Below are 47,756 nucleotides of genomic sequence, written 5' to 3'. Positions count from 1 at the left end.
TGTGGTGGCGGCTGGGCGGGCGGTCGCTGCGGTCGCGCCCGGTCGAGCGGGGCGCGACCGGGCCGCTGACCTACGCGGCCGAGGTCGCGGACCTCGACCCCCGCTTCGGCCTGCTCTCCGTCGGCGCCCGCCTCGCCTGCGCGGGCGGGGCGCTCGTCGAGGTCGAGGTGGAGGCCGTCGTGCGCACCCCCGCGCCGCCGCCGACCTCGGCCGCCATCGCCGAACTCCTGCCGCCGTCGTCCCGGCTCGCGGGCCGTTCGGCGGTGGTCGTCGGCGGCAGTCGCGGGCTCGGCGCCGCGCTCGCGCTGGCACTGGCCGGTCAGGGCTGCGAGGTGCACGTCGGCCACCGCGGCCCGTTCCCCGACCACCTGCTCGCCGAGGCCGAGGAGTCGACCGGCGCGCTGCTGCCCGCGCGCGGGGACGCGGGCGACCCGGAGTGGGGCCGGGGCATGGCGCGGCGGACGGGGCGGCGCGTGGACCTGCTCGTGTGCTCCGCCGCCCCGCCGATCCGGCCGCTGGACGTCGCCGCCGAGCACCTCGACCGGTTCGACTCGTTCGTCGGCGCGTCCACCCGGCTGGTCACCGCGCCGCTGGCCGCCCTGCTGGACCCGCTCGACCGCGCGGGCGGGCGGTGCCTGGTGGTGTCCTCGTCGGCGCTGGGCGATCCGCCGCGGGACTGGCCGCACTACGTGACGGCGAAGGCCGCCATCGAGGGCTTGGTGTCCTGGGCGGCCCGGCACCACCCCGACGTGGGGTTCGTCGTCGCCCGGCCGGGGATGCTGCGGACCGAGCAGACCAACACCCCCGGCGCGCGGGAGGGCGCCGCCCCGGTCGAGCCGGTCGCGGCGGCACTGGTCCGGCTGCTGCTCGACGCCCCGATCCGGCGCGGCTCCGCGCTGGTCGTGGACGATCCGGCTGTCCCGCCGGCGGGACAGCCGCACCCCCTCCACCAGGCCCGATGACCGTCAGCCGTTGCCATCGACCCCGGCGTTGGCCGCGGGTTCGACGGCCGTGGAGCGCACGCCCATCAGCACGGCCGCGAGCAGCACCAGCACGGCCGCGGACAGGATCGGCAGCAGGCCCGCCCCGTCGATCAGCCCGAACACGACCCCGGTCACGCCCGCGCTCGACGCCGCGATGGCGCCCGCCATGCCCATGATCGAGCCCTGGTGGCTGTCGTCCACCGCCACCGACATCAGGCCGACCAGCCCGCTGTAGGCCAGGCCGTAGCCGATCGCGCCGAGCAGGCCCACCGGGTACAGCACGGCCACCGCGCCGGTCAGCGTGGTCGCCACGATGCAGGCCGTCATGATCAGCAACGCTGCGGGCACCACCGCCATCGGTCGGGCCCACTTCGCCGTCAGCGGCACGAAGACGAGGAACGCCGCCGCCAGACCGACGCCGACCACCGAGATCAGGTTGCCGACCGTGCGCTGGTCGAAGCCCTCGTTCGCGGTCAGGTAGAGGCCGATGAACTGGAAGAACGCCGTCCAGCCCAGCGACATCAGCAGCAGCGCCACCGACAGCACCCGGATGCCGGGGAACCGGAACGCCTCCACCAGCCTGGCCACCGGGTTGGGCAGCGAGAAGCCGTCCGCGGGCTTGGCGACCCGCTGCTCCCGGTAGGTGACCAGCAGGATCACCAGGTTCAGCAGCGTCGCGCCCGCCACGAAGACGAACGGGGTTTGCAGGGTGAACCAGGAGACCAGGGTCGCGTCGCTGAGGTAGCCGCCGATCAGCGGGCCCGCCACGTAGCCCATCGAGACCCAGAACATGATCCGCCCGATGGCGGTCACCCGGTGCTCCTTGGGCGTGACGTCGATGATCGCCGCCTGGGCGACCGGCAGGCTGCCGGAGAACAGCCCGCACACCACGCGGCCCGCGAGGAACAGGACCACGTCCTTGCTCAGCATCGCCCACACGGTGAGCGCGTAGCCCACGAAGAGGCCGCTCAGGCACAGCGCGAGGGTCCGCTTGCGCTGGAACAGGTCCGACAGCGAGCCCAGCAGCGGGGCTCCGAAGAACATCGCCAGCGAGTACAGGCCGATCGCCAGCCCGTAGAACACGTCGCGCGTCCCGGAGCCCCCGACGGCGATCAGGCCCGCGCTCGGGTCGTAGGAGATGGGGATCAGCACGGGCAGCACGAGGCTGACGCTCAGGTTGTCGATGAAGATGATGAGGTAGAAGGGGATTAAGCGGGCCAGTGAATTCTGGGGCACGACTCTCCTCTGCGAAGTCGGTTTTCGTGCTTTCCGCGCACGGCTTTACCCGCATTTCCGGATCGGCGCAACTTCACGCGCTGTGCCCGCCGCGTCTGTTCGGTTGACCTGACCGCGGCCCCCTTGACCTCACGAGTGCCGCCGGAACAGCATGGAAATCAATAAGCCCACCGGATTGCCGACATGTCCGCGTACGAGTGGGGAAAGGTTTCCATCGCATGACGAGGCGGCAGGCGACTGCTCACGAACGCTTCCAATGGGTGCGTTATCGCGCCAACCCCGACGACCCGAACCTCACCATCGGCTACACCTGCGTGCTGCGCGGGCCGGTCGACCCCGACCGGCTCGACGCCGCGTTGCGCGAGGTGGTGGTGACCGCGTTCCCGCGGCTGTTCGACTACTTCACCGAGGTCGGCGACACCCTGGAGGCGCGCTCCCGCCCCGCCCCGCGCCGCGTGCTGCGCCGGTGCGCCACCCGTGGCGAACTGCTCGACGCCCCCGCGCTCGACCCGGCGGGCCAGCAGTCGTACCGCTTCGGCTACCACCGGGAATCGGCTGACACCTCGTTGCTGCGCCTGGACTTCAGCCACCTGGTGTTCGACGGGGGCGGGTTCGCCGCGTTCTTCGCCGCGCTCGCCGCGTGCTGGCGGGGTGAGCCCCTCGCGGCCGAGTCGAGCGCGTGGACGCTGGCACCGCCGGACCACGCCGCCGCCGCGGAGTTCTGGCGGCACGCGGTGGACGGCGCGCCGCTGCACCAGCCGCTGGGCATGACCCGCACCGCACCGCCGCCCGCGCCGCGCCCGGTGTCGGTCCGGCACACGCTCGACGGCGCGGACGCCGACGGCGTGCAGCGCCTGCTGCGCGAGCACGACGCCAGCCTGCTGCACCTCGTGGTCGCGCTCACCGGCGCGCTCGTGCACTCCCGCGTCGGCGACGACGACCACCCCGTCCTGGTGGCGCACACGGTGGACACCCGGCCCTTCGGCGCCCCGCATGGCTGCTACACCACCGTGCTCCCGCTGTGGCTGGCCGCCGACCCGTCCGCGCGCACCACGCTCGCACTGCTCGGCGAGGTGGGAGCCCAGCGCGAGGCCATGCGCCCGCACCAGCACTTCCCGGCGCTCGACCTGCTGGCGCTGGCGGCGGCCGACCCGCGGCGCGCGCGCCAGAGCACCGGTCCGCTGCTCAACGTCGTGGTGAACTCCTCGCCCGCGAGCCTGCCCGCCGAGCCTCCCGCGCTCGACGGCGTCGAGACCCGGTGGCTGCGCACCCCGGAGACCGCCACCTCCAGCGACCTCACCCTGACCTTCAGCTCCGACGAGACGGGCGTGCGCCTGTCCTTCGACTCGTCCACCCGCCTGGTCACGGCCGAGGCGCTGGCGGCGTTCGCGGCCGACTTCCTCGCGCTGGCCCGGTTCGCCGTCGCCCACCCCGACCGGCCGCTGGCGGAGTGCGACACCGCACGCCCGCACGCCCCGGTCGCCGAGGGGCCGCCGCGCGCCGACACCGAGCGCCACGCGCTGGGCGCGCTGCTCGCAGACTCCGCCGTGCGCCACGCCGACCGGGTCGCCGTCGTGGACGACCACCGGTCGCTGCGGTACCGGGACCTGCTCGCGGAGGCGTCCGCCGCCGCGCACGCCGTCGCCGGGGACACCGGCCCGATCGGCGTGCTTGTGGGCCGCTCGGCCGCCGTGCCCGTCGCCTACCTCGCCGCATTGCTCGTCGGCCGGACCTTCGTGCCGCTGGACCCGCTCCTGCCCGACGAGCGGCTGGCCCGCTCCGGGGAGATCGCCGACGTGCGGGTGGTGCTGGCCGACCCCGCGACCCGCGAGCGCGCCACCCGGCTGTTCCCCACGGCCAGGGTCCTCGACGTGACCGCGTTCGCGCCCGCTCCGATCGCGGTCCCGCGTCCTCCGCTCGACCCCGACCGCACCGCCTACGTGCTGTTCACCTCCGGCTCGACCGGCGCTCCCAAGGGCGTCGCGGTCAGCGAGGACAACCTGGTCAACTTCCTGTTCTCGGTGCTGGACGACCCCGGCCTCGGCCCGGAGGACCGGGTGCTCGCGCTGACCCCGGTCTGCTTCGACATCTCGCTGCTGGAACTGCTGCTGCCGCTGCTGTGCGGGGCGAGCGTCGAGGTGGCGCCCGACGAGGCGCGGCTCGGCGGGACCGCGCTGGCCGCGCGCCTCGATGGGCGCGTCACCTTCGCGCAGGCCACCCCGTCCACTTGGCGCGTGCTGGCGGCTGCGGGCTGGCGGGCGCGCAGACCGATGACCCTGCTGTGCGGCGGCGAGCACCTGGAGCCCGAGGTCGCCGCGTACCTGCTGGGTCAAGGCTGCGCGGTCTACACCATGTACGGCCCGACCGAGGCCACCATCTGGTCGAGCTGGCACCGAGTCACCGACGCCGGGGACGTGCACCTCGGCGTCCCCGCCCGCGCCACGGCCTACCACGTCCTCGACGCCGAGGGCCGCGCGGTCGCGCCGGGAGTGCTGGGCGAGCTGGTGATCGCGGGCGACTGCGTCGCGCGGGGCTACCTCAACGCGCCGGACACGCCGTTCCGCGCCCTGTCCGACGGCACCCGCGGGTACTGGACCGGCGACCTGGTGCGGCACGAGGGGGAGGGCCGCGTGGTCTTCGCGGGTCGCAAGGACGACCAGCGCAAGGTCAACGGGTACCGGGTCGAGCCGGGTGAGGTCGTCGCCGCGGTCCGCGCTGCCGCGCCCGCCGCCACCGTGTTCGTGGTCGTCGCCGAGGACCCCGAACCGCACCTGCGTTGCCTGGTCTGGCTGCCCGCCGACGAGGACTTCGACGCCGACGCCGTCCACGAGCGCTGCCGGGCCGCGCTGCCGCACTACCTCACCCCCAAGACCGTGCACCGCCTGCGCTCGATCCCCTTGACGCCCAATGGGAAGGTCGACACGACGGCACTGGCCGCGAGTCCGCTCGCCGAGCTGGACCTGTGGGCGACGGCGGCCGGTCCCGAGCCGCGACCGGCCGGTGCCGTCGGACTCGTGGACGAGCTGCGCGGGCTGGTCGCCGACGAGCTGCGCGTCCCGCCGCCGGACGCCGACCGGCCGCTGGGGTACCAGGGCATCGGGTCGCTGGGCTTCAACGTCCTCGCCATCCGCATCAGCGACCGCTACGGCGTCGCCTTCCAGGCCCACGACTTCTACCGCCTCACCACCCTGCGCGCGGTCGCCGACGCCCTCGCCGGATCAGCCGACCGGCCCGCGCCCGAGACCGACCGGCTCGCGCCCGTGGTCGACCAGGCCGTGCCCGCGGCCGACACCGCCCCGCCCGCCGTGGACGACCGGCTGGCCGTCGTCGGGCTCGCCGCGGTGCTGCCCGGCGGCCCGGACGCCGAGGCGTTCTGGGAGTCGCTGGTGGCGGGTGTGGACGCGATCCGCCCCTCCGACCCCGATCGCGGCCTGCCCGGCGAGGTGGCGGGGTTCCTCCCCGACGTCCGCGGCTTCGACGCCCGGTTCTTCTCCATCTCGCCGCTGGAGGCGGGCTGGATGGACCCGAGGCAGCGGCTGCTGCTGCAATCGGCGTGGCACGCGCTGGAGGACACCTGCCGCGCTCCCTCGGAGCTGCGCGGCACTCGCACCGGCTGCTACGTGGCCGCGACCGGCGCCGACTACGCCGTGTTGCAGGCCAGGGCCGCCGCCCGGCAGGCGCCGCACTCGCTGGTCGGCGCCTCCGCGAGCCTGCTGGCCAACCGGCTGTCGGCCTTCTTCGACTGGACCGGGCCCTCGGCGACCCTGGACACCGCGTGCTCCGGCTCGCTGATCGCGCTGGTGCGCGCCTGCCGCGACCTGCGCGCGGGGGCCTGCGACACCGCCGTCGTCAGCGGCGTGAACCTCATCCTCGACCAGCAGGTCAACGACGGCCTGCACGCGGCGGGGCTGCTCTCGCCCGAACACCGCTGCGCCACCTTCGACGCGGCGGCCGACGGCTACGTGCGCGGCGAGGGTTACGGGACCCTGGTGGTGCGGCGGCTCGCGGACGCGCTGCGCGACGGGGACCGGGTGCTCGCCGTGGTCGAGAGCGCCGTGGAGAACCACGGCGGCCGGGCCAACTCGCTGACCGCGCCGAACCCCAACGCCCAGCGCGCGCTGCTGCTCGACGCGTACACCCCGGAGTTGGCCGCCCGCACCGGTTACATAGAGGCGCACGGCTCCGGCACCGCGCTCGGCGACGCCATCGAGGTCGACGCGCTGACCCGCGCCTGGGCCGAACTGGTCCCCGACGAGCCGCGCGACCCGGTGCGGCTGGGCGCGGTGAAGACCAACATCGGGCACTTGGAAGCCGCCGCGGGCATCGCCTCGCTGGTGAAGGTGGTGAAGGCGTTCGAGCACCGGACGCTGCCGGGCAACCTGCACCTGCGCGCCCTCAACCCGAACATCACCCTCGACGGCACCCCGTTCGAGGTCGTGGACAAGACCGAGACCTGGGACGGCCCCGAACCGCTGGTCGCGGGCATCAGCTCGTTCGGCTTCGGCGGCAGTAACGCCCACGTCGTCCTGTCCTCGCCACCACCGCCACCGGACCGGCCGACGGCGTCCGGCGGACCGCACCTGGTGCCGCTGTCGGCGCGCGACCCGCGGGCCCTGCGCGCGCTGACCACCGCGCTGCTCGACGCGCTGCCGCGCGTGAACTGCCTGGCGGGCCTGTCGTACACGCTGTGCCGGGGCCGCGACCACCTCGACCACCGGACGGCGTGGGTCGTCTCCTCGATCGCCGAGCTGCGGGAGGCGCTGGCCGCCGCGCCCGAGCCGGTCCGCGTGCTCCCGACGGACGCCCCGGTCGACGCCACGACCCCGGACCAGGCCCGCCGCGCCTACCTCGACGGGCACCCGGTCGACTGGCGGGGCCTGTTCGCGGACCGCGCCCCGGACCCGGTGCGCCTGCCCGCGTACCCGTTCGCGGACACCGACTTCTGGTTCACCGACTGATGGCCGCGCGGATCGGGACGGCGACCGGCCTGACGCTCGTGCCCGGCGACCCCGGCGCGGTGCGGGCCGCGGTCGACCCGGACCACCCGTGGTTCCTCGAGCACGTCGTGCTGGGCAGGCGCATCCTGCCCGGCGTCGTGTGGCTGGACCTGGCGTTCCGCGGCGTCGAGCTGGCCCGTCCCGGCGTCCGGGCGCACGGAGTCGTGGACGGCGTCTGGCTGCGGCCGGTCATGGGCGACGAGCCGCTGGACCTGGTGCTGCGCTTCACCTTCGCGCCGGACGGTCGGACGGTGAAGTACACAGTGGACAACCGGGGGCTGCGCTGCGGGCAGGGTACCCTGCTGCTCGACCGCCGCGAGAGCGCCCCCGCCGTGTCCACGGCGGTGCGGGACCGCGTCGCCGAGGACTCCCGCACGCACTTCACCCGGCGCGAGATCTACACCGAGTTCGCCGCGATGGGCATCGACTACGGCACCCACTTCCGCCGCATCAGCTACGTGCAGCGCCACGGCCAGGCGTCGCTGGCGCTGCTGACCGGCAACGACGGCACGCGGGTCGACCTGGTGAACCTGCTCGACTGCTCGTTCCAGGCTGGCATGGCCATCTCCATCGGCGAGCACCGCGACAGCCTGATGCCCTTCTCGCTGGGGCTGATGGTCGCGCACCGGTGGCCGGAGTTCCCGCTGGCGTCGGCGTTCGTGCTCACCGAGAAGCACTCGCCGTTCCGCACGAGCTGCACCGTGTTCGACGAGGACTACACGCCACTGCTGTCGGTCTTCGACCTCGGCGTCAAGCCCGCCCGCTGAGCGCGGGCCCCCACACGAGAGGGAAATCCGTTGAACCAGCTCCCAGGACAGCACGAGCGCCGCGACGCGGTCCGCCGGGCCGACGTCGACGGGATCGCCTTCGCGCCGCGGTGGGCGGTCGATCCGCTGCCCGAGGCCACGGCCGCGTCCGGCGGTCCCAGGGTGTTCCTGATCCCGCCCTCTCAGGGGCTCCTGCGCCGGGAACTGGCCGAGGCGTTCCCCGACGACGAGGTGCGGCTGCTCGACGGCGGGCGGCAGGTGGTCGCGCCCGGCGCGCACCTGGTGTTTGTCTCCCGCGCCACCTGGGCCGACGGCGTCCGGGACGAGGACCTGACCGCCCTGCTCGGCCTCGTGCGCTCCCTCGACGGCGCCGGGGCGATCACCCTGGACGTCGTCACCGACAAGGCGGTCACCAGCCCGCTGTTCCCCGGCGCGACCCACCCGGTCGACGGCGTGCACGTGGGTCTCGCCAGGACCCTCGCCGCCGAACGGCCCGGCTGGCGGGTCCGCTGCCTGTGCCTGCGCGACCTCGTCCCGGCGGAACTGGCCCGCGTGCTCGACCTCCCGCTGCCGGAGCACCCCGGCAAGGCGCTGTGCGTCGATGCCGAGCAGGTCGCCACCGCCGGGATGGGACCGGTGTCGCTGGGGGAGTGGCCGTCGCGGTCGGCGTTCCGCGAGGGCGGCACCTACGCCATCCTGGGCGGCACCGGAGGTCTGGGCGGCGTGCTCGCCGAGTACTTGGCCGAGCGCTACCGGGCCGAGATCGTGCTGGTCGGCAGACGACCGCCCGAGCGGACCGAGGCCGCGCGGCGGCGGCTGCTCGACCTCGGCGCGTCCGCCGCGCACCACCACCAAGTCGACCTCGCCGACGGGCAGGCCCTGCGCCGGGCCTTGGACCGGCACGAGGTCCTGCACGGCGTGGTGCACTCCGCGCTGGTGCTTGACGACGCCACCCTCGCCACGATGACCGACCGGTCGCTGCTGGACGTGCTGCGCCCCAAGGTGCACGGCACGCGCGGCCTCATCCAGGCCCTGCGCGGGCGCGAACTCGACTTCTGCCTGTTCTTCTCCTCCGTGCAGTCCCACCTGGCCAATCCGGGCCAGGGGAACTACGCGGCGGCGAGCGTGGCCGTCGACTCCTACGCCGACCTGCTGCGCGAGGCGCTGCTGATCGACACCCGCGTCGTGAACTGGGGGTACTGGGGCAGCGTCGGCGTCGTGGCCACGCCGGAGTACCGCGAGCGGATGGAGCGGCTCGGGATCGGCTCCGTCGAACCGGCCGAGGGGCTGGCGGTGGTCGAACGCCTGCTGGCGGGCGAGCACCGGCAGGTCACCGTGCTGAAGGCGACGCGGGAGGCGTTGCGGCGCATGGACATCACGCAGCACGAGAACACCTCGACCACGTTGGACTCCGAGCCCGCCGGGACCACGGGGTTGGCCGCGCTGGTGCCGCCGTTCGCCGACGACACCCCGGACGCGGAGCGCAACCGCGAGCTGGCGCGGCGGATCGAGGCGTACTCGCGGGCCGCGCTGCGCCGGGTCGAGCTGCCCGCCGAGGCGCACCCGCGCCACCGGCGGCTGCTGGCCGCGGTGCGCGACATCCCCGACGCGCCGTCGGCCACCCGCGAGGAGCTGGTGAGCGGCCACCCGGAGCTGGCCGGGCACCTCGCGCTGCTCGACCGCTGCGTGGAGCACCTGCCCGCCGTGCTGCGCGGGGAGGTGGACCCGCTGGAGGTGATGTTCCCCGGCGGCAGCTTCGAGCTGGTCGCCCCCGTCTACCGCAGCAACCCCATCGCCGACTACTTCAACCGCGTCTCCGGCGAGGTGGTCGCCGCCTTCCAGCGGGAGCACTCGGGCCGGGAGCTGCGCGTGCTGGAGATCGGCGCGGGCACGGGTAGCACCACCCGGTTCGTGCTCGACCGGCTCGACCCGCGCGATGTGTCCTACACCTTCACCGACCTCTCGCACGCCTTCCTCAACCGGGCCCGCGACGCCTTCGCCGACCACCCGTTCCTGCGCTTCGAGATATGCGACGTCACCGACCCGCCCGCCGACCACGACGGCGCGTTCGACGTGGTCGTGGCGACCAACGTCCTGCACGCCACCGCCGACGTGCCCGCGACCCTGCGCAACGTGCGCCGGATGCTGCGCGAGGGTGGCGTCCTCGTGCTCAGCGAGGTCACCGCCCGGCAGGACTACTCGACCCTCACCTTCGGCCTCACCGACGGGTGGTGGGCGGGCAGCGACGCCTACCGCATCGAGCACAGCCCGCTGCTCGCGAGCGAGCAGTGGCAGCGCCTGCTGACCGAGGCGGGTTTCGGCGAGGTCCTGCCGCACGGCGGCCCGGAGCAGCAGGTGCTGGTCGCGCGGGCCGGACCGGTCGCCGACCCGGCGCCCGTCACGACCCCGGCCGTCGACTCGACCGCCGAGGTGACCCCGACTTCGGCCCCGGCCGCCGCTGCCGACGTGACCGAGCGCGTGGAGGAGTACGTCCGGGAGCTGATCGCGCGGACGATGCGGTTCGCCGTGGCCGAGGTGGAGCGGGACCGCCCGTTCCGGGACATGGGCATCGATTCGCTGATCGCGGTGGAGCTGCTGGAGCCGCTGCGGGCTCTGGTGGGGTACCTGCCCGCGACGGTGCTGTTCGAGTTCCCGACGGTGGCGAAGCTGGCTGCGCACCTGGTGGACGAGCACGGGGACACCGTGCGGGACGCGTTCCCCGCCGAGCGAGCCGCCGCGGAACCCGTTGTCGCGCAACCCGAACCGACACCCCCACGACCGGAACCCGTTGTCGTGCGCCCGGAATCGGAGTTCTCCCGACCGGAACCCGTGCTCCCGCAAGCGGAGCCCGAGGTGCGCGCGGCCGATATCGCGATCGTGGGGATGTCCGCCCGCCTGCCGGGAGCGCCCACGGTCGAGGAGTTCTGGCGCAACCTGGTCGCCGGGGTCGACGCCGTGACCGCGGCGCCGTCCGAGCGGTGGCGCGTCGACCTCACCGCGGGCGCCGACCCGGTGAGCTACACCGACCGGGGCGCGTTCCTGGACGACATCGACGCGTTCGACCACACCTTCTTCGGCCTCACGCCCCACGACGCCGCCGTCATGGACCCGCAGGAACGCCTGGTGCTGGAGCAGACCTACCAGGCCCTGCTCGACGCCGGGCGCGGCCGGGAGACGATGGCGGGCAGCGACACCGGCGTGTTCGTCGGCGTGATGAACAGCGGCTACGCGTGGTACACGCCCACCGACCCGGCCGCGTCCCCGACCACCTCGCTGTTCTGGTCCATGGCCAACCGCACCTCCTACCACTTCGACTGGCACGGCCCGAGCATGGCCGTGGACACCGCCTGCTCGGCGTCGCTGACCGCGCTGCACCTGGCCTGCCAGTCGCTGCGGGCGGGCGAGTGCGGTCAGGCCGTGGTCAGCGGGGTCAACCTGATCACCCACCCCCGACAGTTCCGGCTGCTCAGCGGCATGGGAATGCTCTCGCGCAGCGGTGTCTGCCGCCCGTTCGGCGAGGGCGCGGACGGCTTCGTGGACGGCGAGGGCGTGGTGTGCCTGGTCCTCAAGCCGCTGGCCGACGCCCTGCGCGACGGGGACCGCGTGCACGGCGTCATCGCCGGGTCGGCAGTCAACGCGGGCGGTCGCGCCAACGGGTACACCGCGCCGAACATCGACGCCCAGCACGCGGTCGTCACCCGCGCGCTGGCCGCCGCCGACGTCCCGCCGGAGGGGGTCGGCTACGTCGAGGCGCACGGCACCGGCACCGAGCTGGGCGACCCGGTCGAGGTGCGGGCGCTGGGCAAGGCCTACGCGGCGGCGGGCACCGAGCGCATCCGCCTGGGCTCGGTGAAGTCCAACATCGGCCACCTGGAGTCGGCGGCCGGGCTGAGCGGGGTGCTCAAGGCGGTGCTCCAGATGCGCCACCGCAGGCTCGTCCCCACCCTGCACGCCGAGCGCCCCAACCCGCACATCGACTTCCCCGCCACCCCGTTCGTGCTCAACACCCGGCTGACCGACTGGCCGGAGTCGCTGCCGCTCGTGTCGGCCGTCAGCTCGTTCGGCGCGGGCGGGGCCAACGCCCACGTCGTCCTGCGCGGGGTCGTCGACTCCGAGCCCGCGCCCGAGCGGTCGGGCCGCGACCGCTACGTCATTCCGCTCTCGCACCACACGTCCGCCGGGCTCCAACTCCTCGTGGACGACCTGCGCGCCGCGCTGACCGATCGCCGCGTCGACCTGGACGCCCTCGCCCACACCCTGGCGTGCCGCCGCGACGCGTTCCGGCACCGGGTGGCGATCGTCTGCCGCGACCAGGACGACCTCGTCCGCCGGCTCGGCGTCGACCTCCAGCGCCGCACCCGGCGCACGCCCGCGGGCTCTGCCGACGGGCCGACCGACCGCACCGCCGAGGACGTCGCCGCGCTGTTCGAGTCCGGCGGCGACCCCGACTGGTCCGCCCAGTACCCGGCCCGCCCACCGCTCGCCCTGCCCGGCTACCCGTTCCTGCGCCACCGGCACTGGGTGGAGTCGGCCGAATCCGGTCTCGGCGACCTCGGCGGCATGGTGGCCGCGCACCGCGTCGCGGGTGAGGCGGTCGTGCCCGCCGCGTGGTCGCTGGCGCTGCTCGCCGGGCACGCGCAGACCGGAGCGCTGGCGCACGTGCTGTGGCAGCGCCGGATCACCGATCCGGGCGCGGTCGAGACCGTGGTCCGCGGTGACGACCTGTCGCTCGTGGACCGGGACAGCGGCGAGGTCTTCTGCACCGCCGAGATCACCGAGCCCGGCGACGTGGGCCGGACGCCCGTCCCGGACGCGACCGGCCTGCGCCGCGTGGACGCCGACGAGGTGTACGCCGGGTTCCGGCGCGCGGGCTACGACTACGGCTCCGCGCTGCGCGGCGTGCGGTGGGCCGAGGTCGGCTCCGACTCCGTGCGCGCGTTCCTGCGCGTCGACCGGAGCTGGGGGCAAGAGGTGTCGCCCGCGCTGCTCGACGCGGGGATGCAGCTCTCGATCCTGCTGTCGGCGCGCGACGGCGCGGACGGCCGGGTGTTCGTCCCGTACCACCTGGGGCAGATGACGGTCGTGCGCGCCCCGCGTGACGAGGCGGTGTTCTGCCACTGCCAGGCCCGGCCGGGCAGCGGGTCGGGGCGCACCCGCACGTTCGACTTCCGCTTCACCGACGCCGACGGCGACCCACTCGTGCTGCTGGAGGAGGTGGTGTCCGTCGCGGTCGACGGCGCCGCCGCGCCCCGGCGGTTCGAGGTGCTGGAGCTGAGTACGGGGGGATCGGGATGACCGACGTCCTGATGTTCCCCGGCCAGGGGTCGCAGCACCCCGGCATGGGGGTGGAGCTGTTCGACCGCTACCCGCGGCTGTGCGAACGGGCGAACGAGGTCGTCGGCTACTCGCTGACCGATCTGTGCCGGTCCGACCGCGGCGGCGCGCTCGACCGGACCGCCCACACCCAGCCCGCCGTGTACCTGGTGAGCTGCCTGGCCTACCTCGACCACGTGGACCGGGTGGGTGAGGAGGGCGTCGGCGTGCTGGTCGGGCACAGCGCGGGCCTGTACGCGGCGCTGTTCGCCGCCGGGGTGGTGGACCTGGAGGGCGGCCTGGAGATCGTGGCCCGGCGCGGCGAGCTGATGCAGGCCGTGGAGGGCGGCGGGATGCTCGCGGTGATCGGTCCCGACGCCGCCGAGGTCGACCGGGTGCTCGCGCGGCTGGACTGCTTCGACGTGGACGTGGCCAACTACAACGGTCCCGACCAGGTCGTCCTCAGCGCGACCGCGGAGCGCCTCGCGGACCTGCGGCCCCGGTTGGAGCGGGAGGGGCACCGCTGCGTGCCGCTGCCGGTGAGCGGGGCGTTCCACTCGCGCCACATGGAGCCGTGCCGCCGCGAGCTGGTCCGGTTCCTGCTCGACCGCGAGTTCGCGGAGCCGCGGCGGCCGGTGGTCTCCAGCACCACCGGGCAGGTCGTCGGCTCGGCCCGGCTGCTGGAGGAGATGGCCTTCCAGCTCGTGCGACCGGTGCGCTGGTGGCAGACCGTCGCGCACCTGGCCCGTGCCGGGGCCACGGCCTTCCACGAGATCGGGCCCGGCACGGTGCTGACCGACCTGACCAGGAAGATCCTCGGCGGCGTGCCGCCCAGAGCAGAGCGGCGGGTGTGAACGACATGACGGCAGGGCACAGCAGGATCGCGGTCGTGGGCGGTGGCGGCGCGGGTTCGGTCGCGGCGTGGCTGCTCTCCCGCCGCCACGACGTGGTGCTGTTCGAGGCGGAGGAACGCCTCGGCGGCCACGCCTACAGCCACCCGCTGGAGACCTCCGCGGGGGTGCTGCGGGTGGACATGGGCGTCGAGCACTTCACCGAGAAGCTGGCGCCGAACCTGCACCGGCTGCTCACCGGGTTCGGCATCGGCAGCTACGTCGCCCCGTCCTCGGTGCGGGTGACCTTCCCCGGCGAGGGCCGCACCTGGAGCAACACCGGGGCGGACGGGGCGCTGCGCGCGGAGCTGCTGGAGGAGTTCGACCGCTTCCACCTGGCGATGAACCAGGTCGTCGGGTCCACCGACGAGCGGCTGCGCGGCCTGAGCATCGGCCAGTGGCTCGACGAGAACGGCTACTCGCGGGCGTTCAAGCACCAGGCGGTCGACCCGATCATGAGCATCTACTCGGGCTGCCACGCGCCGTCGCTGGACTACACGCTGATGTACGTCGCGCTGTCGTTCAGCATGAACCTGCTGTCGTTCTTCACCCCCGGCTACTGGCGCAAGGCCGAGGGCGGCATCCACCGCTACCTCGATGTGATCGCCGCCGAGCTGGGCGACCGGGTCCGCGTGGGCACCGCCGTCGACGCCGTCGTGCCGACGCCCGGCGGCGCGGTCGTGGTGGCCGACGGCGAGGAGCACCGGTTCGACAGCGTCGTGGTCGCCACGCACGCCGACATCGCCCACAAGCTGCTGCGCGAGGCGGGCCCGCGCCACCAGGAGCTGCTCGACGGGTTCTCCTACGTGCCGGTGGAGAGCGTGCTGCACCAGGACGGGAGCTGGCTCGACGGCGGCGACGCCTACTGCCAGTTCCGGATGGCGCCGGGCTTCGACCTCGACCGGGCCGAGGAGGCCACCGGCAGCCTGACCCGCAACTGCAACGCGCTGGAGCCCTACCGGGGGGTGGCCGAGCCGGTGCTGATCACCTTCGACCCGCAGGAGCCGATCGCCGAGTCCGCGGTGATCACCCGCAAGCGGTGGAAGCTGCCCCAGCTCCGCCCCGCCGACATCCGGCACAAGCGGCGGCTGGCGCAGCTCCAGGGCCGTCACGGCATCTGGTTCTGCGGCACCGACACCACCGTCACCGGCCATGAGGGGGCGGTCGTCTCGGCGATGGTCGTCGCCTCCCGACTGGGGGTGCCGCACCCGTTCGCCGACGACCCGACCGCCGCCGCCCAGTTCCGGGTCGTCGAGGACTTCATGGGCGTTTGAGCCCGCCCGGCGCGCACTCACGAGGGGATTTTGACCCATGGACGTCCTGCTAGCCCGGCACGAGCCCGTGCCCGCGCTCGGCAGCCTGCCCGCGGGCACGACGCTGCTGCTCACCGACCGCGACGACCTCGCCGCCGCCGCGTCCGCCGCGGGCGTCGAGCACCGCCGCGTCGACCCGCTGCGCGACGCGCCGCCGAGCGACGACGTCACCTCGGCCGACACGCTCGTGGTCGCGTGGGGCGGCGACGGCACGCCCGCCTACGACACCGTGCTGCGCTTCACCCGCGCCTGCCTGAGCCTCGTGCGGGCGGTGTGCGCGGCGCGAGGGCCCGCGCACCTCGTGGTGCTGGCGGAGCGGACCGACGCGCTGGCCCCGCTGCTCGACGGCATGGCCGTGTCGGCCGCGCTGGAGGAGCCGCTGCTGCACACCTCGGTCCGCTACGACGGGCCCGTCACGGGTGACCGGTTGGCGGCGTGGATCGCGGCGGCCGCCGCGCACCCCGGCACGCGGCTGGAGGCCACCGGCGACGAGATCGCGCGCGTCGTCCACCGGCCCGCCGACCTGGCGCCCGCCCGTCCCGGCGACGTCCTGGGCGCGGGCGACACCGTGGTGCTCGTCGGGGGCGCGGGCGGGATCGGCCTGCGGCTGTGCCGCTACCTGGCCGACCGGTTCGGGGCACGGGTCGTCGTCCTCGGCCGGGGGACACCCGACCAGCAGCGCGCGCAGGCGTTGCGCGACGCGGGCGCGGCGGTCCACCTGAGCGTCCCGGCCGACGAGCCGGACGCCCTGGACGAGGCTTTTCGGTACGTGCGCGAGAGGTTCGGGCCCATCCGGCTGGCGGTGAACCTGGCGGGCGTGCTGCGCGACGGCCTCCTGTGCACCCTGTCCCCGGACTCGCTCGACGCGGTGCTGCGGCCGAAGGCGGGGGTGGCGCTCGGGCTGGCCGCGCTGCGCGGACCGCACCGCCCGGACCGGGTGGTCCAGTTCGGGTCGCTGACCGCGATCACCGGCAACGCGGGCCAGGCCGTTTACGGCGCGGCCAACGCGTTCCTGGGCGGACTGGCCGAGAACACCGCCGACTGGCTCTGCGTCGACTGGGGGCTGTGGGACACCGACGGGATGCGGATGCCCGACGGCACGTCCGGGCTGCGCGCGCTGGACCCGGACGCCGCGTGCGCCGCGCTGGTCGACGGCCTCGCGGCGGGGGTGCGGCGGCTGGTCGTGCTCGACGGCGACGTGCGGCTCGACCCCGAGCCCCGCGAGGAGCAGCACCGCGCCGAACCCACCCCCGTGGACCTGCGCGCCCGTGCCGCGCGGTGGGTGCGCGACGTCGTGGTCCGGCACACCGGGCTGACACGGGTCGGCGACCGGGACAACCTGCTCGACCACGGCGTGGACAGCGTCGGCAGCGTCCGGATCAGCCGCGAGGTCGAGACGCGCCTTGACCCCGGCGGCCGGGGCCGGGTCAGCCGCGCGCTCGTCTTGCAGCACCCGACCATCGCCGCCCTGACCGACCACCTGGTAGACACGATGCCCGCCGAGTTGGCCGCCCACCTCGGCGACGTCCCGACCGAGGCTCGCCCCGCCGAGCCCGAAGCCCGACCGGTCGCGCCCGGCGACACCCCGCCCGCGCCCCGGCCCATTGCGGCGAGCCCGATCCCCGAGCCGACCGAGCCGACGGTGTCGCCCGGCGACCACCGCCCGGACGACATCGCCATCATCGGACTGGCCGGGGAGTTCCCCAACGGCGACGACGTGGACGCGTTCTGGCGGTCGTTGCTGCGCGGCGAGGACGCGGTGCGGGTCATCCCCGAGGACCGCTGGGACTGGCGGCCCGGCTACTCGCCCGAGCCGGACGAGCCGGGGTCGGCGCACGGCCGCCACGGCGGGTTCCTGGCGCACGCGCTGGACTTCGACCCGGTGTTCTTCGGCATCGCCCCGGCCGAGGCGGCCGCACTCGACCCGCAGGAGCGCCGCTTCCTCCAGACCGCGTACCACGCCTGGGAGGACGCGGGCCGGTTCGCGGGCCCGGAGCGCGACGCGGGCGTGTTCGTGGCCGCGATGTTCGGCCACTACCAGGACCTCGACAGCCCCGACCGGGTCGTCGGCAGCTCCTTTGCCGCCATCGCCAACCGGGTGTCGCACGCGCTGGACCTGCACGGGCCCAGCGTCGCGGTCGACACGATGTGCTCGGGCGGGCTCACGGCGCTGCACTTGGCCGCCACCGCGATCCGCGCGGGCGACTGCGAGGTGGCGCTGGCCGGTGGCGTGAACGTCATGCCGCACCCCGGCAAGTACCGGCTGCTGAGCCAGGGCAAGTTCCTCAGCCCCACCGGGGCGTGCCACGCCTTCGGCGTCGCCGCCGACGGGTACGTGCCGGGGGAGGGCAGCGCCGCCGTGGTGCTCAAGCGGCTCTCCTCGGCGCTGCGCGACGGCGACCGCGTGCACGCCGTCCTGCGCGCCACCGCCATCAACTCCGGGGGCCGCACCGCCGGGTTCACCGTGCCGTCCGAGGACGCGCAGCACCGGGTGATCACCGCCGCGCTGACCCGCGCTGACCTCGACCCCGCCGCGGTGACCTACGTCGAGGCGCACGGCACCGGCACCGCGCTGGGCGACCCGATCGAGGTTCGCGCCCTCGTCCGCGCCTACGGCGGGCCCGATCTGGGCGAGGCGCACCTGGGCGCGGTCAAGAGCAACATCGGCCACCTCGAATCGGCCGCCGCGCTGGCCGGACTGGTCAAGGTCGTCCGGCAGTTAGCCACCCGCACGCTCGTCCCCACGCTGCACTGCGAGTTGGAGAACCCGGAGCTGAACCTGGAAGACTCCCGGTTCGCTCTGGTCAAGCAGGCGCGACCGTGGCCCGCGGGTCCCCGGTCGACCCGGTTCGCCGGGCTCAGCTCGTTCGGCGCGGGCGGGTCCAACGGGCACGCCATCATCCAGGAGTTCGCCGCTCCCACCCCGACCCCGCCCACTCCGGCGTGGTGCTTCATCCCGCTCTCCGGCCGCGACGAGGACGCCGTCCGCAGGCGGGCCGCCGACTTGGCCGACCACCTGCGGGCCAACCCGGACGCCTCGCTCTACGGGCTGAGCTGGACCCTGTGCCGCGCCCGCCAGCACCTGCGGAGCCGCCGCGGCCACTGGGTCCGCGACCTCCCGGAACTGCTCGACGTCCTGTCCGGCGGGGAGCAGCCGCGCGCCGAGGTCGACGACGCCTGGGCGCGGGCCGCGACCGACTACCTGGACGGCCGCACCCCGGACTTCGCGCCGCTGTTCCCCGTCCCCATGCTCGTGGACGCGCCGCTCTACCCCTTCGCCGCGGACCGCTACGTCGTCCCGTCGCTGGACCGCCGCGCCACCCCGTCCCGTCCCGCCCGGCGCGCGCCCGACTCGCTCCCGCTCACCCCGGTGTGGCGGTCGAGCCCGGTCGAGGCCGGACGGCCGGTGCGCCGCATCCTGCTCGTGCACGACCGGGGCGGCGACGGGCCCACGCCGCCGCCCGACCTCGACGTCCTGCGCGTCGGCCCGGACGACCTGCTCGACTCCGGCGCGCTGGCCCGCCTCGCCGACCGGGCCGGATCGGAGCACCTGCACTGGGTGGACGTCCGGCGCGAGTGGACCGTCGCGGAGATGGTGGCGTTCGCCGCGTTCCTGCACGACCGGTCCACCTCGTCGACCGTGCTGAGCGTGTCGCGGGAGGACGACTCACCCGAGTCCCGCGCGATGCCGGGGTTCCTGCACGGCGTGGCCGAGGAGAACCCGCACGTCCGCTCGGTGCGGCTGCGGACGTCGGCGGCGGGGTGGGCGCCGCTGCTGGCCGAGCTGGCGGCCGACGGCGACGCCACCGAGGTCCGCGTGATCGACGGCGACCGGCGGGTCCGCGACTTGGCGGAGGTCCCGCACGAGCCTGCCGCCCGGCTGCGCGAGGGCGGTCGGTACCTGCTGACCGGCGGCTTCGGCGAGGTCGGCCGGGCCATCGCCGAGCACCTGGTGGAGCACCACCGGGCCGAGGTGGTCGTGGTCGGTCGGTCCGCGCCGGACGCCGGGCAACTGGCGTGGCTCGCCGAGCACGGCCTGCGCCACGAGCGCGCCGACGTCACCTCCGCCGAGCAGACCCACGACTTGGTCGATCGCGTCGTTGCCCGGCTCGGCGGGCTCGACGGGGTCATCCATTCCGCGGGCGTGCTCCGGGACTCCTTGGCGCACACCAAGACCGCGGCCGACGCCGAGGCGGTGCTGGCGCCGAAGGTGCTCGGGACGCGCAACCTGGACCAGGCCACCGCCCGGCTCGACCTGGACCTGTTCTGCGTGTTCGCCTCCATCTCCGGGGTGCTCGGCAACGTCGGGCAGAGCGACTACATCGCTGCCAACCGGTTCCTGGACGAGTTCGCCGCCGACCGCGCCCGGCAGGTCTCGCGCGGCGAGCGCTCCGGGTTCACCCTGTCCGTCGACTGGCCGCTGTGGCTGGCCTCCGACGGCAGCCGTGCGGAGCGGGGCGCGCTCGCAGCCTACCTGCGCGACCGGTTCGGCATGGAGCCGCTGACCGCCGACCGCGGCGCGCGGCTGTTCACCGAACTGGTCGACAGCACGCCCGAGGGCTGCCACCAGGTGCTGGCCTGCGTCGGCGACACCGCCGTCCTCCGCGCCCGCCTGCTGGACCCGCCCGCGCCGCGTCTCGAACCCGAGGACCACGCCGTCGCGACCACGTCCGTGGAGGAGATCAGTACCCGGCTGGCCGACCTGGTGCGGGAGCAGACCGGCCTGCGGCCTGCGGACGTCACCGTCGAGGCCTCCTGGGGCGACCTCGGCTACAGCTCGGTGATGCTCCAGCGGCTCTCGGCCCGCGTCGGAGCCGCGTTCGGCGTCGAGACCCCGCCGAACGCGTTGTTCCGCTACCGGGACATCAAGTCCCTGAGCCACTACCTGCGCGATCGGGGCGTGGCCGTCGACCCCGAACCGCTCCCGCCGCCCGAGGAGCCGTCCCCGGAATTGTCCCCGGAATTGTCACGGGAGCCGGCACGCGCACCCGAGCGGGACGGGATCGCCGTCATCGGCATGAGCGGCGTCCTGCCCGGCGGCGACGACCTCGACGACTTCTGGCGGCTGCTCGTGGACAACCGCAGCGCGGTGCGCCGCGTGGACCGCTGGAAGGGCCTCGACCAGGACTGCTTCGCGGGCACCATCGACGGTTACGACCGCTTCGACCACACCTTCTTCGGCGTGTCCGCCCGCGAGGCGGTGTTGATGGACCCGCAGCACCGGCTGTTCCTCCAGACCGCGTACAACGCCCTGCTCGACGCGGGCTTGGCGCCGGGCTCGGTGTGCGACGTCGGCGTGTTCGCCGGGGTGCAGTTCGCCGAGTACCAGGCGCTGCTGCGGGACAGCCCCGACCGCGCGCACGCGTACTCGGTCACCGGCAACGCGCACGCGATGCTGGCCAACCGCGTCTCGCACCTGCTCGACCTGACCGGCCCCAGCCAGACGGTCGACACCGCGTGCTCCAGCGCCCTGGTGGCGCTCAACCGCGGCGTGCTGTCGCTGGCGGCGGGGGAGTGCGAGGTCGCGCTCGTCGGCGCGGTCAGCGTGCTCGTGGACCCGGCGTCCACCGAGGCCGCCACCGGGCTCGGCGTGTTGTCCCCGGACTTCCGGTGCGCGACCTTCGACAAGGACGCCAACGGCTACGTGCGCGGCGAGGGCGTGGGCTGCGTGGTGCTCAAGCGCCTGAGCGACGCCCGCCGCGACCGCGATCCGGTGCTGGCGGTCCTCGAACGGGTCGTGGAGAACCACGACGGCCGGGCCAACTCGCTCACCGCGCCCAACCCGGAGGCCCAGGTCGCGCTGCTCACCAAGGCCTACACCCCGGAACTGGCCGAGCGGCTGTCCTACGTCGAGGCGCACGGCACCGGCACTGCGCTCGGCGACCCGATCGAGGTCGGCGCCCTGCGCACGGTGCTGGAACGGCTGGTCCCGCACCGACCGCCCGGCGCGGTCGCGCTCGGCGCGGTCAAGACCAACGTCGGCCACCTGGAACCCGCGGCGGGCATGGCCGGGCTGCTCAAGGTGCTGCTGTGCCTGCGCAACCGGGAGCTGCCCGCCAACCTGCACCTGACCGAGCAGAACCCGCTGATCGACCTGGAGGGCTCGCCGCTGCGGCTGCTGCGGCACAACGAGGAGTGGACCGCGACCGGGCCGCTGGTGGCGGGCATCAGCTCGTTCGGCTTCGGCGGGTCCAACGCGCACGCGGTGCTGTCCGAGCCACCGCCGCCCGCGCCGGTCCGCCGCCCGTCGCGCCCGCTGCGGCTGGTCGTGCTCAGCGCCCGGTCGGCGTGGTCGCTCGCCGCGATGCGCGACGCGCTGGTCCGCGGGCTGCGCGCCGCCCCCGACACCGACTTGGCCGACATCGCGCACACCCTCGCCACCGGCCGCGACCACTTCGAGCACCGGCTGGCCTGGCTCGCCGCGGACACCGCCGACCTGCTGGCCCAGGCCGAGGCCGCGCGGCCGGACGAGGTGCCGCGCCGCGAGCGCAAGCGGTTGACCACGGAACCGATCGCGGTCCCCGACGACACCGAGCACGGGTACCGGGCGACGTTGGACGCGGTGCGGGCCCGCTACCTCGACGGCGCCGAGCTGGACTGGCCCGCGCTGTTCGCCGACGGCGAGTACCGCGGGCTGGCGCTGCCGGGCTACGCCTTCGAGCCGACCGGGTTCTGGTTCGAGTGACCGACCACGACGAGAGGACGAAGGTGGACGAGGACCTGATCACCGACGACACACCCGTGGTGGTGGGCATGGCCTGCCGCTTCGCGGGCGCCGACGGCCTCGACGCGTACTGGCGGCGGCTGCTGTCCGGGCGCGGCGCGCTCGGCCCGACCGACCGCAGGCCGGGCGTCGAGGGGATGGCGGGCGGCTTCCTGGACGGGCACGACGAGTTCGACGCACGGTTCTTCCGCATCTCGCCGAACGAGGCCAAGTGCATGGACCCGCAGCAGCGCCTGCTGTTGCAGTCCGTGCAGCACGCGGTGGACGACGCCCACCTGTCCGAGGACGACCTGCGCGAGTTGCAGTGCGGCGTGTTCGCCACCGGACTGCCCGGCGACTACCGCACCCTCGTCGCCCAGCGCCCCGACGTCGCGTCGGGCGCGCACAGCTTCCTGGGCAACGCGCCGTCCACGCTCTCCGGGCGGATCTCCTACTACTACGACATCGGCGGCCCCTCGATCACGCTGGACAGCGCGTGCTCGTCCTCGTTGTCCGCGTTGCACGTGGCGCTGCTCAACGTGCGCGCGGGCCACTGCGGCGCGGCGATCGTCGGCGCGGTGTCGGTGTTCAGCACGTCCGAGGTGCTCGACTTCGCCCGGAACTCGCGCATGAGTTCCCCGACCGGCGTCAGCGCCCCGTTCACCGACGCGGCGGACGGGTTCGTCCCCGCCGAGGGCGTGGCCGCCGTCGTGGTCATGCGCCACGCCGAGGCCCGCGCCCGAGGGCTCCGCGTGCACGGCGCGGTGGTCGCCACCGGCCTCAACCACAACGGCACCACCAACGGCCTTGCCGCGCCGAGCGGTCGCGCGCAGGCCCGCCTGATGACCGGGGTCCACGGCCGCGACGGCGTGGACGTCACGCGGATCGCCTACGTGGAGACCCACGGCACCGGGACCGAGCTGGGCGACCCGCTGGAGCTGGAAGGCCTCAAGTCCGCCTTCGACGGCGTCGGGGACTGCCTGCTCGGGGCGGTGAAGCCCGTCATCGGCCACACGCTGGTGTGCTCGGGCCTAGCGGGCGTGATCAAGGTGCTGCTCGGCTTCCAGCACGGGACCATCCCGCCCGCCGCGCCCCCGGAGTGCCCGGTCTCCTACCTCGACCTCGCGCCGTTCACCGTCAACCACACCCCGCTGCCGTGGCCGTCCGACCAGCCGCTCGCGGCCGTGAGCGCGTTCGGCTTCACCGGGTCCAACGGGCACGTCGTGCTCCGCAGGCCGTCGCGGTCGACCCCGCCGCCGCACACCGGTCACGGGCTGCCGTTCTGCCTGTCCGCCGAGTCCGAGGAGAGCCTGGACGTGCTCGAGCGCCGCGTCCGGGACCTGGCCGAGAACCTCCCCGAGGAACGCTGGTGGGACCTCGCGCACCTGCTGCTGCGCCGCCCGCGCCGGGAGCACTGGCGGGTCGTCGGGGACGAGGCGCGGCTCGACCCGGAGGCGCGCGCACTGGTCGACCTCTGGCGGGAGCGCGACACCGACGCCCTCCGTCGGCGGCTCACCACGCCCGCCGAACTGGCCGACATCACCCTGCCGGACTACCCGTTCCGCGCCCGGCGCCACTGGGTGCTCGACGACGCCCCGCCCGTGCGGGAGGAACCCGCGCCCGTCGCCGAGCGGCTGTGCGTCGAGCTGTCGGCCCTGCTCGGTTTCGGTGACGGCGAGGACCGCGTCCGCCCCGCGACGCCGATCGCGTCACTCGGACTCGACTCGCTGTCGGCGGTCCAGCTCCTCGCGCCGTACCAGCAAGTCGAGAACCCGGTCCGGGCCCGCGACCTGTTCGGCTTCGCCACGGTCGCCGATCTCGCCGCCGCCGTCGCCGCGACCGGCGCCGCGCCAATGACGACGGCCGCAGTGACGGCCCCGGCGAAGACGGCCGAGGTGACCACGGCCGAGCCCGGCCCGCAGCTCCGGTGGCACGAGCGGGGCGCGGGGCCGACCACCGTGCTGTTGCCGCCGATGAACGCCGACCACCGCGCGTGGACCCAGCAGATCCCGGCCCTCCTGGCCGCCGGCCGTCGGGTGCTCGTCCCCGAGTACCCCGGCCACGGCTCGACGCCGTTCGACGGCGACCGCTTCTCGCTGGAGCGGCTGGCGGACGAGGTCGCCGAGACCGTCGGCGACGCGGGCGCCGACCTGGTCGGCTGGTCGCTGGGCGGGTGCGTCGCGGCGCTGGTCGCACTGCGCCACCCCGGCCGCGTCCGGTCGCTGGCGCTGGTCAACTGCGCGCCCCGCCACGACGACGACGTCTTCGAGCGCACCCTGGACCTGCGCCACGAGCTGCGCGTGCACGGCGGCCTGCTGCAAGCCGTCTTCGACCGGGGCGGCGACCTGTCCGCCGCGTTCACCGCCGGGGCGTCGATGGACGTCCTGGGGGCGTACTTCGCCGCGCTGTCGGCGTTCGACGTCGTGGACCACCTCCCCGCCATCACCGCGCCCTGTCTGCTGCTGCGCGGCGGCGGCGACTGCGTCGTGGACACCGCGACCGCCGCTCTGCTCACCGCCGTGCCGGGCGCGAGCGTGCGGGAACTCCCCGGTCACGGCCACTACGCGCCGCTGACCGCCGGTCGGGCCGTCAACGAGGCGCTGACCGGGTTCTGGGCGCTCTCGGCGTGACCGGGACCGCCCACCGACAGGATCGATCACCCCGAGACGACGAGGAGCCGACCGTGCTGGTGGACAAGGACAAGGCGGCCGTGGTCGTGTTCGACATGCAGTTGGACCTGATCCCGTTGCTGGTCAACGGATCGCAACTGCTGCACGACTGCTGCTGGGTGGCCGACGTGGCCCGTGAGTTCGACCTCCCGCTCGCGCTGACCGAGCACCGGAAGCTGGGCGGCCTGTCGCTGTCCCTGCACGACCTCACCCATGACGCGCCCCGCTGGGAGAAGGAGCACTTCGACTTCCTGCGCGAGCCGCACATCGCCGCCGAGGTCGCCGCGAGCGACCGCGAGCAGTACGTGCTGGCGGGCGCGGAGACGCACATCGTGCTGTTCCAGTCCGCGCTGAGCCTGCTCGACCTCGGCAAGACCGTGTTCCTGCTGGCCGACACCTGCTCGGCGCGCAACCGGTCGGACCACGACGCGGGGCTCGACCGGCTGCGCGCCGCGGGCGTGCACCTGCTGACCAGGGAGATGTTCTTCTTCGAGCTGATCCGCAACTCCGAGGACCCGCGCTACCTCGAACTGGCCAAGAAGTACCTGGACGGCCGGTACATCCGCTAGCGGACTCCCGCGCTCACGAGCGGTCCTCCGGGGCCGACAGCCCGCCGTCGACAAGGTGGTGGACGCGGCCGGGGTGCCGGTCGCGGAGGGTCCGGTCGTGGGTGACAGTGACGACCGGGCCGGGGAACTCCTCGACGGCGCGTTCGAGCTGCTCGACCAGCAGCAGGCTCAGGTGGTTCGTCGGCTCGTCCAGCAGCAACACGTGCGGCTTCGCGGCGAACACCAGCGCCAGCGCGAAGCGGCGCTGCTGGCCGACGGACAGGCGGTTCACCGGGACGGCGAAGTCGCGGCGGTGGAACAGACCGAAGCGGGTCAACTCCCGCGCCGCGTCCTCCCGGTAGGTCGCGCGCCGGGCGGTGAAGGCGGTGAGCAGGTCCCGGTCCTCGGCGGCGAAGTCGACCTCCTGGGGCAGGTGGCCGACCCGGACGCCGGGGGCGCGGGTGACCACGCCCCGGTCCGGGACCAGGTCACCCGCCAGCACGGCCAGCAGCGTGGACTTGCCTGCGCCGTTCGGGCCGACGACCACGACCTTGGACCCGTGGGACAGATCGAGGTCCACGCCGCGCAGCACGTCGCCGACGGCCACGTCCGCGACGGCGAGCAGCGTGCCCTCGGGAGCGTCGTCGAGGTCCACCGCGAAGCGCAGCGGTTCGGGCGGCCGGGGGACCCGCTCCTCCAGCAGCGTGGCGAGCCTGCGCTGCGCGGCCTTGGCCGCGCGGGCGACGGCGGCCTCGGCCGCGCTGCCCGCCGCGTTGTAGGCCAGCTTGTTGTTGTCGCGCGGGCCCCGACCGCCGCCCCCGGCCGTCCCGGCCTTGGCCAGGCGGTCGCGGGTCTGGCCCACCTCGGCGAGCCAGTCGCGGTAGCGCTGGGTCCAGCGCTCGCGGGCGGCGGTCTGCTCGCCCAGGTAGTCGCGGTAGTTGCCGCCGTGGCGCACGGCCTCGCCGCGCGGGCCGTCCAGGTCCACGATGGCGGTGACGGCCGTGTCGAGCAGCACCCGGTCGTGCGAGGCGATCAGGCACGGGCCGCCGTAGTCCGACAGCCAGCGCACCAGCCACTCCAGCGCGCGGTCGTCCAAGTGGTTGGTCGGCTCGTCCAGCAGCAGCCCCGCCGGTTCGGTCAGCACCAGCGCGGCCAGCGCCAGCCGCGCGCGCTCGCCACCGGACAACGTCGACGTGGGCCGCGACTGGTCCACCCCGCCCAGCCCGAAGACGTCGAGCGTCTCACCGGTCCTGGCCTCGACCTCGTAGCCGCCGCGCCTGCCGAACTCCTCCTGCACGTCGCCGTACTCGGCCAACAGCCCGGCCATGTCGTCGTGGTCCGAGGCCATCGCCTCCTCGGCGGCGTGCAGCCGCGCGGCCAGCGCGGCGGTCGCCGAGTTCGCCTCGGCCACCACGTCGGCGACCGTCGCCCCCAGCGGGAAGTCGGGTCGCTGCGGCAGGAACCCGACCCGGCCCGACACCGCGCGCACCACCTCGCCGCGCTGCGCGGGCAGATCGCCCGCCAGCACGCGCAGCAGCGTCGACTTGCCGCGGCCGTTCTCGCCGATCAGCCCGATCCGCTCACCGCGAGCCACGGTCAACGAGATGTCGCGCAGCACCTCCCGGTCGCCCAGTGTGCAGTGCACGGACTCCACGAGCAGGTGCGCCGAGCGCAGGTCGCGCGCGAACACCTCCTTCGCGCCGGTGTCGGGATCAGACCTCATCCAGAGCCCCGATCTCGGTGAGGACGCCGCCGTCCAGGCGCAGCCAGCGCTCGACACCGATGTCCCTGAGGAACCGCTCGTCGTGGCTGACCACCAGGAACGCGCCCTCGTACGACTCGAGCGCCCCGGTGAGCTGCTCGACGCTGTCCAGGTCCAGGTTGTTCGTCGGCTCGTCGAGCAGCAGCAGTTGCGGCGCGGGCTCGGCGCCCAGCACGCACACCAGCGTGGCGCGCAGCCGCTCGCCGCCCGACAGCAGGCCGACGGGCAGGTGGGCGAGGTCGCCGCGGAACAGGAACCGGGCCAGCAGGTTCATCCGGTCGGCCTGCGGCCTGTCGGGAGCCGCAGCGGCCAGGTTCTCGGCCACGGAGCGGTCGAGGTCGAGCAGGTCGAGCCGCTGCGACAGGTGCGCGATCCGCCCATCGGCCCGCCTGACCTCGCCCGCGTCCGGGGTCAGGTCCCCGCTGATCACCCGGATCAGCGTCGACTTGCCCGCCCCGTTCGGACCGATCAGCGCGACCCGCTCCGGACCGCGGATGGCGAGGTCGACCCCGGTGCCCGCGAACAGCTCCCGGCCGCCTAGCGCGACCTTCAGGCCCTCGCCGAGGAACACCGTGCGCCCGGCCGGCATGCGGGTGTCGGGGAGCTGCAAGGAGATGCGCTTGTCGTCGCGCAGCGACCGCTCGGCCTCATTCAGCCGGGACTTCGCGTCGGCGAGCCGTTGCCCGTGCGTGTCGTTGGCCTTGCCCGCGGACTCCTGCGCCCGCCGCTTCAACGTGCCCGCGGCCACCTTGGGGATGCTGCCGCTGCGCGCGAAGCGGGCTCCCGCGGAGGCCCGCTTCGCGGCCCGTTCCCTGGCCTGCTGCATCTCCCGCTTCTCGCGTTTGACCTGCTGCTCGGCGGTGCGGACGTTCTTCTCCGCGACCTCGCGCTCGGCCTGCACCTCGGCCTCGTAGTCGGCGTAGTTGCCGCCGTACATCCGCACGGTGCTGCCGTCCAGCTCGGCGACACGGTCCACCCGGTCGAGCAGGGCACGGTCGTGGCTGATGACGAGCAGCGCGCCCTTCCAGTCGTCCAGGACGGTGTAGAGCTTCCGCCGGGAGTCGGCGTCGAGGTTGTTGGACGGCTCGTCCAGCAGCAGCACGTCAGGGTTGCGGATGAGCTGCGCGCTGATGCCGAGGAAGATCACCTGCCCGCCGCTGAGCGTGTGCAGCCGCCGGTCGAGCGCGATGTCGCCCAGCCCGAGCCGGTCGAGCTGCGCCCGCGTGCGCTCCTCGATATCCCAGTCGTTGCCGATCGTGGTGAAGTGCGCCTCGTCGGTGTCGCCGTTGGCGATGGCGTCCAGCGCAGCCACGACCGGCGCGATGCCGAGCACGTCGACGACGCTCATGTCCGCGGAGAACGGCAGGCTCTGCGGCAGGTACGCCAGCGAGCCTTGCACAACCACTGACCCGGAAGAAGGTGTTAACTCCCCGGCGATCAACTTGAAGAGGGTGGACTTCCCCGCACCGTTGGGCCCCACGAGGCCGGTGCGTCCGTCACCTGTGCTGAAGGACAGGTTCTCGAAGACGGGGACATCGTTGGGCCAGGAGAAGGACAGATCGGTACAGACGACGTACGGGTCGGACATGGTAAATAACCCCATATTCGTGATGCGGGCATGGGAGTCCCCGGAACGGGGCGAAAGGACACGACGGCACCATCGCCTCTGCGCGAGATCGCGCGAGCACTGTGATGCTACAAGAACCGGTTTCACCCGGAGATGTCGTCGTCACCCGTCACGGTCGCTTCTCCTTTGATTCACATCAACGATCAGGTTGAATTTTACCAGAGTGATCCAACTTCTGCACGAGGACACCGCTCTGTCTGAAAAGGACGGTGGTATCGGGAAGGATCGGTTGAGGTTGTGTCGACATGCGGACGAGGGCGCCCAACCTCATCACCACTACTAGTATGTGGATCGTGAAGGCTTGGTCGACGAAGGCGCTCGTTGACTGTGGTAGGCCATGGTAGTCAACCGCGAGATCGTGTCCATCGGGCAAATTGATTTAGGTTCGAGTAAGGTGTCGAGGCTTTGTCATATTTAATTTAGCTTTGCGGCTGATTGACTATGCTTGCATAGTTCCTGGGCCAGATCGAGGGCCGCACCGCGCAGGACGCCGTCGCCTGGCTGGAGCAACAGCCCCAGTCCTGGTGTCAGGAGATCAGGTTCGTGGCCATCGACATGTCGGCCTGCTACCGCCGTGATCCGCCAGGTGCTGCTGGCGGCGATCGTGGTCAACCACTTCTGAGCCGCGGTCAGCGTGAACCGGCGGGCGAGCCGGGCGCCGGTTCACCCGAGTGGGAAGGGCCGCTGAACGGTGCGGTCGTCCTGGCGGTGTTCGGCATGCCACGCGTCGATCTCGTTCTGCAAGCAGTCTCCCAAGGCCGAGTCGCGGTCAGCGATCCAGCCGAGGAATGCGGTGGCTTTGTCATCCTCTCGCTAGCGACCCGGCGACTGGCCGGGGTGAGAGGCCGCTGCTCGGCGGAAGAACGAAGGACGGGCGGGATGTGCCAAGTGGCGGACCGACGAATCATCTGAGCATGGTCGGGGTCGGCGATGCTGGTCAGGTGCTGGATGAGCCACCGTTCGAAAGGGCAGATCTGCTTGACCCGAGCCGGAGGCAGTCCGCTGATGATGAGCAGTTCCCGTAGGTGGGCAGCGGCTCGCAGGGCTGGGGGTGGTGAAAATGCCTTGTGGCAAGGGGGATGCTGCCAGTGCCCAGACCGAGCAGCAGGTCCGTCGGCCCGACCTCGCAGCGGCAGCGGCTACCCGAATATACGCCTTGCTTTCCTGTCGAATAGCGTACGTTCGACAGGTGTCGGCTGGGGGGGTGAAGGGGGAAGTCGTAGCCATTGAATGTCAATGGTAGATATCAATTCTTAGCTGTACCGACTAATTCTGATGATGTCGGAGCTCAAGAGAGTCAAGTCGCGCTGGCGATTCTGATGGGCAGAAAGAGTTAGGTGCTGATGTCTTGCTCTGGCTTATCTAGTTCCGCGAGCTGATTGACTATGCCCGTCTGCCTCCTGTATTATCAATCCCATGGACACCCGCCTTATGCGGGTATGCCACGTTAGGGAAGACGAGTCCCCCCTCGGTCATGAGCATTATTCACACGGCCCACGGGTTTGATGATCACATCAGCCTCGTGGGCCGTGTGCGTATACAGAACTTGCAGGTCAACGGACTGGTAGAGCGCCGCGAGCGTCTCCAGTTTCGCTTCCTTCAGCACAGCGCCAACATCACCCAATGAGTCGATGGCCGCGTAAATCTCAGCATCGCTGACCGTGTTCGGTGCCGGAGCGCCTTCCAGTTCCGCCCGCGCAGCCGCCCGTGCCGCTTGCGCCTCGTTCATCGCCTCCACCAGCGCGGCCGGATCGATGCCCGCCTTGATGGCCTCCTGGAACCTGTTCATGTGAGCTTCCGCCGTAGCGAGCCGCTGCTTCGCCGTCTCGCGCCCGTTCTGCGCGACGGCCGCTCCTGGTTGGGAGGCAACAACTTTGGCCACAGTGCGATCCACATTGGCCGGCGCGAACACCTCGCCGAGCCAGTCGTTCACCGCGTCCTGGATCACGTCTTCGCGGAGGTAGATCGCTGGCGGGTGCGACGCCAAAGCGGGGGAGCCGGGAGCCAACGTCCGTGCCGGGCAGCGGTAGTACATGCCGTGCTTGCGCGGGCTTGCCTCCATTTTCCGGCCGCACACCGAGCACCGGATACGGCCGCGGAACAAGTAGGTCTGTTTCGTAGGCCGCTCGGCGCGCTCCGTTTTCCGCGCGGTCTTCAAACCGCCCACAGACTTCGACCTCCGCAGCAATTGAGCCTCCGTGAACACCTCGACCGACACAATCGCCGGGTGCGCGGGCTGCCGTGACCGGATGACCTTTTCCGGACTGGTCTTCCGGAACCGTGTGACATATCCGGCAGCCACGTCGTCCGGGTCGAGCAGCAACTCATGCCGGGTCCACCGCCCGAAGAACGCGTAACCGGTGTAGCGAGGGTTGTCCAGAATCGCCCGGACCGTGCTGCCCTGCCACCCGTCACCCGGCCGATGCCGGTTCTGGTCCGGACGTCGCGCGGAGGGGCAGGGAATCCCGTCACGGTTGAGCCCGGTGGCAATCGCGCGGTCACCTCGGCCGCTGATGTACTCGGCAAAGATGCGCCGGACCGCTTCGGCGCACTGCTCGTCAACTTCCAGGACGCGCAGGTGGTACCCCTCCGCCGCCTTCCGCGGGTTGGGGTGCTGCCCGCCGTCGACCACGGTGTACCCGTAGGGCGCTGTGCTAGCCGAAAATATCGTCCGCGCAGGTCAGGCGGCGTGGTGGTATTCGTTGAGGATGCCGCCCAGTCGTTGTCGTCGGCGTACGTCCAAGTTACTGATCTGGGCTCGGTCGGTGATCGGTGGTGGCAGCGGGTGTAGTGGTCGGGTGTTGGCGATGCCCTGGTGGGGTCGATGGATGTTGTAGAACTGCTCGTACTCCCGGAGCGCGTGGAGTAGATGCTGGTGGTTCCAGATGAGGGTGCGGTCGAGGAGTTCGTGGCGGCAGGTCTTGATCCACCGTTCCATGATCGCGTTCATTCGCGGGATTCGGACACCGCTGAGGACAACCCGGATGCCCGCATCGGCGAGGATGGCGTCGAATAGGGCGGGGAACTTCCCGTCCCGGTCGCGGATCAGAAACCGCGCGGAGTTGCCCGCGTCATCGAGGTCCATCACAAGGTTTTTCGCTGCTTGGGAGACCCACGCTGCGGTCGGGTGCGCGGTGGCGCCCAGGACGCGAATGCGGCGGCTGCTGTGCTCGACGACCGCGAGTACGTACAGGCGGGTGCCGCTCACGGTCGGGACTTCGAAGAAGTCGCAGGCCAGGAGAGCCTGAGCCTGTGGGCGGAGGAAGTCCGCCCAGGTGGTGGACATGCGATCGGGTGCCGGGTCGATTCCGGCGTCTTTGAGGGTCTGCCACACCGTGGACGCGGCGATCTTGATGCCGAGTACGAGCAGTTCGCCGTGGATGCGACGGTAGCCCCAGGTGGGGTTCTCCCGTGCCAGGCGCAGCACCAGGAGCCGGATTGACCGTGGTGTCTGTGGTCGTCCGGGGCGTTCGGGGCGAGACTTGGCCCCGTGGCTGCGGGCGAGCAGGTCTCGGTGCCAGCGCAGTATCGTTTCCGGGCGTACCGGCAACTGGAATTGGCGAAGCACTGTCGCCGGGACGCGGCGTAACAATGCCGCGAGGAACGCCCGATCGGCGGGGGAGAACCGCGGTCGAGTCTTGCCCAGTTGGCGTTCCAGGATGGTGATCTGGTGTCGCAGCACCAGGATCTGCACGTCCTTGCCTCGGTCGCTCGTGGGGAGCAGGCGTAGTAGGGCGAATGCGTTGGTCATGCTGAGGTAGGCCAGTCGAAGCAGCATGGCTGGTCATCATGCCGTGCTCCTCGGCAGCAGAGCGATTACGACTTCATCCGTGGATGGGCCTCGGCGGACCCTCTGTTACCTGGCGGATGAGGTTTTCGGCAGGCACAACGTCGGACAATGCGGAGCGCACGAATTCCGAGAGTTCGACCAGTGTTGAGTACATCGTGGCAGGTAGCAACGAGACGAGTTCGTCCAATGACCAGATACCAGTGCCTCGGTCGACAGTGGTACGCACCAGGTGCCGCAGTGCTTCGGCAAGCTCGTCTGGTGCGTGAGTGACGATCTCGGTCATCAGTGTGCGCACAGTCGAGTGCTCGGCATCTGGCCGATCGCGGTGTGCCTTATTCAGAACGGCCCCCACCCAGTGCGCCCATCGATCGGCCAGTTGGCTCGGGTCGACACGGTCGTGCAGGAAGCCGAACAGGCGACGGTCGTGGCGGTGCAGAGCGTGGCAGGCGAGAAGGCATGGCGGCTCGCCTGGGCGTTCACGACCTACCAGGTGCGGCAGAACAAATACGCGGACCGGTTGGCGCTGTGGCTCGGAGGCCTCTCGTCCGTCGAGCGCGTCGACGACGCGTGGGCGCTGACGGCGGCGCACCGGTCGATCGCGGACTCCTATGCCCACCTCGGCCGACACGGCGAAGCCATGCACCACCTCGAGGAAGCGCTCGTGGTGGCCGAGGCGTTGGGTGACCCGGTCACGCAACGGCAACGTCCACTACGGCCTCGCCGCCGCGCTGGAGGAGCGGGGCGACGACGAGGGGGCACTGGAGCACGCGCTGGACGCGTTGCGGCTCTACCGGACCGGGACCAGCAAGATGCAACTCGCGCAGGGACATGCCGCGGTCGGCTGGTGCAGCGCCAAGATCGGACTGCACGAGCAGGCCCGCGAGTACGGCGAGAAGGCACTCGAGCTGTTCCACGGGCTGGGCAGCGTGGAGAGCGAGGCCAGCGTGCTCGACACGCTGGGCCTGGCTGCCCACGGCACTGGTGACCACGCGCTCGCGATCCAGCGGTACCAGCAGGCGCTGGCGCAGTTCCGCGAGGTCGGTGCCAGCACCCACGAGGCCGACGTCCTGCTCCGACTCAGTGAGGTGCTGCTCGCTTCGGGCGACCGCGTGGAAGCCCGCGCGACGTTCACCCAGGCTCGTGGTCTCTTCCTGAAACAAGGCCGCACCACCGAGGCCCATCGGGTCGCAAAGCTGCTCTGACCTGCGGCTCAACGTTTAGTCAACTTTCCGTCTCCAGGATCACCCCCGACCGACCGCGTCTGCGGACGGCCACGGGGAACGTGTTCGTGCCTGGGGGGCAACGGGATGACCAAGCGCGGGTTCGGCGCCGCCTGCCTGGCGGTGCTCATGGTGGCTGGACTGGCCGCGTCGACGCCGCAGGTCGTGGCGCCGACGCCGTTGGGTGCGGCGACGTCGGCACCCGAGCAGCGCAGCGGGTCCGCCGACGGCGTCAGCGGGGACAGCGCGGGCGGTGACACCGCCACGGCGCTGGGATTGCCGCCGCGGGACCAGCCGCGGCCCGCGGACGCGGTGCCCGACGCGGTGGACAAGCCCGCCGCGGGCGCGCAGCCGGACGTCGCCACGCAGGCGCACGAGAAGCCCGAGGTGGTCGGGAAGTCCGACCTGCCGCCCATCGACGAGAAGGCGAAGGAGCGTGCGCAGGACCGCACCGCCACCACCGAGACGTTCGACAACCCCGACGGCAGCCGCACCCTGCGGATGCACTCCGGGCAGTCCAACGTCCGCCAGTCCAACGGCGAGTGGACGCCGATCGACCTCGCACTGGTCGACCGCGACGGCCGCTGGAAGCCGAAGAACACGCCGAACGACACCAGCTTCGCGCACACCTCCCGCGACCCCGACCTGGTGCGCCTCGCCTTCGACGACCGGCACGGCCTCTCGTACCGGCTCGACGGCGCCGCCGACAGCCGAGGTGCGGCCGACCAGGCGACGGTCACCTACCCCGGCGCGCTGCCTCAGGTCGACCTCAAGCTCACCGCCACGTCCTCCGGCGTCAAGGAGGACCTCGTCCTCGCCTCGGCGCAGGCGCCCACGGTGTTCACCTTCACCCTCGCGCCCCGCGGCTCCACCCCGCGCCTGGCGAACGGCGCGGTCGAACTGGTCGACGGCGACGAGGTCGTCGCGGTCATGCCGCGCGGCTTCGCGCTGGACGCGAAGCAGGAGCGCGTCGACACGACCTACGAACTGGCCAAGGCGGGCGAGAACACCTGGACGCTGAAGGTCGTGCTCGACGCGGCGTGGCTGCGCGACCCGGCCCGGTCGTTCCCGATCGTCGTGGACCCCACCACCGGCAACGCCTACGCGAACGACAGCACGTACGTCACACCGGGCGCGGCGGGCCAGCCCTCCACGATCGACCTGCGCACGGGTTACGTCGACGGCAAGCTCTCGCGTTCCTACCTGCACTTCGGCACGCCGTCGGGCATGGGCAACCAGTACGTGCTGAGCGGCGCGCTCGTCGTCGAGGCCGGTTACAGCACGACCTGCGCGGCGCGGTCGGTGTCGGTCTACGAGGTGACCGAGCCGTGGAACTCGTCGCTGAGCTGGCCGGGCGCCGCGGTCGGCAGGTCGTTGTCCACCAATGCCTTCGCGCACGGCAGCCCCTCCTGCCCGGCCGCCGCCTGGGAGAAGCTGAACATCGACCACGAGGTGCTCACCCGGTGGACGCACGGCCAGGCGCTGCAGAACGGCCTGTCGCTGCGCGCGTCCGACGAGACCGACCGCAACGGCATGCGGTTCGGGTCGGTCAACTCGCCGAACAAGCCGTACCTGGAGGTCCGGTACGTCCCCGAGGGCGTCGTCTTCCAGGTCACCGACGTGACGCTGCCCAGCGCGAGCCGGGCGGGCAACCTCAAGGTCACCGCCACGAACCTCGGCTCGACCGCGTGGACCAGCGGCGGCGGCTTCAAGTTCGGGTACATCATCAACCAGGGGTCGACGAAGGTCCGCACGGCCAGCGGCTGGACCGCGAACGTCGCCCCCGGCGCGACGACGACGTTCGACGTGCCGATCGACCCGCTCGCGCCGGGGGACTACCAGGTCTTCCTGACGATGTTCAACCCCCAGAACACCGACTTCTTCGTCGCGTACGGGGTGCCGTACGGCAGGTTCGACATCACCGTCCGCAACACGCCGCCGACGTCGAACCTGCAGCAGCCGGGCGGTGGTGCGGTCGTGCCGACGGTCACGCCGACCCTGTACGCGGAGGGGGTCGACGACGACCACTGGCCCGGCAAGGGCCTGACGTACAAGTTCCTGGTCTGCACGGACGCGAACCTGACCGCGGAGTGCCAGGAGTCGCCGTGGACCGGCCAGTCGTGGGCGCCGTCGGGCCTGTTCTGGAACCGGACCTACTTCTGGGGCGTGAAGGTCTACGACACGGTGGACGCCACGCCGTTCTGGGTGTCGGCCAAGGACGGCGCGCGGCTGCAGTTCACGCCGCGCGTGCACCAGCCGGAGATCACCTCGCACCTCGCGGGCAGTCCCAGCACGACGCTCGGACCCGGTCTGGACCCGCAGATCGGCAACTACTCCACCGTCGTCACGGACGCGTCGGTCGACACGGTCGGCCCCGACCTGACGATCGGCCGCACGTACAACAGCCTGGACCCCCGGCGCGACACCGCATTCGGCATCGGCTGGTCGTCCAGGGTGGACATGGAACTGGCCAAGGACCAGGACGGCACGGACAACGTCGTGGTCACCTTCCCGACGGGGCGGCAGTCGCGGTTCGGCCGCAACCCCGACGGCAGCTTCGCCCCGCCGTTCGGGCAGAACGCGACCCTCGTCTACCAGGCCAACGGCACGTACGTCCTGCGCGACTCGACGGGGAGCCAGTGGACGTTCGACGTCCTGGGCAGGCTGATCACGATCACCGACCCGGCCGGGCTGGTCGAGTCACTGGACCACGACACGAACGACCACGTCACGACGATCACCAACGGCACGAGCGGCCGCGCGCTCCGCCTGACCTGGCAGGGAAACCACGTCGCCTCGGTGTCCACGACCGCGCCGGCGACCGGTGGCGCGCCGCTCACCTGGACCTACACCTACGACGGCGACAAGCTGCTCAAGGCGTGCGCGCCGGGCGACGAGTGCGCGCAGCTCACCTACCGCTCCGGGTCGCACTACCGCAGCTCGGTCGTCGACGACGACCCGTACGGCTACTGGCGGCTCGGCGAGACCAGCGGCGACAACGCGGCCAACGCCGTGGCGCGCAAGCCCGGCGCGGACGCCGGCACGCAGCACGGCGTCGTGCTCGGCGGAGACGGCGCGCTCGCCGGAACGTCCGACAAAGCCGGGACGTTCGACGGTGCCAGCAGTTATGTGACGCTGCCCGACAACCTGACCACCTCGACCATGTCGCTGTCGGCGGAGCTGTGGTTCAAGACCACCGCGCAGGGCACGCTGCTCAGCTACGCCGACCAGGGCTTCCCCGCGGCGGCCGGGAGGTCGACGCCGATCCTGTACGTCGGCACGGACGGCCTGCTCTACGGCGGGTTCGCCCGCAAGGACCCCGTCGGGAAACGGCAGATCGTCACGACGCGGCAGGTCGACGACGGCCAGTGGCACCACGCGGTGCTCAGCGCCGCGATCAACACCCAGACCCTCTACCTCGACGGCGCGGAGGCGGGCACGCTCAGCGGGTTCGTCGACCACGCGCAGCAGGGCAGGCTCACGCTGGGCGCGGGCAGCGGGAAGGACTGGCCCGCGGGGAACAACGGCGACTTCTACTTCGAGGGCTCCATCGACGAGGCCGCGCTGTACCTGCACACGCTCGGCGCGCTCGCCGTCCGGCAGCACTACGCGGCGGCCAGGGCGACCGAGGAGCTGGCGAGCTTCGCGCTGCCGCAGGACGGGCGCAAGTTCGCCACGCTCACCTACGACGACGTCAACGACCGCGTCCGCACGCTGACCGACCACGACGGCAGGCAGTGGTCGCTCGACCCGCCGTCGGTGCGGGACTCGGTGCGCACGGCGACGCTGCGCGGACCGGCCGGGTACGGCGACTGGACCTACACGTTCGACGTCGACAACGGCGGCAGGCTCGTCAGCCGCACCCACGACGGCAACACCGCCAGGGTCGAGTACAACGCCGCGGGGTTCCCCGCCGCGACGGTCGACGAGAACGGCCACCGCACCGAGCGCACGACCGACGAGCGCGGCAACGTGCTGAGCACCAAGACGTGCCGGGCCGCCGGCTCGTGCAACACGACCTACGCCACCTACGTCAAGCCCGCGACCGCGCTCGACCCGCGCGGCGACCGCGTCGAGTCCAGTTCGGACGGTCGTTCGTCCGGCCCGGACGACACCCGTTACCGCACGTCCTACACCTACGACGCGCTCGGCAGGCCGACCGGTGTCCGCTACCCGGCACCGGAGGGCGCGACCGAGGCCCCGACCGAGACCACCGCGTACTCGACCGGCGCGGAGGACGCCGTCGGCGGCGGCAAGGTCCCCGCAGGCCTGCTGGTCCGCGGCACCGGCAGGCGCGGCCAGGTCACGACCCGGCGCTACTCGGCCAACGGCGACCTCGTGGAAGTGGCCACACCCACCGGGTTGACCCTGCGCTACGGCTACGACCTGCTGGGCAGGCAGAAGACCGCCACCGAGGTCAACTCCGGCGGCACGGCCCTGTCCACCACGGCCTACGAGTACACCCAGCGCGGTCTCGTCGCCAAGATCACCTCGCCGTCGGTCGTCAACGCGGTCACCGGCGTCGCGCACGCCCTGGTCACCACCTACCGCTACGACGCGAACGGCAACACCACCGAGACGACCACCGCCGACGCCACCCCCGGTGAAACCGCCCGCACCACGAAGTTCGGCTACGACGCCAACGACCGGCTGGTGCGCACCGAACTCGCGGACAGCGGCGCGGAGACGCGGTCCTACGCCGACAACGGGCTCACCGAGTCGGTGACCGACGTCAACGGCACGACGTGGACCACGCGGTTCGACGAGTTCGGCAAGCCGCTCAACCGCGTCGCGTCCGGCACGGGCGTCAACCCCGAGAACCCGGCGTCGACCACGATGACGCTGGAAGCCCGCTCCTACGACCCCGCGGGAAGGCTCGCGTCCGTCACCGACGCGATGGGCAGGCTGACGAAGTACGGCTACTACGACGACAACCTGCTCGCCACCACGCAGCGCGGGAACCTGTTGGTGGACCAGCGTTCCTACGACCCGGCGGGCAACCTGGTCGAGCAGGTCGCGGCCGGTGGCGCCAAGACCGCCTACGCCTACGACCCCGCGGGCAACGCGGTCACCACCACGGTCGACCCGGCCGGGCTCAAGCGGTCCACGACCATGCGCTACGACGCGGACGGCAACGCGGTGGGCGTCGAGCGCCGCGGCGCGGCCGACGTGAACCGCGTGGAGAGGTCGAGCTACACCTACGACGCCGCGGGCAACCAGACCCGCGACGACACCTACATCGACGCCACCACCGTGCTGTCGTCGACGGCGAGCTACGACGAGCGCGGACTGCTGGTCGAGAGCGTGGACCGGCGCGGGCTGCGGACGAACTACGAGTACGACGCCACGCACGCCCTCGTCCGCACGCTCGACCCGGCGACCGATGTCTGGGTGGCCGGGGTGCGCACGACCGGCTTCCGCCGCGCGGAGACCGTGGGCTACAACGCCTTCGGCGAGATCACGCACTCCCGCGATGCCGCGGGCAACGTGACCACCACCCAGCACGACGCGCTCGGCCGGGCCGTCGCGGGCGTGCTGCCCGACTACGCGCCGTCCGGCGGGACCGCGATCAAGGGCGCCACGAACCGCACCGAGTACGACCACGCGGGCAACCCGGTGAAGTCCACCGACCCGCTCAACCGCGTCACCCAGCGCACCTACGACCCCTACGGGCGCGTGCTGACCGTGACGCTGCCGCAGGTCGGCGACAGCCCGAGCGTGATCACGCTGCACTACGACAAGGCAGGCGAGGTCCTGTCGCAGGCCGCGCCGGGTGGCGCGGAGACGCGCTTCACCTACGACGACCTCGGTCGCCGGGTCACCACCACGCAGGTCGACCGTTCGTCGGGCGCGCTCGCCTTCTACACCACGACCACCGGCTACGACGACGCGGGCAACGCGGTCTCGTCCACCAGCCCGCAGAACCACGTCAGCACGGCCTCGTTCAACGCGGTGGGCGAGCCGCTGTCCACAGTGGACGCGACCAACCGGCACACGACGTACGGCTACGACATCGCGGGCCGTCCGGCGAGCACCACCGACCCGGCCGGGATCACCACCACGACCGGGTACGACCTGGCCGGGCGCGCGGTGCGCACCGCGCAGGTCGTCGGCGGGCAGGAGAAGCGCGCCGGGACGGCGGTCTACGACGGCTCGGGCAACGTGCTCGCCAAGACCAGCGCGCAGGGCCGCGTCGTCACCTTCGGCTACGACGAGCTGGACCGGGTCGTGGAGCAGGTCGAGCAGGTCGACGCCACGCACTCGATCACCACGGCCACCGGCTACGACAAGCTCGGCAACCGCAGCCGGTTCGTCGACGGCAACGGCCACGCCACCGCCTACACCTACACGCCGTGGGGCCAACCCGAGTCGGTGATCGACCCCGGCAACGCCGTGTTCACCGCCACCTACGACGCGGCGGGCCAGGCCGTGGCGCAGGCCAAGCCCGGTGGGGTCGCGACCAGGGGCACCTACGACGCGCAGGGGCGCCTGACCGTCCAGAGCGGGTCCGGCGTGGCGACGGCCGATCGCGCGTTCGGCTACGACGCGGCAGGCAGGCTGGCCAGGGCCGGTGGCCCGCGGGGCGACAGCACCTACCGCTACGACGACCGGGGCAACCTGGTCGAGACCCACGGCGCGGGCGGCGAGTCGACGTTCTCCTACGACGGGGACGGCGTGCTGGTCAGCCGCACGGACGCGACCGGCAACGCCACGTTCGGCTACGACGCCGCCGGTCGCCTCGCCACGGTGAAGGACCCGCTGACCGGCCGCACGGTCGACTACGCCTACGACGCGGGCGGGCGGCTGTCCTCCGTCGCCGACCGCGTGGTCGCGGCGAAGACCTCGCGGTCCATCACCTACGACGACCTGGGCCGAACGCAGTCCGACCGGCTCGTGCAGTCGATCGACGTCGGCGTGCCGCCGAGAACGCTGGTCGGCACCGACTACGGCTACGACCTCGACGACAAGGTCACCTCGAAGAACACCAGCACCACCAAGAACACCTACGGCTACGACGGCGTCGGCAGGCTCACCTCGTGGACCAGCGGCGCCACGATGACCGCCTACGGCTGGGATGGGGCGGGCAACCGCACCTCGGTGGGGGACAAGGCGTTCACCTACGACGACCGCAACCGGCTCGTCTCGGGCGACGGCGCGACCTACACCTACAGCGACCGCGGCACGCTGGCCACCACCACCCGCGGCGGCACCACGACCACGTCGGGCTTCGACGCGTTCGACCGGATGACCGCCAACGGATCGGGCGTCTACGGCTACGACAGCCTCGACCGCGTCACCGACCGCAACGGCAAGGCGTTCCAGTACGCGGGCCAGTCGAACGAGGCGGTCTCCGACGGCTCCCGGCTGATCAGCAGACTGCCGGACGGAAGCCCCTTGTCCGACAAGGGTTCCGGTGTCGCGCGGATGCTCTACGCCGACCAGCACGGCGACGTGACAGCCCGGTACCTGAGCAACACCGTCGACGGCACGCGCGAGTTCGACCCGTTCGGCGGCGTGACGGCGTCGTCCGGTGACACAGCGTCGATCGGCTACCAGGGCGACTGGACCGACGGCGAGACCGGCGCGGTGAACATGTCGGCCCGCTGGTACCAGCCGGGAACGGGCACCTTCGCCAGCCGCGACGACTGGACGCTCGACCCCTCGCCGTCGGCGGCGGCGAACCGCTACGCCTACGGCGCCAACGACCCGGTCGGCACCGCGGACCCCAGTGGCCACGACTGGATCGACACCGTCTGCGACCTGGGCGTGTCGCGCCGGGCGCCCCTGCCGGTGCGCAAGGGGCTCCGGTTCGCCGTCAAGGCGGGCACGGTCGCCGGGACTGTCTTGAGCCAGTTCTTCTGCAACGCGCCCGCGGCGGGCGGCGAGTGCCTGGACACGATCTACGACTCGAACCACCACGTCTGCCCCGGCAAGGAGTGGATGCTGCCGAAGTCCTACCACTGGGACGGCGGCAACGAGGACGCGATCCGGATCGGCGACTGCCGGTACTTCATCCACGGCTGCAACCGGGGTGGCCCCAGCGGTCCCACCGGCCGCGGTCCCACCAGCGGACCCGGCGGGCACAAGACCGTTCCGCCGCCCAGCAGGCCGAAGCCCCCGCCCCCGCCGCCCTGGGTCACCAAGATCGGCAAGCCGCTGCCCCACCCCCCGGCGGGCTCTGGCCTCGTCCCGGTCCCCACGACCTACGACCCGACCGGGCCGCTGACGACCATCCTCGACCTCACCGACAAGTTCATCGACCTGGCCACCAAGGTGTCCTCCGCCCTGGTGGAGCACGCGGGCGCGGTCGTCTCGGCGCTCCAGGACCTGGTCGACCTGCTGCCCGGCGCGTCCGACGACCGGGGTGAGGTCGACGCGCTGGACCAGGCCGCGGAGGACTGCTTCTCCTCGACCGGGAGGATCATCAAGAACGATCCGATGGAAACGATCACCGGCTACGCCGGGCCGTACGAGGGCAAGGGACAGGGCGTCGCCCCGACACGGGCGACGGGGGGCACCGCGTGCGTCGGCGACCTGAACCCGGACAAGAAGCGCCCGAAGCTGCCGGACCCGGTCGGTTACGTGTCGGGCGACCACGACCGCAGCCACCTGATCGGGCACCAGTTCTGGGGCGGTGGAGGCCTCAACAACCTCGTGCCGCTGGACAAGGACGTGAACCAGACCGACATGCGCATGGTGGAGGGCGAGATCGCGAAGTCCCTCACCGAAGGCGCCCGGCTCTACTACCGGGTCGAGGCGAAGTACTACAGCCCCGGCGACGCCATCCCGTACGAGGTCGACCTCCACGCGAGGACCAGCAACGGTTTCCAGTGCGACGTCACGATCTCCAACCCGCACGTCCCGACGAACTACCCAGGGGGGAAGAAGGATGGCAACCGGCCGACCTGCGCTGCGGGAGCTCCTTGACCTGACCGGGTGGGACGGGTCGGTCGACGTCGGCGCGGCCTGGGATCCCATCGAGGCGGCCGCGGGCGTGGCCCTGCCCGGTGACCTCAAGGAGTTGATGACGCGGTTCCCGACCGGGTACTTCGGCTACTTCTTCGCCGTGTACTCGCCGGTGCCGCGGCCGAACGGCCGGTCGCCGTTCCGGTGCGAGATGGACGAGACCCTCGAGTTGATGCGGGACCAGGACACCCTGCCGCACCCGGTCCACCCGGAACCGGGCGGACTGCTGCCGTGGGGCAGCACGACTTCGGCGCACACGCTGTGCTGGCACGTCTCGGACCCCGATCCGAGCCGCTGGCCGGTCGTGTTCTTCGACAGCGACTTCGGGCGGTCGGGGACTTATCCGGGCACGGCGACCGCGTTCCTGCGGGACGTGCTGTCCGGTCGGTTCAGCCACGAGTTCTTCGACGACCACGTGCGGGGTCGTCGACCCAGGTTCGACCCGATCTAGGAGATGGACGGCGAATGAGAACACTGCGACGTGCGGTCGTGCTGACCGTGGGGGTCGCGCTGGCGGTGTCCGGTCTCGCGGCACCGGCGAGCGCACAGGCCAGGCCGGCGCTGCCGGTGGACCACGGGGAGGCCGTCGCGAAGGACGTGCGCGGCCGGGTCCTGCTGGACGTGCAGGGCAGTCGGATCAAGGAGGCGGTGACCGCGCTCGGCGGTGAGGTCGCGGTCGCGCGCGGCGACCGCGCGCAGGTCGCCCTGCCCCAGGACAAGCTGGCGGCGCTGGCCGCTGACAAGTCCGTTGTGGACATCCGGCGGCCGGAGCGCGCGGTGCCGATGGCCGTGACGTCCGAGGGTGTCGCCGCGTCCGGCGCCGACCAGTGGATCCGCGCGGGCAAGGCGGGATCGGGCGTCAAGGTCGGCGTGATCGACATCGGGTTCGACCGGCTGGACGAGGCGCAGGGCGAGGGGGACCTGCCCGCCGACGTCAAGGTGAACAACACGGGCTGCCACGACGCCACCCGGCACGACGAGCACGGCACGGCGGTCGCCGAAGTCGTGCACGACATGGCCTCGGACGCGAAGCTGTTCCTGGCGTGCATCGACGGACCGCTCGACTTCGGGCCCGCCACGGACTGGCTGCGCGCGCAGGGCGTGCAGGTGATCACGGCCGCGATCGGCTTCCTCACCTCGGGTCGCGGTGACGGCTCGGGTGAGGCGGGCAGCCCGGCCGACGTCGTGCGGCAGGCTCGCCAGGCCGGTGTCCTGTGGTCTGTCGCGGCGGGCAACCTGGCGCTGAACCACTTCTCCGGCACCGCCGCGGACGGCAACGGCGACGGGTTCGTCGAGTTCAGCGGCACGGCCCAGAACAACGGGTTCAACCTCGGCGCGGGCAAGACCGCCACGGTCGGCCTGCGCTGGGACGCGTGGCCGAAGTCCACCGAGGACCTCGACGTCTACGTGATGAAGGCGGCCAAGGCGCCGACCGGACCGACCGACCCGCTGATCGCCGCGTCGTCGCTGAACAACCAGCGCGACGTCGTCGGCGGCGGCAGGCCGACCGAGGAGGTGACGTTCACGAACACCGCCACCAGCGCGCAGGCGTACTACGTGTTCGTCAAGAACAACACCGCGAAGTTCACCACGCGGTACGACCTGTTCGCGGCGGTCCCGGACGACAACCCGTTGCAGTTCACCACTGCCGCGGGCAGCGTCACCGAACCCGCGACCTCGCCGTACGCGATGGCGGTCGGCGCGACCCAGACCGGCAGCGGCGCGGTCGAGCGGTACAGCGGCCGAGGACCGACGATCGACGGCAGGCTCAAGCCGGACCTGACGGCGTTCGACAAGGTCAGCACGACGATGTACGGCGCGCAGGGCTTCAGCGGCACCTCCGCGTCGGCCGCGCACGTCGCGGGCGCGGCGGCGGTCTTCAAGTCCGCCAACCCGCAGCTGGACGCCTCGCAGATCCAGACGGCGCTCCAGTCGCGCACGAACCCGCGCAAGTCGGACAACGACTGGGGCAACGGCGTGCTCGCGCTCGGCACCCCCGACGCAGTGCCGACGGTCACCGGCTCCGGCTACACCGCGTTCACCAAGTCGATCCCGGTCCAAGCCAAGGGGTTCGCGCCGAACGAGGTGTTCACGCTCCCGCTCCCGAACATCCCCAACGACACCACGGCGGTGGCGGTCAACCTCGCGGTGCGCACCGACCCGTCCGCCGGACCCGACGTGGACAGCGGGCTCGACGTGTTCCCGGAGGACCCGGCCACGTCGACGACGAAGGCGGGCACCGTCCGCGTGCGGCCCGGCGGTGGCTGGGTGTCGACGCTGGTCGTGGCCGCGGTCGGCAAGGACCGCGCGATCCGGCTGCGCGCGGGCGCGGGCAACGTGTTCGACAACGTGGACCTGCTCGGCTACTTCAGCCCGTCGAGCGGCCCGACGTACTTCGCCAGCCCGAACCCGATCCGCGTGCTCGACACCCGCGGCTACGGCGGCAGCCCCCGCAAGACACCGCTCGGCTCCGGCGAGGTCTACCAGGTCAAGGCCCGCGGGGCCAACGGCATCCCGGACAACGCGTCCGCGGTCGTGGTCAACCTGACCGGGTCCGAGTCGACCACGGGCACCGGGTTCGGCCTCTACGCGCAGGACAACTCCGGCACGTCGCTCAACGTCGGCCGCAACGAGCGCCGGTCGAACCTGGCGATCGTCGCGATCGGCGAGGACGGCAACTTCCGGCTGCGCAACGGGATCGGCCAGGCGCAGGCGATGCTCGACATCGTCGGCTGGTTCGCACCGGGTGAGGGCGCGCGGTACGTGCCGCTCGCGGAGGCGACCCGGATCGCCGACACCGCAACAGGAACCGGTGGGCGCACCACCCCGCTCGGCCAGGGCGAGACCACGACGTTCCAGGTGACCGGCACGGCGGGCATCCCCTCGAACGCCACGGCCGCCGTGCTGATGCCCGCCGCGCGGGACGACCTGCTCGGCACCGAGCTGTCGGTGTCGCCCGCGGAGATCGGCACGTCTCCGGCGACGAACCTCGCCACCAAGCAGCGGGAACGCCTGTCCACCACGGCGTTCACCCCGCTGGGGGCGAGTGGCCGGGTGGCCGTGCGCAACGAGCGCGGGAGCACGAACGTCGCGCTCGACGCCGAGGGCTACTTCATCGGCGGGCAGCAGGTCGGCGCCGGCACGTGCGCGAGCCCCGTCGGCGAAGCGGGCTACACCGCGGCGTTCGACGGCCGCGCCGAGTCGAACCTGTCCGGGTGGCGGGTCGCGGGGACGACCTCGCTGCAGGCCGACGGGTGCGAGCTGACCACGACCACCGGCCGTGACGTGACGTGGTATGCCGCCCGCACCACGGGCGCCGACTACACCGTGAAGCTGGACTGGAAGGCCACAGGCCCGACGTCGGACTCCGGCGTGCACCTGATGTTCTCCGACCCCGGCTCGTCGCCGACCGCGCCCGACGCCAACGGCCTCCTGGTGCCGATCTCGCCGCAATCCACCGGCGCCGTGCTGCCGGGCAAGCAGGCGGACGTCGCGGCGGCCAAACCGGTGGGGGAGTGGAACACCTACGAGATCACCGTGGCGTGGAACACCGTCACCGTGGTGCTCAACGGCACGCAGGTCAACCGGTACCCGACCACCGATCCGAACCGCGTGCGCGACAACGGGTTCATCGGCCTGCGGAACAGCGGGACGACCGACCCGGTCAAGTTCCGCAACATCAGGGTCAAGCGCAACACCGCCGTGCGCAACGGCGAGGTCGTCGGGATCAACAACCGCTGCCTCGACGTGCCCGGCTTCGACCCGACCGTGGTCCAGCTCCAGATGTGGGACTGCAACAACTTCCCCAACCAGCGCTGGACGTTCACCGCCGACGGCCGGATCAGCAACGAGGGCAGGTGCCTCGGCGGCCTGAACGGCGGCACCGCGTCCGGGACGGCGGTGACGTTCCAAGCCTGCACCACCCAGAACCCGCAGCAGTGGGTGGTCCGCCCGGACGGTGCGATCATCAACGTCCGCTCTGGCAAGTGCCTCGCCCCGGCTTCCGCGGACCGCAGCGCCGCACTGGTCATCCAGGACTGCACCGGCGCGGCGACGCAGGTGTGGCGCATCCCCGACCAGCACGGGCAGATCGGAGCGCTGACCGCTCCAGGCAACAAGTGCGTCGACGTCTACAACAACGACCCGCGCAACAACCGGGTCGTGCTGTTCGACTGCAACGCCGCCGCCCTGAACCAGATGTGGTCGAGCGTCGGCGACGGCAGGCTCGGGTCGTCCGGCAAGTGCCTGGACGCGGCGGGCACCGCAGCGGGCAGCGCGGTGACGCTGGCCGACTGCAACGCGAACCGAAGCCAGCAGTGGGAGTTGCGGGGCGGCTCCGTTGTGAACGTGGCGTCCAGCCGGTGCGTCACGGCCGCCTCGCCGACCAACCTCGCCGCGTTCACGCTGCAGAACTGTGGCGCGGCACTGCAGTCCTGGTCGCTCAGCGCGCCCACGCTGTGGGCTGGCGCGCTGACGAGCGTCGGCGGTAAGTGCGCTGACGTGAAGGGCGAGAACCCGGCCAACGGCGACGTGTGGCTGTGGCAGTGCTTCGGCCCGCCCGGTGAGAGCTGGGAGGCCAACGGCGACGGCGCCGTCCGCTCGCTGGGCACGTGCCTGGACATCGGTGACGTGGTCAACGGCACCAAGACCGTGGTGGCGGGCTGTCACAACGGGTTGAGCCAGCAGTGGTCGGTTCGACCCGACGGCACGTTCGTCAACGTCCAGTCTGCGCGCTGCGTGGACGTCCAGTCGGCGGGCACGGCCGACGGCACGAAAATCCAGCTCTGGGACTGCGTCGGCACCGCACAGCAGCGCTGGTCGGTGCCACTGCGCGCCAGCTGACCTCGGTGGGGCATACCCAAACCCCGTTAGGGGAGGGCCCCCCGGGTTTAACAACGCCCCCGTAGGGTGACGTACGTGTTTTACACCACCCGGCATGGGGGGGTTGTTGGGGGCGCCAATTACAAGCAG

The 47,756-nt window shown here is 72.4% G+C and carries 20 protein-coding genes; 14 read left to right on the top strand and 6 right to left on the bottom strand.

Annotation, left to right across the window (positions count from 1 at the left end):
• A partial coding sequence (locus ACFWW9_RS24320) for an SDR family NAD(P)-dependent oxidoreductase (protein WP_390382113.1) occupies positions 1-962 on the top strand: 962 nt, incomplete at its 5' end.
• A gap of 3 nt (positions 963-965) precedes the next feature.
• On the opposite strand, the gene ACFWW9_RS24315 is transcribed toward ACFWW9_RS24320, so the two are convergent.
• Positions 966-2,219, bottom strand: coding sequence for an MFS transporter (locus tag ACFWW9_RS24315; protein ID WP_390382110.1), 1,254 nt, complete (start codon positions 2,217-2,219; stop codon positions 966-968).
• Between the two features lie 260 nt (positions 2,220-2,479).
• On the opposite strand from ACFWW9_RS24315, the gene ACFWW9_RS24310 reads away from it, so the two are divergent.
• From ACFWW9_RS24310 to ACFWW9_RS24275, 8 genes are read left to right on the top strand one after another with little or no spacing between them, the layout of a single operon-like run.
• The gene (locus tag ACFWW9_RS24310; protein WP_390382107.1) at positions 2,480-7,177 is read left to right on the top strand and encodes a beta-ketoacyl synthase N-terminal-like domain-containing protein; all 4,698 of its coding nucleotides are present in this window, start codon (positions 2,480-2,482) and stop codon (positions 7,175-7,177) included.
• A complete protein-coding gene (locus tag ACFWW9_RS24305; protein ID WP_390382104.1) occupies positions 7,177-7,983 on the top strand; it encodes a polyketide synthase dehydratase domain-containing protein in 807 nt (268 codons plus the stop codon). Before ACFWW9_RS24310 ends, ACFWW9_RS24305 begins: the two co-directional genes overlap by 1 nt.
• 30 nt (positions 7,984-8,013) lie before the next feature.
• Complete coding sequence (locus ACFWW9_RS24300; RefSeq protein ID WP_390382101.1) at positions 8,014-13,278, top strand: beta-ketoacyl synthase N-terminal-like domain-containing protein; 5,265 nt, start codon at positions 8,014-8,016, stop codon at positions 13,276-13,278.
• On the top strand, positions 13,275-14,150 hold the full coding sequence (locus ACFWW9_RS24295; RefSeq protein ID WP_390382098.1) for an ACP S-malonyltransferase: 876 nt from the start codon (positions 13,275-13,277) through the stop codon (positions 14,148-14,150). The genes ACFWW9_RS24300 and ACFWW9_RS24295 overlap by 4 nt, the downstream gene beginning before the upstream one ends.
• A gap of 5 nt (positions 14,151-14,155) precedes the next feature.
• Positions 14,156-15,460 (top strand): FAD-dependent oxidoreductase, encoded by a 1,305-nt coding sequence (locus ACFWW9_RS24290; protein ID WP_390382095.1) that lies wholly within the window; start codon positions 14,156-14,158, stop codon positions 15,458-15,460.
• Positions 15,461-15,497: 37 nt separating this feature from the next.
• The gene (locus ACFWW9_RS24285) at positions 15,498-22,184 is read left to right on the top strand and encodes an SDR family NAD(P)-dependent oxidoreductase (protein WP_390382092.1); all 6,687 of its coding nucleotides are present in this window, start codon (positions 15,498-15,500) and stop codon (positions 22,182-22,184) included.
• Complete coding sequence (locus ACFWW9_RS24280) at positions 22,181-24,832, top strand: alpha/beta fold hydrolase (RefSeq protein WP_390382089.1); 2,652 nt, start codon at positions 22,181-22,183, stop codon at positions 24,830-24,832. Before ACFWW9_RS24285 ends, ACFWW9_RS24280 begins: the two co-directional genes overlap by 4 nt.
• Positions 24,833-24,885: 53 nt before the next feature.
• Entirely contained in the window at positions 24,886-25,440 is a 555-nt protein-coding gene (locus tag ACFWW9_RS24275; RefSeq protein ID WP_390382086.1) for an isochorismatase family protein, read from the top strand.
• 13 nt (positions 25,441-25,453) lie between these two features.
• Here ACFWW9_RS24275 and ACFWW9_RS24270 read toward each other — a convergent pair whose 3' ends face one another.
• Complete coding sequence (locus ACFWW9_RS24270) at positions 25,454-27,142, bottom strand: ABC-F family ATP-binding cassette domain-containing protein (protein ID WP_390382083.1); 1,689 nt, start codon at positions 27,140-27,142, stop codon at positions 25,454-25,456.
• Positions 27,132-28,769 (bottom strand): ABC-F family ATP-binding cassette domain-containing protein, encoded by a 1,638-nt coding sequence (locus ACFWW9_RS24265; protein WP_390382080.1) that lies wholly within the window; start codon positions 28,767-28,769, stop codon positions 27,132-27,134. The genes ACFWW9_RS24270 and ACFWW9_RS24265 overlap by 11 nt, the downstream gene beginning before the upstream one ends.
• Before the next feature lie 582 nt (positions 28,770-29,351).
• On the opposite strand from ACFWW9_RS24265, the gene ACFWW9_RS24260 reads away from it, so the two are divergent.
• Positions 29,352-29,720, top strand: coding sequence for a hypothetical protein (locus ACFWW9_RS24260; RefSeq protein WP_390382077.1), 369 nt, complete (start codon positions 29,352-29,354; stop codon positions 29,718-29,720).
• Positions 29,721-30,255: 535 nt separating this feature from the next.
• On the opposite strand, the gene ACFWW9_RS24255 is transcribed toward ACFWW9_RS24260, so the two are convergent.
• From ACFWW9_RS24255 to ACFWW9_RS24245, 3 genes are read right to left on the bottom strand one after another with little or no spacing between them, the layout of a single operon-like run.
• Positions 30,256-31,440: a recombinase family protein gene (locus ACFWW9_RS24255; protein WP_390382074.1), complete on the bottom strand. Its 1,185-nt coding sequence runs from the start codon at positions 31,438-31,440 to the stop codon at positions 30,256-30,258.
• Between the two features lie 48 nt (positions 31,441-31,488).
• The gene (locus ACFWW9_RS24250) at positions 31,489-32,586 is read right to left on the bottom strand and encodes an integrase core domain-containing protein (protein WP_390382071.1); all 1,098 of its coding nucleotides are present in this window, start codon (positions 32,584-32,586) and stop codon (positions 31,489-31,491) included.
• A gap of 46 nt (positions 32,587-32,632) precedes the next feature.
• The gene (locus tag ACFWW9_RS24245; protein ID WP_390382068.1) at positions 32,633-33,295 is read right to left on the bottom strand and encodes a hypothetical protein; all 663 of its coding nucleotides are present in this window, start codon (positions 33,293-33,295) and stop codon (positions 32,633-32,635) included.
• Between ACFWW9_RS24245 and ACFWW9_RS24240 the strand changes: the two genes are divergently transcribed.
• The 4 genes from ACFWW9_RS24240 (at position 33,279) to ACFWW9_RS24225 (ending at position 47,627) form a co-directional block, all read left to right on the top strand.
• A complete protein-coding gene (locus ACFWW9_RS24240) occupies positions 33,279-33,800 on the top strand; it encodes a tetratricopeptide repeat protein (RefSeq protein WP_390382065.1) in 522 nt (173 codons plus the stop codon). The two genes, ACFWW9_RS24245 and ACFWW9_RS24240, sit on opposite strands and share 17 nt — an antisense overlap.
• Before the next feature lie 105 nt (positions 33,801-33,905).
• Positions 33,906-42,746 carry an RHS repeat-associated core domain-containing protein gene (locus ACFWW9_RS24235; RefSeq protein WP_390382062.1) on the top strand — a complete coding sequence of 2,947 codons (8,841 nt, stop codon included), beginning with the start codon at positions 33,906-33,908 and terminating at the stop codon, positions 42,744-42,746.
• Positions 42,709-43,236 (top strand): hypothetical protein, encoded by a 528-nt coding sequence (locus ACFWW9_RS24230; RefSeq protein WP_390382059.1) that lies wholly within the window; start codon positions 42,709-42,711, stop codon positions 43,234-43,236. The genes ACFWW9_RS24235 and ACFWW9_RS24230 overlap by 38 nt, the downstream gene beginning before the upstream one ends.
• A 14-nt stretch (positions 43,237-43,250) precedes the next feature.
• Positions 43,251-47,627, top strand: a complete 4,377-nt coding sequence (locus tag ACFWW9_RS24225; protein ID WP_390382056.1) for a ricin-type beta-trefoil lectin domain protein — start codon at positions 43,251-43,253, stop codon at positions 47,625-47,627.
• Positions 47,628-47,756: the final 129 nt, after the last annotated feature.

This window comes from Umezawaea sp. NPDC059074 (assembly GCF_042738955.1).
In the GTDB taxonomy this organism is placed as follows: Bacteria; Actinomycetota; Actinomycetes; order Mycobacteriales; family Pseudonocardiaceae; genus Umezawaea.
Note: the sequence above shows the minus strand (reverse complement) of the source record. Positions and strands in the feature narration are given on the sequence as shown.

Coding starts and splice junctions, on each gene's coding strand:
- ACFWW9_RS24305 (WP_390382104.1), top strand. CDS start 7,177: ATGGCCGCGCGGATCGGGACGGCGACCGGCCTGACGCTCGTGCCCGGC.
- ACFWW9_RS24295 (WP_390382098.1), top strand. CDS start 13,275: ATGACCGACGTCCTGATGTTCCCCGGCCAGGGGTCGCAGCACCCCGGC.
- ACFWW9_RS24290 (WP_390382095.1), top strand. CDS start 14,156: ATGACGGCAGGGCACAGCAGGATCGCGGTCGTGGGCGGTGGCGGCGCG.
- ACFWW9_RS24285 (WP_390382092.1), top strand. CDS start 15,498: ATGGACGTCCTGCTAGCCCGGCACGAGCCCGTGCCCGCGCTCGGCAGC.
- ACFWW9_RS24270 (WP_390382083.1), bottom strand. CDS start 27,142: ATGAGGTCTGATCCCGACACCGGCGCGAAGGAGGTGTTCGCGCGCGAC.
- ACFWW9_RS24265 (WP_390382080.1), bottom strand. CDS start 28,769: ATGTCCGACCCGTACGTCGTCTGTACCGATCTGTCCTTCTCCTGGCCC.
- ACFWW9_RS24250 (WP_390382071.1), bottom strand. CDS start 32,586: ATGCTGCTTCGACTGGCCTACCTCAGCATGACCAACGCATTCGCCCTA.
- ACFWW9_RS24235 (WP_390382062.1), top strand. CDS start 33,906: ATGACCAAGCGCGGGTTCGGCGCCGCCTGCCTGGCGGTGCTCATGGTG.
- ACFWW9_RS24230 (WP_390382059.1), top strand. CDS start 42,709: ATGGCAACCGGCCGACCTGCGCTGCGGGAGCTCCTTGACCTGACCGGG.
- ACFWW9_RS24225 (WP_390382056.1), top strand. CDS start 43,251: ATGAGAACACTGCGACGTGCGGTCGTGCTGACCGTGGGGGTCGCGCTG.